The following is a 56707-nucleotide window of genomic DNA, read 5'->3' as shown; positions in this document are numbered from 1 at the left end:
ATCCCCGTCGTCGATCTGGCGGCAGTTCGTGCGTTGGATCCCGCTGGCTTGCGCGAAGCCGCCGCCGCGATCCGTGACGCGTGCACGAGCATCGGCTTCTTCTACGTCAGCAATCACGGCGTACCGACCGATGTGCTCGAAGGCGCGGTGAAAGCGGCGCGCGAATTCTTTGCGTATCCGCCGGAAGTGAAGCGGCGTGCCGCGGTGAATCATCGGCATCGCGGCTTTAATGCGCTTGGCGACGCGCTCATGTATCAGGCCACCAAGCCTGACTACAAGGAGTTTTTCAGCATCGGCCTGGAGTTGCCGGAAGACGATCCGAGCGTGCTTGCCGGTGAAGCGCTGCGCGGCCCGAATAATTGGCCTGACTTCATGCCGTCGCTGCAGCCGGCACTCTATGGCTACTACGAAGCGATCGGCGCGTGCGGCGCGGATTTGTTGCGGGCGGTTGCGGTGAGCCTGGATATCGACGAAATGTTTTTCGTGAGCAAATATACGAAGCGCATGCAGCGCACACAGATGGTCTATTCCCCGCCGCAAGCGCCCAAGTCCGACGCGGATCAGTTCGGTGTCGCGCCGCATACGGACTACGGGTGCATCACGCTGCTGTGGCAGGACAACGTGGGTGGCTTGCAGGTGAAGGAGCTTGCAACCGACAGCTGGATCGACGCGCCGCCCATTCCGGGAACGCTGGTGGTGAACGTTGGTGACCTGTTGGCGCGCTGGTCGAACGATCGCTTTCGTTCGACGCTGCATCGCGTCATCAATCGCTCCGGGCAGGAGCGTTATTCGATCGCGACCTTCTACGATCCGACTTATGGCGCGAGCGTGGACCCGCGCGATCTCGGTCTTGAGGGCGTGCGGCCGCTGTATGAACCGGTGGCTGCGGGCGACTACATCCTGGGGCGGATCAACGATTCCATGGGTTATAGAAAGAAGCGCGCGAATGGCTGAGCAAACCATGAAAGCAATAGTACAAACGCTGATTGATGCACTCGGCGCCGAGTCCGTGCGTTTCGGCGATGCCATTGAACCGCGCTATCTCGGCGACTGGAGTGGTCGCTCGCCAGTGCCACCGTTGGCGGTCGTGCTGCCGCGTTCAACCGACGAAGTCGCCACCGTGCTGCGCCTGTGCAATGAGGCACGTCAGAGCGTTGTCCCGCAGGGCGGCATGACCGGGCTGGCGGGCGGCGCCATTCCTTCCAGTGGCGACATCTGCCTGTCGCTCGAACGGCTGGTGGGGATCGAAGAGGTTGATCGCGCGTCGGCGACCATGACGGTGCTTGCCGGTACCACATTGCAAACCGTGCAGGACGCCGCGCAGGAAGCGGGGTTCGAATTTGCCCTCGATCTCGGCGCGCGCGGTTCGTGTCAGATAGGCGGCAACCTCGCCACGAACGCGGGCGGCGTGCGCGTGCTGCAGTCCGGCACAGCCCGCGATCAGGTACTCGGACTTGAAGCGGTGCTTGCCGACGGCAGCGTGCTCAGTTCAATGAACAAGATGGTCAAGAACAATACGGGCTACGACTTGCGCAACCTGTTCATCGGATCGGAGGGAACGCTTGGGGTGATCACGCGTGCGGTACTGCGTTTGAAACCCCGCCGTGCCGCGCGCAATACCGCGCTGTGTGCGCTTAGCGATTACGACGGCGCGGTTGCGTTGCTGCGCTCGCTGCAAGCCACATTCGGCGATGAAATCGGCGCGTTCGAAATCATGTGGCCGGAGTTCTACGACTTCGGCGTCGCGCTGACACGCTCCCGGCAATCGCCGCTTGGCGAAGCTTATCCGCTCTATGCATTAATCGAACAGGCCGGGTTCTCCGACGATCACGGTGAGCGATTCGCCGCTGCACTCAACGCACAGCTTGAAGCGGGCGTAGTGATGGACGCGGTTGTCGCACAGTCACAGGCGGAGACTCAGGCATTGTGGGCGATTCGCGAGGCGACGGCCGAGTTGCCGGTGAAAATCGAGCCGATCAATTTCGATGTGAGCTTGCCGATAGGCGAGATTGGCCATTTCGTCAACGCCTGCCGCAAGGACTTCACTGCACGCTGGCCGACACATTACGGTTTGTATTTCGGCCACATCGGCGACTCGAACCTGCATGTCACGCTCGATGCACGTTCGATTCCCGGCGTGACGGTGGAAGAAGTCGACCATGCGCTGTACGGCATGGTTCGCGACTACAGCGGGTCCATATCGGCGGAACACGGCATTGGCGTGCTTAAGCGGCCGTTCCTGGGCTACTCGCGCAGTCCCGCCGAACTTGCTTGCATGCAGGCGATCAAGCATGCCCTCGATCCGCACGGCATCCTCAATCCCGGCAAGGTGCTGCCCGCCGCGGGCGATCAAGACGCTCGAAACGAACAAGGAACCCAATGAGCGTGACCGCTTTTATAGAAAGCCTGCGTGCTGAAGTGCGCGGCCTGCCTGCGTACAACGCGGGGTTATCGGGGGAATTCGTGCGGGCGCGCTATGGCCTCTCGCATGTCGCCAAGCTTGGCAGCAATGAAAATCCACGTGGCGCGAGCGCGGCCGTGCTTGCGCATCTTGCCCGGTTCACCACGACCGGCACGCTCGCGCTTTATCCCGATCCTTCATGCAGCGCATTGCGCGCGCTGATTGCTGACCGGCTCTCAGTCGATCACGAGCAGTTGTTGTTCGGAAACGGCTCCGAAGACTTGCTCGCCATTGCAGCCCATACGTTCCTCGCGCCCGGCGATGAAGTGATCACCGTGATCCCGTCATTTGGCTTACACATCATCTATCCGCAGAGTGTTGGCGCGAAGGTGGTCACGGTACCGATGCGGTCGGACTTCGAATTCGATGTCGACGCATTGGTCGCCGCCATCTCGCCACGTACGCGCATGTTGATTATCAGCAATCCTAGTAATCCGGTTGGATGCGCGATGGATACTGCTGAAATGCGTCGGTTGCTGAGCGCGGTGTCGCCGGGAACACTGGTGTTGTGGGACGAAGCCTATTTCGAATATGCCTCCGATGAACACGGTTACCCGGACAGTCTTGCCGTGCTGCGCGAATCAGGTTTGCCGTGGTTGTTATTGCGTACCTTTTCGAAGGCCTATGGATTGGCGGCACTGCGAGTGGGATACGGCGTGGCGTCGGCGCCGGAACTCGCCGGGCTGATGAACCGCGTGCGTACGCCGTTTAATATCAACCAGATTGCGCAGCAGGCGGCAGCCGTGGCGTTTGGCGATCAGGCGCATGTTGCGGCGAGCGTTGCGGATGCGCGCTCCGGTCGCGAATGGATGCGCGCTAGGTTGGTCGGGCTGGGTGTGAGTCCGGCACGTTCGCGCGCGAATTTCCTTTTCTTCGATTGCGGGGAGAACGCGGCCAAGCTCGCTGGGAGGATGCTGGAGGATGGGGTGATTGTGAAGCCCTGGCGCGAACCGGGTTATGAAAACTGCATGCGAGTCAGCGTTGGCAGCGCCGCGGATAATGCTTTGTTTATCGAGTCGTTCAAAAGGCGTCGGACGATGTGATTGGTTCGCGCCGGCGCAACGTTAATCTGTTCACCGGCGCGAGCGAAAACCTACTCCACGTTCTCTTCCAATTTCGCCTCAAGCCCGACAATCTTCTCCCGCCGTTCCTTTGACAGATTGCCCACCGGCGGCCCGGCAAAACTCTTGCGCACACCTGCGCCGTACCAGATCAGCATCAGCACCGCGAGCAAGCCGACAATCACATAGATCACTTTTTCATTCGGCGGCTGGATGCCTACATAAGCAAGAATCAACGCACCGATAACTGCCGCGACAGCAAACGGCTTCGACCAGATCCCTAATTGGAACGGTCCTTTCTCGGTCCACGTCTTGCCTTCGGCAAAGATCCCGGCGGCTACCGGCATGGCGTACGAGATGAACAGAAACACCGCGCTTCCTGCGCTCAGCACCGAAAATGCATCGCCGTACAACGTGATGACAATGGCCAGCACCGCCGACACCCAGATCGCAATGCCCGGCGTCCGGTGCGCATTGACCTTGCGCAGGAACTTCGACCCAGGCAGGCCACCGTCGCGCGCAAACGCAAACATCATTCGCGACGTCGAGGTCACCGCGGCCAGTCCGCACACGTAGTTGATAAAAAACAGCAGCAACTCGATCACGATCCGCAACGGTCCTGGAATCGGTGCGAGGATTGCTTCGAAGAATCCGGTGCCCTGCTTGATCGCGGCGCCAATGTCGGGCATCACGAGCACGAACGAGCAGACCAGCACATACCCGAACAAGGTCGACCACAGCACGGACTTGACGATTCCACGCGGCACGTTGCGCGCAGCATCGTGCGTTTCCTCGGACGTGTGCGCGGAGGCATCGAAACCGGTGATCGTATAGGCGGTCAGCAGCAGCCCGGAGAGGAATGCCATTGCCATGGTTTGCGCGGGCCATTGTCCGCCGTCCACGCCCGTGAAATTCTTGAAGGTCCAGAGTCGCGAAAAGTCCACCTTGACCGGCGAGTAGATCACCAGCGACGCCACCAGGATCACCGTCACGACAAAGATCAGGTAGCCGGAGATATCGGTGATCTTGCTTGCGATACGGATACCACGGTGATTCAGGAACGCCTGCGACGCCGTGACCAAAGTAAGAAATATGGTCTGATGCCACCAGCCTAGCGACTCGGGCTTGACGCCGAACATCGGCGCGATCAGGGTGCGGAAGAACGGGTCCCACGTACCGAAGTTGATGGCCGCGACCACGAACACGAGTCCCAGCAGATTGAACCAGGCGGTGAGCCAGCCCCAGGTCTTGCCGCCCAGGATCGAACTCCAGTGATACAGGCCACCGGCCGTCGGATAAGACGAAGCGATCTGTGCCATTGCGGCTGCAACCACCAGCGCGAAGACGGAGCCGAGCGGCCAGCCCAGTCCAATCGATGCTCCGCCGGCCGCGCTGAGTCCAAGCTGGAACGAGGTGATTCCGCCGGACAGGATGCAGATGAGCGAGAACGATACGGCGAAGTTGGAGAACGCGCCCATGCGGCGCGAGAGCTCCTGCGCATACCCCATCTTGTGCAGCAATGAAACGTCGCTATCCGCGCTCTCTGGCGGCGGAACTGCCGTATTGATGTCCATGATGGTCGATCCTTATGGCTGAAGCTGCTTGTAGACGTTGGATTGGCGCTGCGAACTAGCTGCGAACTTAAGCGGCGGTAAAGCAGTTGTCGACGTAGAGATGCGCGCCGTTGATGAAACTGGCGTCGTCGCTGGCGAGAAAGAGCGCAGCCTTGGCTACTTCCTCGGGCGCACAAAGACGGCCCTGCTGAAGCGAGAGCGCCGCTTCGCTGGCATCGAAACCGTATTGCGCGAGCGCGGCTATTTCACGCTGCCCGTGCGGGGTATCGATGAAACCTGGGCACACCGCATTGCAACGGATCCCACGCTCGCGATACTCCACGGCAATCGCCCGCGCGAACATCGCACACGCGCCCTTGGTCGTGCAATACAGCACTTCGAGCGGGGTGGCCGCCGTCGACGAGATCGACGCCGTGCAGACAATCGACCCGCCGCCCGCCCCAAGCATATGGGGCAACACGGCGCGGGTCATCGTGAACATGCTCTTGACGTTGACGTCCATGAGCCACTGGTAGTCCTCGTCGGTGGTATCGAGGAATGGTTTGACGACGATGCTGCCCGCGTGATTGAACAGCACGTCGATCGTTGCGAAGCGCTCGACGATGCGCGCCACGGCGGTTTCTACCTGGTCGGTCTTCGCGACATCCGCCTTGAAGAACTCCGCCACGCCGCCGTTCTCGCGAATCTGCGCCACGACCTGCGTGCCGGCGTCCGCGTTGATATCGACAACCGCGACTTGCGCGCCCTCTTTGGCGAACAGCACGGAGGCCGCACCGCCGCAGCCGGTGGCCCCACCCGACACGACCGCGATCTTCCCCGCGAGTTTCCCGCCAACAGACTCGGATTTGCCCATTCCTGACCTCTCGTTGTTTATCCTTTATTTAGGCTAGGCTCGACACAATTTACGCACTATCCGAAATTGGCAATGGAGCGGGATACACCGCAAAAAAACCGCAAACGGCGTCATGCAGGAGGCTCAAAGGCGCTCCGGGCAGGGTTTTCAGCGATGGGCGCGCGAACGCGCGGCGCTTACCGTGGCGCTCGGCCTGGGCCACAATGGTCAGAATGACCCAGAGGGGGTTGTGGTTGCTTTTTGGTCGTTTACACTTTTTTGACGCGTGCCGTGCGCCAAGGAGTTTTTATGCAAGCGGTCCAACCGGTGCGTCCGGCCGTCGATATCCATTGCTGCCGGAGCATTGACGAGCAGGCCAGGCTGCTCGAAAGCTGGAACCAGACCTACTGTCAGATCTCGCGGGGCGCTTTCGACGGCTCGGTCAGTTCCGTGCATGCGGGCGCGGTACGTATTCTGGTTGAACGGATGAACCGGACGGTGTACCAGCGCGGTTGCGTGGACGTTTCGCGGATCGCCGTGGGCATTCCGTTCCAGCTCGAAGGCCATGCGTTGTTATGCGGTCAGGTGAGTCATCTTGACGGGCTGCATGTTTTCTCCGGGCCCGGAGGGTTCGAGTTTTTATCGCCCGACAAACATGTGGTCGTGAATCTGGAGATAGCACCGCTGGAACTGTCCGACCCGCTGCTTCGGCTTGCCATGGACAACGTCCATCGAGCACTCGGCAACGAACCGGGGGTGCTCAATGCCGATCCCGCCCGGTTGCAGGCGTTCAGGAGCACGCTGGCGGGTCTGCTGGATACGGTCACGTCCTCACCCTCGACGCTTGCCGACGCGAGCGTGTGCGCAAGTTTTGAGCGGTCGGTGATCGTCGGGCTATCCGACTTGCTTGTGGATGTCAGCGATACCGGCACGCGTACCGGAGCATCCCGCAACTGGAAGCTGGTTGGCGCCGTGCGCGAACTGGTGGAAGCGTCGGCGGATTGCCCGCTGTCAGTCGCTGACCTGTGCCTGCGCCTGGGCATCAGCCGGCGCACGGTTCAGTATGCGTTCGAAGAAATCCTCGGTACGAATCCGGCGTCGTACCTGCGTGCCGTGCGGCTCGATCGCGTGCGCAAGGACCTCCTGCATGCCGGCTCGGTCACCGACGCCGCGACCCGCTGGGGCTTCTGGCACTTCGGCCATTTCTCCAGCGACTATCGCGAGCAGTTTGGCGAATTGCCGTCGGAGACATTGCGCCGCTTGCGCAACGGGGCAGGGCGCGCTTGAGCGTTCGAGTTTGCACTTGGTTTGCACTTGGTTTGCATTCGGTTTGCGTCCGGGCATCGAAATACGCATAAGCCTGCGAGGATCGGCCTAAACTAAAAGGTCAGACCTCAACTAGCGAGGAGACCATGCGCTCCCTCCTGTTTGCGCTGTCCCTTTCATTGGCGTGCTTCGTTCCTCGTGCCGGCGCACAGCAGCCGCCGTTATACGAACAATCCGGCGATTTCGTTGCTACTGGCTTTCACTTCGAAGACGGCGCGTCGCTACCCCAGGTCACGCTCCATTACGTTACGCTTGGCGTACCCCGCTGCGATGGCAACGGACACTTCACCAACGTCGTCTTGCTGTTGCACGGTACGACCGACACCGGCCGCGCGTTCCTCACCGCGGCCATGCGCCAGGAGCTGTTCGGCCCCGGCCAACCACTCGATGCCAGCCGTTATTTCATCATCATTCCGGATGGCCTTGGACGCGGCGGCTCAAGCAAACCCAGCGACGGGTTGCGGGCGAAGTTTCCCCAATACGGATACAACGACGTCGTTCAGGCGCAGTACCTGCTCGTCACGCAAGGACTGGGCATCGACCATTTGCGCCTGGTGCTCGGTACGTCGATGGGCGGCATGCAGACGTGGCTATGGGGCGAACGCTATCCGGACATGATGGACGGCCTCATGCCGATTGCGAGCCAGCCGGTTGCACTCACCGGACGCAACGGTTTCTGGCGGCAAATGATTATCGACGCCATTCGGCGGGACCCTGACTGGAACGACGGCAACTACCTGCACCAGCCAATTCAATGGTTACGCGCCATGCCGGTCTTTACGCTGATCACGAGAAACCCTGCGCGCATGCAGGCGTTGTCGCCTACCCCGGGTACTTCACGATGGTCGTATGACGCAGCCGTCTACAGCGGCCGCCAGTACGACGCCAACGACGTGATGTACTGGTTCGAATCGTCGTGGGACTACAACCCCGAAGCGGCACTTGGGGCAATCAAGGCGTCGCTCTTCGCCCTGAATTTCTCCGACGACCTGCTGAACCCGACCGATCTCGGCATCATGCAGCGTCTTGTTCCGCGCGTGCCGCGCGGGCGATTTGTCGAGATGCCGGAGAGCGAACGCTCTTACGGCAACGAGACTATTGACCATCCCGAGGTCTGGAAAAGCTACCTCGCGGCGTTTCTCCAGACCTTGTCGCCGCAGGCGCAATGAAGCCGAGCCCTCGGCCATGAAACATAACCAAGTATCAGACGTCACGGACCCGCAGAGGGTATTAAAACCACGCGGTTTTATCCGGGTCCGCACCAACCGTTCTGAACAGCACACCAAATAGGCGCTTGATTTATTGACTAACCAGTCATAAACTCAACGCATGAGTTCCTATTCCAGTCCGAAAAAAACGGCTTCGGCCATGCAGCGCGGCAGACCGCGCGAGTTCGATGTAGCTTCCGTGTCTGAGGCAGCCGCTCTCGTGTTCTGGGAGCGTGGGTACCATTCGACCTCGCTGGACAATCTTACCGAGGCAACGGGTCTTCTACGCGGTAGTCTTTACGGCGCATTCGGTGACAAGCGAGGCATGCTGCTGGTCGCGCTGGATTACTACGCCGAAGGCGCCGTAGCGAGATTGTCCGAGCGGCTGAATTCGGGTCTTCCACCCCACGAAGCATTGCGTGAAGCGTTGCTGCACCATACCCGAGTGGTATCTGCGCTAACCGGCATACCCGGCTGTTTCGTGACGAATATCGCGCTCGAGATGGTTCCCAGCGACCCGGACGTGACATTGCGGATAGAGTCGATCATGCGGCGGATATCAACGTTGCTCGCGGCGGCCGTTATTCGCGGACAAGCGGAAGGGGTCTTCAATCAGGGGTTGAATGAAAAAGCGGTAGGTGACTTTCTGCTATGCATGACCCAGGGCTTGAGGGTTCTCGGCAAGGTCGTGCATGAAGAGGACCGGCTGACCGCGGCCGTCGACGTGGCCATGCGTGCATTGAGCTGATTTTTTGCCAATTTATTGACCATGGAGTCATAAAATCCGGATTTCGTTTCACGCACTGCGCTAAAAAGCGTCGGACACGTAAAGGCGTCTTAACGTGATATTCCAGGAGACTGAAAGCATGTCATGGACGGTCGATGAACAACTCGCACTCACGGCGACGGAAGCCGTCAGCGCGATCCAGTCGGGCCGCCTGAAGGCCACCGACTACGTCGCCACCTTGCTGGCTCGCGCGGCGGCACTTTCCACGCTCAACGCGCTGACCGCGCTCAATACGGAGGGTGCGCTGGAAGCGGCGCAGCGTATCGATGCCTTGTCAGTCGATGAAAAACGCCGGCTTCCGCTCGCCGGCCTGCCGATCGTGGTGAAGGACAACATCAATACGGCAGGTCTGCAGACGTCGGCAGGTACGCCGGCACTCGAAAATTTCATCCCATCGACGCACGCGCCCTCCGTGCAAAAACTGGTGGACGCCGGTGCGATCCTGCTCGGCAAGGCCAATATGCACGAGCTGGCGCTCGGCATCACTAGTACGAACCTAAGCAACCACGCAGGACCTGTTCGGAATCCTTATAACCCAGCCATGATTCCGGGCGGGTCGTCCGGTGGCACAGCGGTGGCGGTGGCGGCGCGCATGGTGCCTGCGGGGCTCGGCACGGATACTGGCGGTTCGACCCGTATTCCGGCTGCGTTGACCGGTATCGCGGGCTTCCGTCCTTCGGTGGGAAACGGAGGCGATCAGCGCCGTTATCACGATACAAACGCGGTCGTGCCGATCAGCCGCACACGCGATACGGTTGGACCGATGGCACGCACCGTCGCAGATGTCGCGCTTCTCGATGGTGTCGTGAGCGGCGATGGTCCGCTTCCGGGCGTGGCGCTTGAAGACTTGCGCATTGGCCTTCCTGCGTGCTGCTGGGCCGGACTGGATCACGGGCTTGAAACCGTCGCACGCGGTGCCCTCGACCGGCTGAAAGCGGCGGGCGTGACGTTCGTGGACATCGACATGCCGGATCTCTTCGCGTTGAGTGACCAGATCAGCTTTGCCGTGGCCTTGCACGAACCACTCGCAGACCTTCCCGCGTGGCTTATCGCCAACGAGGCGCCGGTCAAGACCGTGGCTGAAGTGGCCGCGCGAATTGCCAGCCCCGACGTGCGCGCCGCGTATGAAGCCATTCTCGCCGATGCGCTCGGCCCGCAATACGACGTGGCCATGAGTACATTGCGGCCACTCCTTCAACGCCTTTACGCGACAACATTTTCCGGGAATGCGCTTGATGCGCTGCTGTTTCCGACAACCCTTCTGCCGGCCGTGCCGATCGATGCGTTGAACGGATCTTCGCAAGTGTCGATCAACGGCGGTGAGCCGATGGATGAAATGGCCGCATTCCTGCGCAACACCGATCCGGCCAGCGTCGCAGGTATTCCGGGCTTGTCGCTGCCGGCCGGGATGACGCAAGAAGGTTTGCCCGTGGGTATTGAACTCGACGGGCCTACCGGTAGCGATCGCCGTTTGCTTGCTATAGGCGTGGCGTTCGAGCAGGTGCTGGGTTCACTGCCTGCGCCAATGTTGTGATACGGGCGTTGCCGGGCATCACCGTCCCGGCAGTGCCGTCCACTGCGTAATTGCTTGTGCTTTTGAGGCAAGCAAATACTGCACATTTTTTTCTCCATTTATTGACTATATGGTCATGAAATCAGATCTGATTTTGCAGGACCCGTCCGTCGGCATGCATTCAGCGTCGACCCGGACCGGCGCACTGGCTTTGCTTGTGCTGCTCACGGGCGCATTCCTTTCGCCGCTTGATTACTTCATCGTGAATCTTGCGTTGCCGGCCATTCGCTCAGGGCTGCACGCCAGTTCGGCAGAGCTGCAACTGATCGTGTCCGTATACACGGCCGCGTTCGCTGTCTTTCTGGTGACGGGCGGACGCCTTGGCGACATGTTCGGACGCAAGCGGATATTCATGCTCGGCATGGCGGGGTTTGTCGTGTCGTCGGCGCTGTGCGCGGGGGCGCCGAATGCCACGGTGCTGGTGATCGGGCGAATGCTCCAGGGGGCGTCGGCTTCGGTGATGGTGCCGCAGATCCTTGCCACAATCCGGACCGTGTTCCCCCAGGAGCAGCAGACGAAAGTCATGAGCCTGTATGGATTCATCTATGGCTTTGCCTCGGTCGTGGGTCAGATAGGCGGTGGCGCGTTGATCACGCTTCGTCCGTTCGGGCTTGGTTGGCAATCGATCTTCCTGATCAACCTGCCAGTCGGATGCCTGGCGCTGGCCGGCGCGTGGCGCTTCGTGCCGGAAAATCGTCCCGCACAAAGCACGCGTATTGACGCAGCGGGCCTGATGCTTTTGTCGCTCTTCATGGCCTTGGTGATCTATCCGTTGACGCAGGGCCGGGAGGCCGGATGGCCCGCGTGGACGCTTGTTTCACTGGGGGCGAGTGTGCCGGTTTTCGCCGTGTTCCTGTTGATGGAATACCGCTTGAAACAGAAAGGCGGAGACCCGCTTGTCGACCTCGGTTTATTCAGCAATCCTGTTTTTTCAATCGGATTGGTCCTGGCCTTTTGCTTCTACTGCGACAGCGTTTTTTTCCTGACTTACGGAATCTATCTGCAGAATGGTTTGCGCTTTTCGCCGCTTGCTGCGGGGATCGCGATTTTCCCGTTCGGCGCCGGCTCTATTCTGGGGCCCTTGTTGTCGCCGATACTCGTGCGACGAGTCGGCAACCGTATCCTTGTCATTGGCTTTGCATTGCTTGCTGCCGGATTCGCGGCGTCCGCGGGCGCATTGTTTCGTGGGGTTGAACCAGGGCCGCTGTTTTATGCCGGGCTGCTACTGGCAGGGATGGGGCACGGCATTGTGCTGCCGTCGGTGGTGCGGATCGTGATAGGGGAGGTTGGACCGGCGCAAGCCGGGCTTGCATCGAGTGTGGTCACGTCCATGTTGCAGATCGGGTCGGCGTTCGGTGCGACTGCTATCAGCGGGGCTTTCTTTTCAGTGCTGTCGGCAGGGACATCGGCCGCGGACTATGCACACGCTTATCAGGTGAGCATTGCGATTGTGGCGGCGCTGTTTGTCGGCTGCGTCGGGCTTTCGATGGTACTGGCGTCGACGCGAGCGAAACCCGCTTGAGAATGATGGACCGAGGAAGCAAAAAGCCACCGCCCTAAAGCACATTCAGCATCGCTAGTGCGGTCTCCTGCAAGCGGTGTACTACCCGGTTAATCGCGGCCTCGGTGGTCTCCTTGCCCATCGGCATGTTAGTACTAAGCGCGGCGACAACTTCACCGTGCCGGTCCTTCATCGGCACTGCAATACCCCGCACCCCCACCTGCAATTGTTGTTCGATGACCGCAAAACCATCGGCCCGGGCTTGCCGGATTTTCTCCGCAAGACGCACCGTGTTCGTCAGCGTATGAGGCGTAAACGGCGTCAGCACGGTCGTGTGCAGCCACTCATGAACAGCTTCCTCGTCGGGCTTGTAAGCAAGCAGCACTACGCCTGGCGAAGTCAGCGGCGCAGGCACCCGGGCGCCCAGGACAAACCCCGTGGTCATGACCCGGGAGGTCCCGTTGCGTGCAATGAAAACCAGCTCCCATTCATCGAGCACACTGATATAGACCGACTCATTGAGCGTCGCGCTCAGTTGCTGGAGGTATGGCTGGACCAGTTTCGGCAAGCGTGCGGAATCGAAGTACGACCAGCCAACGCGCAGCACGCGCGGCGTCAGTCCAAACAGTTTGCCATCGCTTTCCACATAACCAAGACTCTCCAGCGTCAGCAAATGCCGGCGCGCCGCGGTCCGGGTCATGCCCGTGCGGGCCGCTGCTTGCGTAGGGGTCATGCGGGCGTGCTCGCTGTCGAATGCTTCGAGTACCGCCAACCCCTTCTCAAGTCCCGCGATCCAGTCGCGCTTGTCCAACGGCGGTCGTTTGGTCATAAGCATTAACCCTCATTCCGTGCGATCAATGATGATGTGTGAGCGATTATCGCGCACATTCACTAAACATTGCTTCGTGTCGGCGAAGCCAATCCTTATCCTTTGTTTCACCGGCTTGATGAACGAAGCTATGGAGCAGAGGGGACATCATGAGGATCACCGGCACGACCCGGATTTTTTATTGCATCGCCGATCCAGTAGATCAGGTGCGTGCGCCCGAGGTCTTTAACGAGGTGTTTGCGCGGCATGAAGTCGACGCCGTCATGGTGCCCCTGCGCGTCACGGCGGGCCATCTTGCGGCAACGTTGCGATGCCTTCTTGCCTCGCCCACAGTCGGCGGCGTGTCGCTGTCCATCCCGCACAAGGCGGCAGCGGCAGCGACGGTGGACCACTGTTCGCGGGCTGCGCTGGCCGCGAATGCGGTCAATGCGATCAGGCGCAATCCGGATGGCGAACTCGAAGGGGACTTGTTCGATGGGGCAGGTTTTATCCGCTCGATGGATCGCAGAGGCCTGACTTACGCGGGCCGCCGGATCCTCATGTTGGGCGCGGGCGGGGCGGCATCGGCGGTGGCGACCGCGCTGGCAGCAGCCGGTGTGGCCGAACTCGCGCTCTTCGACCCCGACCACAGTAAAGCGCAGCATCTCGCCGCCGTGTTGAGGCGCGATTTCCACATCGAGGCTAGCGATGTACCGACCAATGATCCGCAAGATTATGACGTGGTCATCAATGCATCCCCGCTCGGTTTGAAGGATAGCGACCCGCTGCCCGTGGATGTCGGGGCGATTCGGGAAGACGCGGTCGTATGCGACATCCTGATGAAAAACCAGCCCACGCCGTTGCTGCGCGCGGCCCGCTCAAGGGGGCTGATTGCAGAACCCGGCTTCGACATGCTCATCCAGCAGACGCCGCTCTATCTCGACTTTTTCGGTTATCCGGAACTTGGCCAATCCGTGCGTTCGGACGATGGGTATCTGCTGGACCTGATCACGCCGGACGCGCTGCGTCGCCGTTCAGGCGCCTCGATGCGCCCGCAGATCACCGACACCCCGGCCTAGTGCTAACCCCGAAAACGATCGTTAATCGCACATAAACAGTCGATCATCGTTTTAATTTTCGCGCCAATCATTGATCGGGCGATGCCGCCGCCCTATGCTCCATTCACCGCAGCGCGCCACGCGCTTTTACCTGCAGACCATGTCCTGCAGCCCAACATCAATACACATCAGAGACAACGTAATGACTATCGCTATCCAGCCTTCGGACGTCGCAGCAGTAGACCGGGAGAAGAGCCGGGCACGCAAGGCGGCGCTTGGCAGTTTTGTCGGTGCAGTGGTCGACTGGTATGACTTCCTGCTCTACGGCATCATCGCGGCGATTGTTTTCAACACCGAGTTCTTCCCGAAAGTCAGCCCTGCAATGGGCACGCTCGCAGCGTTCGGGACCTTTGGCGTGGGCTTTTTGTTTCGCCCGCTGGGTGGTTTTGTATTCGGCCACTATGGCGACCGGCTGGGCCGCAAGCGCATGCTGGTGCTGACCGTGATGATGATGGGTCTCTCGACCGCGATGATCGGGTTGCTGCCCACGTTTGCGACCGTCGGCTGGTGGGCGCCGGTCCTGCTTATCGCCTTGCGTGCGATCCAGGGCTTCGCGGTTGGCGGCGAATGGGGCGGCGCGGCATTGATGGCGGTGGAAAGCGCGCCCGGCAAGAAGAAGGCGTTCTACAGTAGTGGCGTGCAGGTCGGTTATGGCGTGGGATTGGTGCTTGCAACCGGCATTGTCTCAATCCTCAGCCAGACCATGGACGATGCGACCTTCAAGACCTGGGGCTGGCGCATCCCGTTCGTGTTCAGCGTTGTGCTGGTCCTGATCGGGCTGTGGGTGCGATCGAGCATGGAGGAGTCGCAGGAGTTCGTTAAGAAAGTGATCGAGAAAGGGCAGAAAACCCGCCGCCTGCCGATCTTCGAAGCGTTGCGCCAGCATCCGAAAGCCTTCTTGCTGATCATTGCGCTGCGCCTCGCCGAACTGTTCACGATGTACATCGTCACGGCATTTGCCCTCAGCTACTCAACGACCAACCTCGGCATGCCGCGCCAGTTCTTCCTGAACATCGGCTTGCTCGTCGGGGCGCTCAGCATCGTGACCATTCCGTGCTTTGCGATGCTCGCCGACCGCTTTGGCCGCCGCCGTATTTACATGATCGGCGCGCTCGTCGGCATGCTCAGTGCCATTCCGTTCTTTGTCGCACTCGACGCTCGCTCGACCGTCTGGATCGTGATCTTTTCGGTGATGCTGGCGAACATTGCGCACGACATGGTGGTCAGCGTCCAGCAGCCGATGTTTACCGAACTTTTCGGCACGGAGTATCGATACAGCGGCGCAGGCGTGGGTTATCAGGTGGCGAGCGTGGTCGGCGGCGGCTTCACGCCGTTCATCGCCGTGGCGCTGGTGAGCTTCGCCGGTGGTTCGTGGCACCCGGTTGCGGCTTACCTGGCTATTGGCTGCCTGATTTCCGTGGTGGTCGCCGGTGGTATGAAGCGGACTTAAGCACGGGGCTCCGGGTTACCGGCATGAGCCCACACTTCATTCAATGGAAATCAAATCATGACTGATCCCTGCATTATCTCGGTTGCGATCACGGGCTCCGTGCCGCGCAAGAAGGACAATCCGGCGGTACCCATCTCGATCTCGGAGCAGGTCGAGAGCACGCACGCTGCGTACGAAGCGGGCGCGTCGCTCGTGCACTTGCATGTGCGCGACGAGCAGGAGAATTCCAGCTCGGACCGCTCGCGTTTCGAGGCGCTTCAGGACGGCATCCGGCAACATTGCCCGGACATCATCATCCAGTTCTCGACGGGTGGGCGCGGACGTTCTTTCGAGCAACGCGGCGCGATGCTCGATCTGCGCCCGGACATGGCTTCGCTCGCCACGGGGTCGGTCAACTTTCCGACCACGGTCTACGAAAACCCGCCTGACTTCGTGCGTTCGCTCGCGAAGTCGATGCTCGATCACGGCGTTAAACCCGAGATAGAAATCTTCGATCTGGCCATGCTCTACAGCACCGTCGATCTGGTCGGGCAGGGGCTGCTGGCATCGCCGGTCCACGTCCAGTTCGTGATGGGCGTGAAGAACGCGTTGCCGGCCAAGCGCGAAATCCTTGAGTTCGAAGTGGAGCGGCTGCGTGCCGAGTTACCCGATGCAACGTGGACCGCAGCAGGCATCGGCCGGCATCAGCTTGAGGTGAACCACTGGATGCTTGAACTGGGCGGTCACTGCCGCACCGGTCTCGAAGACAACATTCGCTGGGACAAGGACACGCTTGCCACGAGTAACGCTCAGCTGGTGAGCCGCGTAGCTGCGCTGTGTGGCGAGTATGGGCGTCCGGTGGCAAGCGCGGCGCAGGCCCGGGAACTGCTGCATTTGCCTGCGCTTTAGTCTTCCGCTGGCGACCGATATAGCGACAGGAATACGGCGGTGCCCCGCATACCGGTGGTGGCCTGCTTGTTGAAAGAGAACTTACGATGCTACGTTCAATTGCCACCGTCTCAGTCAGCGGCACGCTGGTCGAGAAGCTCAAGGCTATCAGCCGCGCCGGGTTCGACGGCGTCGAGATCTTCGAAAACGACTTGCTGTACTTCGATGGCTCACCCGCCGACGTCCGGCGCATCTGCGCCGACCTCGGCCTCCGGATCATGCTGTTCCAGCCCTTCCGCGACTTCGAGGGGGTCTCGCCGGAACGACTGGCCCGCAACCTTGAACGCGCGCGGCGCAAGTTCGAACTGATGCATGAACTCGGCACGGATCGCGTGCTGGTGTGCAGCAATGCCTTGGCGGATTCAATCGGCGGCGACGCATTGATCGTCGATCAGCTCGGTCAGTTCGCCGACCTCGCGCGTTCGGAAGGCGTGATGGCAGGATATGAAGCACTGGCGTGGGGGCGGCACGTCAACTCGTACAAACATGCGTGGCGGCTGGTCGACACGCTCGATCATCCGAACCTCGGCCTGATCCTCGACAGCTTTCATACGCTTTCCATCGGCGACTCAGTCGATGAAATCGCTCGCATTCCAGCAGACCGGATCACGTTCGTGCAGATCGCGGACGCGCCGAAGATGGCAATGGATGTGCTTGAATGGAGCCGGCATTACCGTTGTTTCCCGGGGCAAGGCGATCTCGATGTGGCCGGCTTTACACGTCAGGTACTGGCGTCGGGATATGCCGGGCCGCTGTCATTGGAGATTTTCAACGACGGATTTCGCGCGGCGCCGAACGCGGCGACGGCCGTTGACGGTTATCGCTCGCTGCTGTATCTGGAAGAACAATGCGCGGGCGCTTTAACAGCGACGTCGCATGAGACGTTGTTCCATCCGCCCGCCGCGCCTGCGCACACGGGCTTTCAGTTCCTCGAATTCGCCGTCGATCCGGCCGGTGGTCCGACGCTTGCCCAATGGCTCGAACGCCTGGGCTTTCGCGCGGCTGGCCGGCATCGCTCGAAGAATGTCACGCTGTACGCGCAGGGCGACGCGTGCATTCTCCTGAACGGCGAGACGGACTCCTTCGCGAGCGCGTTTCATCAGGCGCATGGCTTGTCGATCTGCGCGTCGGCGTATCGCGTGGATAACGCCGCGCAGGCGTTCGAGCGCGCGGCCGCTTTTGGCTACGCGCCATTTTCGGGCAAGGTCGGTCCCAACGAGCGCGTGGTGCCGAGCGTGCAGGCACCCGATAACAGCTTGCAGTACTTCGTCGACGAGGCGCCGGGCGAGCCCACGCTCTATGAGACCGATTTCAACTTGACTGATACAGGCAAGCAGGACCGTGCCGATATCCTGCGCCGTATCGACCATGTGTGCCTGAACCTGCCTGCCGACACGCTGGATACGTGGGTGCTTTTTTTCAAGGCGACGTTCGGTTTCGATGCCGAGCCGTCGGTCCTCTTACCGGACCCGTACGGCCTTGTCAGAAGCCGCGCGGTGCGCAGCCGGGACGGTTCCGTGCGGATCGTGCTCAACGCGTCGGCGGACCGGCATACGGCAGTGGTGGAGTCGCTGTCGACCTACCGCGGTTCCGGGCTGAATCACGTTGCGTTCGCGACCGACGACATTTTCGCGGCCGTCGCGCAGTTGCGCGAGCGGGGCGTGCCGCTCCTGCACATTCCCCGCAATTATTACGACGATCTCGAGGCGCGCTACGATCTCGACCCGGCCCAGCTCGCACAAATGCGTGAGGGCGGCATCCTGTATGACCGCGACAACGCGGGCGGCGAGTTTTTCCAGGTCTACACGGAGCAGTTCGCGGAGCGGTTTTTCCTGGAGGTCGTGCAACGCAAGGGCGCCTATGACGGCTATGGTGCGGTGAACGCGCCAGTTCGGCTCGCGGCCCACGCCCAACGACGCCATCAGGAGCGGGTAGCCGGGGCGGCGTGACCGAGCTGGCGGTCTGGTCTGGGGACGCCCTGCTGGCTTGAGACAGTGCTCGACAGTTTGACGCTTTGATGCCAGAGACGATAATCTGTCTCGGCGTCAGCGCGGCAGGTGGCTGCAGCGCTGACGCACGAGTGCACAGACAGCGACGGACCTGACTTTCTCAGAGGTGATTTTCGATGACCAACGATGCTTTTCTGCCTGGCGCTGCCTCGGCGCAATCCCTGCAGGACAGCGACAATCCGCTGGGCGTCGCCGGGCTTGAATTCGTGGAATTTTCGAGCCCGGACCCGGCGCGGTTGCGCACGCTCTTCGAGCAACTTGGCTTTACGCAAGTGGCGCACCATGTCAGCAAGGACGTCACCCTGTTCCGGCAGGGCAGCATGAATTTTCTCATCAACGCCGACGACGATTCGTTCGCAGCGCGGTTCGCGGTAAATCATGGGGTGGGCATCTGCGCGATCGGGCTAAGGGTGTTCGATGCGCAGACTTCGCACGAGCGTGCCATCGAATTCGGGGCGTGGGATTTCGAGGGTGAGCGCGTCGGGCCGAACGAATTGTTGATTCCCGCGATCCAGGGTATTGGGGATTCGCATATTTACTTCGTGGACCATTGGGAAGGGCGGCAGGAGCCGAGCGAAAAGGCACGGTCTATCTACGATATTGATTTCGCCTGGCTCGACCCGCAGGAGACGCGTGCAGCGCTGCATTCCAACAACGCTGGTTTGAGCAAGGTCGACCATTTCACGCAGACGGTTGGGGCGGGGCGGCTGGCGGACTGGCTCGAGTTTTATCTCCAGGTCCTTCATTTCAAGGAGATCCATGCGGTTCATCCGGACTGGAAGGTGGCGCAGGATCTGCCTGTGATTGTGTCGCCTTGCCAGACGTTGAGCATTCCCGTTTATGAGGAAGGGACCTACCGCACGAGTCTGATGCAGGACTATCTGCCCGATCATACGGGCGAGGGGGTCCAGCATATTGCGCTCGCGGCGAAGGATATTTTTGCGTCGGTGGATATCTTGCGGTCGCGAGGCATTCGTTTCGTGCAGCCGCCGGCAAGGTATTACGAACAACTCGATGAACGTTTACCCGGGCATGGGCTGGACGTTGAAGCCCTGCGGTCGAGGGGCATCCTGGTAGACGGGACGATCGCGGCCGATGGAAGCGCGCGGCTCTTCCTGCAGACCTTTATTCAACGCGACCGCGGCGATATGTTTTTTGAAATCGTGGAGAGGCGTGGCGACCACGGGTTCGGGGAAGGAAATTTGATCGCCTTGGGCAAGGCGCGGGAGGCTTAGGCAGTTCGCTCGCTTTGCTTGCATATCCATGCCACATCGCGAGCAAGAAACCAGATTCTACTCAGACTCTACTGTGATCGAAACTTCCCCCTGGATGCCCTGATCAATTCAAGCACGGCGTGCAATATGGGCGACGTATCCCCCCGCCGATACAAACAGCTCAGTTCAATATTGCGAAGCTGTTTAGACCTGAGCGGTCGATAAACCACCCCTGGCAAGCGGAGATTCGCGGCGGATTCCGTCGTGACGCAAACACCAAAGCGGCTGGCGACCAGCGCAATACACGTCACCACGTCCTCGACTTCCTGCTCCACGCGCAACCGCACACCTTCAGCCCGGAACGCCGCGGCGACTTCCTGTGCAAGTCCATGCACCGGCGCGTTCGGGTAAAGAATCATCCGTTCATTGTCCAAATCGCCAAGCGTGATCGACTTCTTCACACATAGCGGATGACCCTCGTAAAGCGCGACCAGGAAGGGCTCACGCTGAACCCATTCCACCGCTATATCCGCTTCATCCGGTACCAACCGGTTAAACCCGATCGTGATACGGCGCTCACGCAAGGCAGCGATCTGATCGGCCTTTGACATATTATGCAAGCCGATCTTCACATCGGGCCGATCGGTATGAAACTGCGCAAGCAAACGCGGAATCACGTTCAGGATCCCCGAACTGAAGATGCCGACATCCAGCCGGCCGACATATCCCTGACCCGCGAGCTGCGCCTGCTCCTGTGCACGGCGAGCTAGCGCAAGCACGTTCGGTACCTCGTCAAGCAACGCCTGACCCGCTTGCGTCAATTCCGCCCCCTTCGGCGTGCGCACGAATAACGGCGCGCCCAGTTCCTCTTCCAACGCGCGAATGCTACGCGTGAGCGGTGGTTGAGCCATGTGAAGACGCTCGGCAGCGCGGCCGAAATTCAACTCCTCGGCAAGCGCCAGAAACTGCCGCATCTGCTTCAAATCCATCGCCACTCCCACGTTCAAACTCAATACCGGAATGGTATCGGAATTTGAAAAAACGGTATTGGACGATATCCCTCGTGACCGCGCATGATTCCCGAAGAGTAAGAACGATGCGTTCCACGCGATCACGAACTCGCCTTATCCGGTTCAACCAAAAGACGCCGCGAGCAGTGGAGACAAACGATGATCATCACGCGTCAGGAAGACATCACGCGGGCCGTGCTAGACGAACTAAGTCGAGCCCATAACCCGCGATTCCGCGAAATCATGTCTGCGGCAGTGCGTCATCTGCATGATTTCGCACGCGAAGCAAAACTCACGGAAGCGGAATTCCATCAAGCCTGCGGTGTCATTGCCAAGCTGGGTCAACTCACTACCGTGTCGCACAACGAGGTCGTGTTGATCGCCGGTTCGCTCGGTCTTTCGTCACTGGTCTGCCTGCTCAACAACGGCGACCACGGTCAAACCGATACGACCGCGAACCTCATGGGTCCGTTTTGGCGAAGCGACTCGCCACGTACAGAAAACGGCACTTCAATCGTTCGGTCGCCGACTCCCGGCACGCCTATTTTCGTCAACGCATGGGTCCGCGATCTCCAGGGTCAACCCGTGGCTGACGCGCAGGTCGACGTTTGGCATACGTCGGCGGAAGGGTTCTATGAGAATCAGGACCCCGAGCAAGCCGACATGAACCTGCGCGGAAAACTGACCACCAACGCCGAGGGGCACATCGCTTTCCGCAGCGTCAAACCGGCGGGTTATCCGATCCCGTTGTCCGGTCCCGTGGGTGAATTGCTGAGCGCTCAAGGCCGTCACAACATGCGGCCCGCGCATATCCATTTCATGATCTATAAGCCGGGTTTCAAGACGCAATTCTCGCAGGTCTATTCAAGCGACGACCCCAATCTCGATACCGATGTCCAGTTCGGCGTCACACGCGCACTGGTGGGGCAGTACGTGCTGCATGACAGCCATACCGAGCCTGCGCCATCAGACGATATAGAAGGCGCTTGGTATTCGCTCGATCACCACTTCAAGATTGAAGCGGGCGAAGCGAAGCTGCCGAAACCACCGATCACTGGCAAAGCCGAAGGCGCGCGCCCGACGCTCGCGGTGCTGGCGAGAACCTGACGGCGAAACACGTCGGACCGATTTAAACCAAAGGGAGAATCATGCCAATCGTACAGATATCACTCATTGAAGGACGCGACGATGCCACCGTGAAAGCCTGCATCAAAGCGGTCGCACGCACGATCCACGAAACGCTCGGCGCGCCGCTCGCGTCCATTCGAGTCATTGCGACGGTCGTGCCCGCGACGCATTGGGCCGTCGGCGATCAGACGAAGGATGAGACCGCTGCAGCGGCCCAACAGCAGGAGGAGAGATGACGCCGGAGCTCATTGAACAGGCTGCGAACGCATTGTTCGATGCCGCGCGCACCGGTCAATTTATCGCACCGCTGAGAGAAACGTACGAGCAACTCAGCATTGAATCCGCGTACGCGGTGCAACGCTTCAACACCGGGCGTCGGCTGAGGGAAGGTCGTCGGCTAGTGGGTTGCAAGATCGGGCTGACATCGGTCGCGGTGCAAAAACAACTCGGCGTGGATCGTCCCGATTTCGGCATGCTCTTCGACGACATGGCCTATGGCGACGGCGAACCGGTCCCTGCATCTATCCTCACGCAACCGAAGATTGAAGCCGAGGTGGCGTTCGTGATCGGCCGGGATATTACTGTGCCGAATCCGGGCCCGCTCGATGTGCTGAATGCAATTGAATACGCGCTGCCGGCGCTTGAAATCGTGGGCAGCCGGATTGCGAAATGGGACATTCGTATCAGCGACACCATTGCCGACAACGCATCGTCGTCGGCATTCGTGATTGGCAACAGCCCGCGCAGGCTTTCGGAGTTCGACTTGCGCTTGTGCGGCATGGTGATCGAGCGGCGCGGCGAGCCGGTCTCGGTAGGTGCGGGCGCGGCCTGCCTGGGTAATCCAATCAACGCAGTCGTCTGGCTCGCGCGCACGATGGCCGGCTTAGGCACGCCACTTAAAGCCGGGGATCTCGTATTGTCCGGCGCACTGGGTCCGATGGTCCCGGTCACCCCTGGCGACATCTTTGAAACCCGCATCAATGGACTCGGTTCCGTGCGGGCTGTGTTTGAACACGACTTGGGCGAGGCACGCTGATGAGCAACATTCTCGACTACGCAACGCTCCTCGACGACGCCGCGCGCAACGCCCAAGAAGTCGCCCAGTTCGACGCTGAAGGCCGCTTGTCGCTCGACGACGCTTACGCCATTCAAGCGGCGTCCATTGATCGCCGGGTGACGCGCGGCGAGCATCGCGTCGGTGTGAAGATGGGTTTCACAAGCCGCGCGAAGATGGTCCAGATGGGACTGTCGGATGTGATCTGGGGACGCCTGACGGCGGGCATGCAGATTGAAGAGGGGACGGCTGTCGAATTCTCGCGTTTCGTGCATCCGCGCGTTGAACCGGAGATAGCGTTCGTCCTCAAGCGTCCGCTTTCCGGCAATGTCACCGCTCCCGAAGCGCTCGCGGCAGTGGAGGCCATTGCGCCGGCGCTGGAGATCATCGATTCGCGCTACAAGGACTTCAAGTTCACGCTGCCGGAAGTGATTGCGGACAACGCTTCGTCGAGCGGCTTCGTGATCGGGCCATGGTGCAGTCCGCACATCGATTTCGCCAACCTGGGGTTGACGCTGAACATCGATGGACGCGTGGTGCAGGTCGGTTCGACCGCGGCCTTGCTTGGCCATCCCTTGCGCTCGCTGGTCGCGGCCGCGCGCCTGTCCGCGCTCGCGGGCGAGCCCTTGCAGGCTGGCTGGATCGTCATGGCAGGGGGCGCCACGCCCGCGGAATGGATCAAGCCGGGCCAGTATGTCGCAGTCGAGATGGAACGCCTTGGGAGCGCCGGCTTTCATGTCAAGGGCTGATCAAGGCCGACCCGACCTCTTTAGTCGTTGACATGGGAAACAGCATGAACAGAAAAGTGAAAGTGGCAATCATCGGACCGGGCAATATAGGCACCGACTTGATGATCAAGGTGATGCGCAGCAGCAAGCATCTGGAGATGGGCGCAATGGTAGGCGTGGATCCCCAGTCGGACGGCCTCGCCCGTGCGCAGCGGCAGGGCTGGCACCACGGCTGTGACCTCTACAAACTGATGGATGCCGCCGACGACCTCGTTCGTCCACTCCAGGACCGGCCGCTCCGGGTGGACCGGGAGACGCTTGCGTTGGGTTACGCTGGTGTGTATTCGAGCTTCCTGCGTCACGCTGAAGTGGCGGCGAAACGGTAAGACCTGAAGACGGTCGACATCCTCGTCGAACTCGGCAAGCGGAAGATAGTGGGCGGACAGGAGGACATGATCGTGGACGTAGCACTGGAGTTGCTCAAGCGCAAGCAGCATGAACCGTCGCGTTTTGTGCCGGCCATGAGCGAAGTGGGGTAAGGCATGACGCGCCGATTCGCGCTCGCTGCGCTGACAGCGATCGATCTGACGCCACCCCAGCTTGTCAGTGCGGCGGCGCGTAGCGGCTACGATGCGGTGGGCCTGCGGCTGAATCCTTTTCGCGCGGGCGAGTTGCAGCATCCCATGTTCAACAATAGCCCGATGCTGCGCGAAACCGAGGCTCGGTTGCACGATACCGGCCTCTGGGTACTGGACATTGAAGTCATGCGGCTGTCGGCCGGACAGGACGTGCAGGCTTTGCTTCCGGTGCTTGAAACAGGACACCGCCTCGGAGCAAAGTACGCGCTTACCCTGATCGATATAGCGGACCTGTCGCTTGCCGCTGCGAAGTTTGCCGAGCTGTGCGCGCTGGCTGCACCGCTTGGAATAACCTGCGTGCTTGAATTCGCGGTGTGGTTGGGCGTTGGCAGTATTCAAGCGGCCAGCGTGGTGATTCAGCAGGCTCGGCGAGTCAACGGCGCATTGCTGCTCGACCCATTCCACCTGTTTCGCAGCGGCGGGCAGGTCGCCGACATAAGCGCCGTGAATCCACATCTGATTCACTATGCGCAGTTTTGCGATGCCTCGGCGACTGCACCCGTGACGACGGCGGCAATCTCCGACGAAGCCCGTTTCGATCGTTGTCTTCCCGGCGAGGGCGGTCTGCCGTTGCCGGCGTTCGTGGCAGCGCTGCCGCAGGACGTGCCGCTGAGTCTCGAAGTGCCTAACCGCCAGCTCGCTGCAACCGTCGGCCTGGACGAGCGTTTGCGCAGGACTCTGGCGGCTGCGAGAAAGATCATTCACGGCTAGGGGAGAGGGATCTCCAGCGTCAGTGCAAACCCCAATAATGCGCGATTATCGAACGTTTGCGTTCGATAATCGATTTCTTTCAAGCGCAAAACATTGCCCGCGATCGCACATGACTTTATTGTGTGGACGTGCTGATCCAACACTTAAGTGCGGCACATTCGGTCAGCACCGAGCCTTATTTTTTGCCCAACACATTCCTTTAGAACCAGAACTTTCCAACCGTCATCGCCAAGTAGCGTAACAGAATAGGAAAGCTTACTAAAAGAGCCTGCAGCATTGAACCCAACCGAAAGAATTGAAGGAGGAGACATAGATGAAGCAATCCAGACAGGCGGGAGCCGCGGTCGTCATCACGGTGGCAATGGCGACGTCCGCGCATGCACAAAACAGCGTGACGCTGTACGGTATTGTCGATAACTCGCTGACTTACCAAAGCAGCCAGACGACACTCGGTTCAACCAGGAACGGAAGCTCCAACATCAAGATGTCGTCGGGCGTATGGGCGGGCAGCCGGTTTGGCCTGAAGGGCGCAGAGGACCTCGGCGGCGGCACCAAGGCCATCTTCCAGCTCGAGTCGGGTTTTAACAGCGCAAGCGGCGCCCAGCAGTACACCAACGCCGAATTCGGCCGGCAGGCTTGGGTCGGTGCAACGAATCCCACCTACGGTACGTTCACGGCCGGGCGGCAGTACACGTCCTACTATTCGCTGCTTTCGTCGTATAGCCCGACCAACTGGCTGACCGGTTTCTACGGCGCTCACCCCGGCGACCTCGACGAACTGGACACCATCTATCGGGCGAACAATTCGTTGGTCTATACGTCTCCCAAGCTCTACGGATTCACGTTCAGCGGTTCGTATGCGTTCGCGGGCGTGCCGGGCAGCGTGAACCAGGGTTCGACATGGAGTGGCGCGCTCCAGTACGTCAACGGCCCATTCGGGATCGCGGCGGGCATCACGCGCATCAACAACTCAACCCCGGGCGGCGGGGCGTACGGCACCGATTCGACCACTAATTCGAATGGGCAATCGGGCGTGTCGGCGGTGACCAATGGGTACCAGACGGCGCAGGCACAACAGCGTTTCGCGGTCGGCGCGGGATATACGTTCAATAGTGCGTGGGACGTGTCGGCGACCTACTCGAATGTGCAGTACATCCCCGGTATTCACTCGCTGTTCCGCGATACCGCCATCTTTAATACGGCCGGTGCCGTGCTTCACTGGCACGCGTCGACTTCGCTCGATCTGGGGACCGGGTATAGCTACACGCGTGCCACGAAGGCGAACGGCATAGACAGCGTCGCTCAATACCACCAGTTCAACTTGTCCCAGTACTACGCTTTGTCAAAACGAACCGGACTGTATGCACTGCAGGCGTACCAGCGCGCGAAGGGCAAGACACTGGGGACGCCGGGCGCATCCAGCATCATCAGTGCAACGGCCACGTTGGGCGATGGATTCCAGTCGTCGCCTTCTTCGTCGCAAAGCCAGTTCGCAGCCGGCGTGGGTATCATTCACCGCTTCTGATACGCAGGCTCGCCGCGCGCATCGGCGGCCTGGGTGAATACCCGGGCCAGCCGCGGCGGAATTCGGTGTTGTGCCTGTTATCCGTCAGGATCGCCACTCTCGAATAACATCGCCCGCGAACCCTATTCGCAGGGTGGGAATATCATTACTTTGAGTCAGGAGACGCCTCATGCAAGACGTTCACAATTCCCCTGCGGTGCATGCCGGTGCGGCGGTCCGCACGCGCTCGCGCACTCGCTTCGTGATCCTCGCGCTGCTCGCGCTCGGCACCATGATCAACTATCTGGACCGTACCGTCCTGGGCATCGCGGCACCCACGATGACCAAGGAACTCGGTATCGACGCAGCCGTGATGGGGATCGTCTTCTCGGCGTTTTCATGGACCTACGCGCTTGCCCAGATACCGGGAGGGGTATTCCTCGATCGCTTCGGCAGCAAGGTTACGTACTTCCTCGCATTGACGTTCTGGTCGCTCTTTACGTTATTGCAAGGGTTCGCAGTCGGCCTCAAGTCATTGCTGCTGTTTCGCTTTGGCCTGGGCATCAGCGAGGCGCCCTGTTTTCCAGTCAACAGCCGCGTGGTCGCCACGTGGTTTCCGCAGCACGAGCGCGCCCGTGCCACAGGGATCTATACGGTGGGCGAATACCTCGGCCTTGCGTGTTTCGCGCCGGCGCTGTTCTGGATCATGGGGAGCTTCGGTTGGCGCGCGTTGTTCGTCGTGGTTGGCGTTCTCGGCATTACCTTCGCGATCGTGTGGTGGCTTTTTTATCGCGAACCGCGCGACTCGAAGACCGTCAATCAAGCCGAGCTCGACTACATTGCTGCAGGCGGCGGACTTGAGCCGCCCGGGGGTCAGCAGACGCTGGCTTTCTCGTGGAGCAATGTCGCTCGGTTGCTCAAGCGCCGCCAGATCGCGGGCGCATGTCTCGGCCAGTTCGCGGGCAACACCACGCTGGTCTTTTTCCTGACCTGGTTTCCGACCTACCTCGCAACCGAGCGTCATATGGGCTGGCTGAAGGTGGGTTTTTTTGCCGTGATGCCGTTTCTCGCGGCAGCGGTCGGCGTGATGTTCGGCGGCTGGGTGTCCGACCTTCTGCTCAAGCGGACCGGCTCGGCCAACATAGCACGCAAACTGCCGATCATCGTCGGCTTGCTGGGGGCCTCCACCATCATCTCGGCGAACTTCGTCAACAGCGACGCGATGGTCATCACCATCCTCTCGATCGCATTCTTCGGCCAAGGCATGGTCGGGCTCGGCTGGACGCTGATCTCGGACATTGCGCCGAAGAACCTGATGGGCCTGACCGGCGGCATCTTCAACTTCTGCGCGAACCTGGCGGGCATTGTGACGCCGCTGGTGATCGGCGTGATCGTGGCGAAGACCGGCTCGTTCTTTTACGCACTGGCTTACGTCGGCGCGGCTGCGCTGGTAGGTGCGCTGTCCTATGTGTTTATTGTCGGCGATGTACGTCGCGTTGAATTGGCAGACCAATTGGCGCAATGAGCGCCGAATTTCTTGAGGCATGCAGCCATGATTAGCGGAAAAACCACTCTGATTGCCCACCTTGGTTATCCGACGGAGGGATTCAAGGCGCCCATGATCTACAACCCCTGGTTCGAGCAGAACGGCATCGACGCGGTGGTGATGCCGATGGGCGTGAAGGCGGACGACTATCCTGGCCTGCTGCAATCCCTGTTCCGGCTGACCAACATCCGCGGTGCGCTGGTGACCATGCCGCACAAGGTCACGACTACGGGTCTTGTCGATGAACTCACGCCTACCGCTCGCATTGCGGGCGCGTGCAACGCCATTCTTCTGCGTCCTGACGGCACCTTGCTCGGCGATCAGTTCGACGGCGCGGGCTTCACGCGAGGCGTTGAACGCAAGGGCCGGTCGCTGAAGGGCGCGCGTGCGTTTGTGCTTGGCAGCGGCGGTGTGGGTTCGGCTATCGCGGCATCGCTCGCGGCAGCGGGCGTGGCAGGCCTCGCCCTCTTCGACACCAACACGGCAGCAGTCGAAGCGCTCGCCGACCGCTTGCGCAAGCACTATTCGCAGCTTGTGGTCACCACGGGTTCCAATGACCCGGCGGGCTACGACGTGCTCGTGAATGCGACGCCACTCGGAATGAACGAGGGTGATCCGCTGCCGTTTGACATCGACCGGATTTCGCCTGGCACGTTCGTTGGCGAAGTTGTCATGAAGTCTGAATACACACCGTTGCTGCGCGCGGCCAAAGAGAAAGGCTGTGCGGTGCAGGTCGGCACCGACATGCTCTTTGAAATGATTCCGGCCTACCTTGAGTTCTTTGGTTTCGGCACGGCCACGCCTGAGCAACTGCGCGCGGTTTCACAGATCAAATATTGACGAGGTTATGTCATGAAGAAGGTACTCGTTCTCAACGGACCCAACCTGAACCTGCTAGGCCAGCGCGAACCCGCGCAGTATGGGTCCGACACGCTCGCCACGGTCGAGGTGCTTTGCAAGGAAGTCGGCGAGCGGCTCGGCGTGGAGGTGGAGTGCCGGCAGTCGAATCACGAGGGTGTACTGATCGACTGGATCCACGAGGCAGGCCGCGAAATAGCGGCGGGCACCCTGCTTGGGGTCGTGATGAACCCGGGCGCTTTCACGCATACGTCTATCGCCTTGCACGATGCCATCAAGGGTGCGAGCGTCACGCTGATCGAACTGCATATCTCTAACGTCCACGCGCGGGAATCGTTTCGTCACCACTCGTATATTTCGCCGGCAGCGCGCGGGATCATTGTCGGTTTGGGCATCAAGGGTTATGCCCTCGCCATCGATGCGTTAGTGCAAGTGTCTCAGGCCAAGTAAGCGAGTGGGGGGGGTGCAAGTTCACGCTCTACTCGTATGTTTCCCCGCGCTTATCAGCGCCTTCGGTTGACCATCAGACCCGTCGTTTGCACCGTGCAAACGACGGGTTTTTTTATCTGACATTTCGTTCTGACAATCAATTCTCGCGCATGCCCGACGATCAGCATCGGCACGCGCGCCTGCGCTGGTCCTGGATTTCAATTGGCAATCAAAGAGAAATCAACGTCCGAGTAAGGGTTAACGTAAATTCACTATTGGTGAACCGATTGTACAATTCGTAATTCCTGAGGTGTTGCCCTGAATTGCATCGGGCGCCGCTGGGCGGCATGCGACAGGTATGCTGCAGCGCGTGAAAACATGGGTCAACTCGACGTTGATCTTTTCCTTAAGAACCGGATTAAGCGGCACTCATGCCCCGCGCGAAGCGATCCATTCGCTCGCCCGGTGTGAGCCCACAAGCGAGGACCATTCATGAATTCCGACGTGATCGAGGTCGAGCGGTTGCTCGACGAAACACACCGGCCGATGTTCCACTTCGTGTTGCTTTTGTTGTGCGGCTTATGCCTCGTGATCGACGGTTTCGATGCCCAGGCGATGGGCTACGTGGCTCCGAGCGTGATCGGCGAGTGGCACGTTTCGAAGGCGTCACTCGGTCCCGTATTCAGCGCAAGTCTGTTCGGCATGCTGATTGGCGCGCTGGGTCTTTCGGTACTTGCCGACAAGATCGGGCGGCGACCGGTGTTGATCCTGTCGATGCTCTGCTTTGGTTTGCTGATGCTTGCAACCCCCTTCGTCACCACGATCCCCGCGCTGATTGCTGTGCGCTTTGTCACGGGTATCGGCCTGGGTTGCATCATGCCGAACGCGATGGCGCTCGTCGGTGAGTTTAGTCCGCAAGCGCATCGCGTGAAGCGAATGATGCTTGTTTCATGCGGATTTACGCTCGGCGCGGCGCTGGGCGGCTTTGTCAGCGCATGGCTGATTCCGAACTACGGCTGGCGCTCGGTGTTTTATCTGGGCGGCGTGGTGCCGCTTCTGCTGGTTGTTGCCATGACGATGAGCTTGCCCGAGTCCCTGCAGTTCCTGGTGCTGAAGGGTCACAAGGGGCGTGCGCGCGCATGGCTCGCGCGGTTCGACCCCACGCTGCGGATTGACGCAGCATCGACCATCGTAGTCCGCGAAAAGAACACGGGTGGTGCACCTGTTGCCGAGTTGTTTCGCGCGGGCCGCACGGCGGTGACGCTGATTCTGTGGTCGATCAGCTTCATGAACCTGATCGACCTCTACTTTCTGTCAAACTGGCTGCCGACTGTCATGCGCGATGCCGGCTATTCACCGGGAACCGCGGTGATTGTCGGTACCGCGTTGCAGACGGGCGGCGTGCTCGGCACCTTGCTGCTTGGCTGGTTTATCGAGCGCTTCGGCTTTGTCCGGGTGCTGTTCGTATGTTTCTTCTTCGCTGCCATCTTCGTTGGCATGATCGGTACCGTCGCGCATGCATTGCCGTGGTTATTGATCGTCGTGTTCGCGGGTGGCTTCTGCGTGGTCGGAGGCCAGCCAGCGGTCAATGCGCTCGCCGGGCACTATTACCCCACGTCGGTGCGCTCGACGGGAATCGGCTGGAGCCTGGGCATCGGGCGCATTGGCTCGGTGATCGGGCCGCTGGTCGGCGGTCAGTTGATCGCGCTGAACTGGTCCAACGCGTCGCTGTTTCACGCGGCGTCCGTGCCGGTATTGTGTTCCGCCTTGTTTGTCCTGCTGCTCGCGCTGAAGACTCGAAATATCGACTCGGCAACTTCTGGTGCACCACGGACAGCTTGATAGTCGGCTGGCCGCGCACGTTTGAACGGGATCTCCAATTCCCCGCTAGTCTTTCACGCGGCGTGCGAAGAAATCCGCTTTGAGGCACCACGTCTGTCCCTGATCCTGCAATTGTTCACCGGTCTACGAATTTCGCGCGCGACGCGGCGACCAGTCCCTATCATTTTCTGCGCCTGTTCCTGCAAGTAGCGGGTGTGACGCTGCACCAGTACCTGATGCGCACGCGATTGCACGAGGCTGCCGTGCGTGACCGACCAATTTTCGGATTTTCGCGCAAGCAGGCGTATCGACAGCGTCGGCAGCATGTCAGCCGGCCGGATGTCGATGTCGACAACCTCGTCAGTTCCGCCTTGGCCGCGAGCCCAGTCCAATCCGCGATCCAGAAAAGTAGAAGTACTTACCATATTGGCTGGGACAGTGTTTTCGCACCGGCGCCCGTCGGGATATAACCGATCTTCTTGTGACTGTTGCCGTCCATCACCAAAGCGTCGCCAGCCACCGCATCTGCGACGTTACACCCGCCTCTGTCGATCACGCGCGCGACCATTCACCCGGGTTCCCCGCGCGGAGCACTCTCCAAATTATCCGCAACGCACGCGGCGGTAAGCGAAATGCAAGACGGAATGTAAGTGTTTAACGACCACTTCGAATCAGCGGCATCCCCCATTGCAACGTGTTTTTTTCTGTGGAAGACTTCGGTCATCTGCTGTACCGGACATCATTCCGATATACCAGACAAACGGTTTACCGCGGTTTATCCGGTCTGGTCGCGCTTTCACGCGAGGCAGGACCGTGTGCAACATCATTTTATGCAGGCCCATGCGCCGGCATGGTGAGGGCGTTGAATCCGGGATCTTCCCTGGCCGCCGCCGTCTGTCCCTGAACTGACATTTTCACTTTCAAGGCTGAGACCCAAATGAGACTTGTCAAAGAAAGCGCACGTGTTGTCTGTTTATTCGCGGTGGCCGGTCTGTTGATGTTGTCCGGCTGCACGAAGGTCGCCACCTCAGATCAGGCAGGCGCAGCAGAGTCCACGCTGAAGGCGGTCTTGCAGCGGGGCACGCTGCGCGTCGGCGACTGCCTGAGCTTCGCGCCCTTCGGTTTTTACAACAAGGATGGTGCGGCCGATGGTTACGACGTCGACCTGGCGAAAGAGCTGGCGAAGCAAATGGGCGTGAAGCTGGAAGTGGTCAATACGACGAGCGCCAACCGTATTCCGAATCTGCAGACCAGCAAGGTCGACGTCGTGTTCTGCAACTTCACCCGCAATCTGGAACGGGCCAAGGAAATCGGCTTCACCAATCCCTACGTGGTGGCCAGCGAGGCGCTGCTCGTCAAGAAGAGCAGCGGCATCAAGTCGATCAAGGACATGTCCAACCGCACCATCGCTACCGTCAAGGGATCGACGAACGGCGACGAAGTACGGGCGCTGAACATGCAGGTGAAGATCCAGGAATTCGACAGTTCGCAGGCGGCCATTCTTGCAGTCAAGCAAGGCCAGGCCGACGCAATGATCGAAGACAACAACTTCCTTGCGTATCAGGCCTCGCTCGACCCCGAGTTGACCGTGACGGACGAGGCGCTGGTTCCGCTTGAATACAACGCATTCGGTGTGAAAGCGGGCGATCAAGTCTGGCTCGACTACCTGAACCTGTTCCTGTTTCAGGTCAACGCGTCGAAGCTTAACGCCCAGCTCTACAAGAAGTGGTTCGGCGCCGATCCGCGTTTCCCGCTGAATCCGCAGTACTGAAGCGTTATCGCCTGCATCTCGCAAGGCTTACGACGGAGGAGCAATGAGCTATCAATGGGTGACCCTGTCGGGCTATCTGAACGATTTTGTCCGGGCGGCGTGGCTGACGCTTCAGGTCACGTTGCTGGCCTTCGTCGTGGCGATGTTGCTCGGCTTGCTGGCCGCACTGGCAAGCACATCGCGCGTCGCGGTGCTGCGGGCGATATCGAGTTGTTACATCGAGGTGATCCGCAACACGCCGGTGCTGCTGCAGATCTTCATTGTTTTTTTCGGCCTGCCGTCAATGGGCATCACGCTCGATGCATATACGGCCGGGGTGATTGCGCTCGGCGTAAACGTGGGTGCGTACCTTGCCGAAGTGTTCAGGGCAGGTATTCAGTCAGTGCCGCGAGGTCAGTTGGAAGCAGCATCCATTCTCGGGCTGGAGCGTTCGCAGATCTTCATTGAGGTGGTGATGCCGCAGGCCGCACGCGCCGTCTATCCCGCGATCGTGAACAACCTGATCCAGCTTCTGCTCGGAACTTCGCTGCTGTCGGCTATCGCGTTGCCGGAGCTGACCGGCATGGCGACCGTGATCAACGCGCGCACGTTGCTGTACATCCAGACGTTCACGATCACGTTGATTGCCTATCTGGTACTGAGCAACTTTTTGTCCTGGGTCGCCGGGATGATCGGGGCGCGGCTGTTTCACCCGCCGCTCGTGCTGGCAAAACGCGCACGCCGGCCATTGATCATCAGGCGCCGTGTAAGCCCTGGAACAGGAGAGTGACCATGACAAGCGACCTGTTGATGTCCAGTCTTCCCATCCTGCTTCAAGGCCTGCTGACAACGCTCATTCTCTCTGTAGCGGCCATTGTGGGCGGCACGCTGGTCGGGCTGCTGGCCGCTGTCTTGCGGACCTTCGGGCCCTGGGGCACGCCGCGCCTCGCCCGGCTCTATATCGAGCTGTTTCGCGGCACGCCCGTTCTGATCACGCTGATGTTCATCTATTTCGGCGTGTCGTACTTTGGTTACGCCATCGACGTATTTGCCGCGGGCGTGATCGGGCTCAGCGTCTATCAAGGCGCCTATATTGCAGAGGTTTTCCGATCGGGTATTGAATCGGTCCAGAAGGGGCAGTGGGAAGTCTCGCAGATCCTCGGACTGAGCAAGATGCAGGCGTTCTTTTCAGTGATCTTGCCGCAGACCGGAAAGATCGTGCTGCCGCCATTGATCGGCCAGTATCTGTCCCTCATCAAGGACACGTCGATAGTCAGCATGATCGGCATGTCGGAGTTGATGCATCAGGGCCAGGCGATTGTCGACCGGATCGGCCAGCCGGTGGAAATCTATGGCCTGGTTGCCCTGCTGTATTTCATTGTGTGCTTTCCCCTGTCGCGGTGGGTGCGCCGCCATGATCGAAGAAGGAGCCTGTTGTCATGAACACCGCCATCGCGTCTCAGCCGCTCGTCAAGCCCATCATCAACCTGACCGGCGTCACCAAATCGTTCGGTACGACCCAGGTGCTCAAGCAGATCAACCTCGAGGTGCATCAGGGCGAAGTACTCGTCCTCATTGGCGCGTCCGGTTCTGGCAAGAGCACCGTATTGCGGATCATGAGCGGTCTTGAAACCGCTGACGCCGGCGAGGTCTGGGTCAACGAAGTGCCGCTCCACGACGCGCGCCGCGCACGCGAAATTCGTGGTCACGTAGGCATGGTGTTCCAGCAGTTCAATTTATTCCCGCACAAGGATGCATTGGGCAATGTCTCGCTGGCCTTGATCAAGGCACGCAAGATGAATCCGGTGGACGCCCGCAAGCGCGCGATGGACGCACTGGATCGCGTAGGTCTCGCCGATCGCGCCGATCACTATCCGAGCCAGTTGTCGGGCGGCCAGCAGCAACGCGTAGCCATTGCACGCGCGCTGGCTGTAGAGCCGGGCATCATGTTCTTCGATGAAGCGACCTCCGCGCTTGATCCGGAACTGGTCGGCGAAGTCACCGAGGTCATGCGCGGCCTTGCACGCGATGGCATGACCATGGTGGTCGTCACGCATGAAATGGGTTTCGCGCGCAAGACGGCGGATCGCGTGGTGTTCATGGACAAAGGCGTGATCGCCGAGCAGGGCGCGCCCGAGCAGATCTTCGTGAATCCGCAGAACGAGCGCACGCAGCAGTTCCTGCACCGGGTACTCGACCATTGAGTACGACCGGTATGCGAGCGCTTATGCATCCACACTGGCAGCCGCATTAGCAGCCGCATTAGCAGCCGCATAAGCAAGCGTCCACGCGCTAAACTCGCGTCAGTCAAAGATCGAAACAGCGAATCATATAGCCGACGGAGTTCGAGTCATGTCTGTACAGGAATCTTCAAGGGCGAGGGGAGTCGACCGGGTCGTCTCCATCCTCAAGCAATTGCATAGCGTGCGGCGTCCCATGACCATGCGCGAACTGATTGAAGCAACGGGTGCGCCGCGTTCCAGCATCTACGAACTCGTGACGATCCTGACCGAGGCCGGCTGGCTGGAAGCGGGCGCGGACGGGAGCGTGTTCTTCGGCCGGGAGATGCACTACTACGGGTCCGACTACGCGGTGCACAACGACCTGATCAGCCGGGCGCACCAGGCCATTCTCGGCCTTGTCCGGCGCCACGACGAGACCGCGCAGCTCTGCATGCTCGAAGGGAATAAATACACCGTGGTGCTGTCGGAAAACAGCTCGCGTCCGTTCAACATCAGTTCGGATATAGGCGTGAAAGTCCCCATTCCGTGGACCGCGTCCGGCCGCTTGCTGCTCGGTCACTTGAGCGCGGTCGAGATTCGCGCATTGATTCCGCAAGAAGACTTCGTGCTCGACAACGGCAAGCGGATCGAAGTGCCGGAATTCCTGGGCGATGTCGAGCGCGCCGCACAACAAGGATTTTTCTGCACGGAAGGCCTGTCCCACACGTTCCGATACTGCATGGCCGCGCCCGTGCGGGACAAGAACGGACACGCCGTTGCTGCGCTATGTTTCATGACCAGCCGCGACACCGACTTGAACAAGCGCGCGGCCATGCTCGAGGACCTCATACGCTCGGCGAAGGCCCTATCGCAGCCGTATTACGGCACGAGGTTCAGCGCGGCGGGTTGATCGCGCAGAGCGCCATGGCCGCGCTGAAATTTCGACGCGTCAAACCGTTCAGGCACCCACGCTAGCTGCAATCTGCACATCCTGCACCGCCACGCCGGTGAGGTCGGCCACCGTGATCTGGGCAAGGTTGGTATCGTCGCGAGCGCGCTGGCCGGCGTCCAGCAATGCGCCGAGTTCAAGCAACTGCTCCGCATGAATCAGCCCGGCGGACAGCGCATGCGAGACTTCGCCGTATTTGCTGCACTGATCGATCGAATCCACCACGATCACCCTGGCGCGACAGATGATTGCCGGATCCAGTTCCTGCTTGCTGGCGCTGTCCGCGCCCACCGCTGTGATATGCGTGCCGTTGCGGATCCACTCGGAGCGCAGCAGCGGTTCGCGAGACGGTGTTGTGGTGACTATCAGGTTGGCGTTCGCCGCAACTTCTTCAGCAGAGTCCATCGCCCGCACGTTGAAGCCTAGTGCCGACATTTTCTCGACGTAGTGGCCGCGGTTTTTCGCGCTCGGCCCCCATACGAATACATCCCGGCAACCGGTCACCGGTTGCAAATACTCAAGCTGCAACCGCGCTTGCTCGCCGCTGCCGATAATGCCAATTCCATGCACCTCGCGCGGCGCGAGCAATCGTGCGGCGAGTTGTCCGGCGAGCGCCGTGCGCACGCAGGTGAGCCAGCCTTCATCCTGCAACAGGGCGACCGGCTCGCCTGTCGTGGCGGAAAAAAGCACGATCAGGCCGTTGTTGCTCGGCAAGCCTTGCTTGGGGTTATCGTAGAAGCCGGTAGACACCTTGACCGCAAAAGCCGCTGCACCCTCTACATAAGCGGACTTGACACAACAATCGCCGTTGGCCGCGTCGAACTGGAAGTTCTGGACCGGCGGCACCTGGACGGTCTTGCGGGAGTAAGCCACGAAACCTTCCTCGATCATCCGCACCGCGCGCTCCATATTGAAGCGCGCGATAATTTCGTCTTTCGTCCAGATTTTCACTTAACAGCCTCGATGAATTTGTTCAGCATGATATTGCGTCCACAAAGCACCACGGCTACCGCACGGCCCTGATACCGGGAGCCAAGTTTCAACATTGATGCCAGCGCGACACAGGCCGCGCCTTCAACCATCCAGCGGTCGGTTTGCGCAAGCAGCTTCATGGCAGCCCGGATCTCTTCTTCCGTCACCAGCGCGGTACCGGCAATGACTTCCCGGCCAATATCGAAGGTCACTGAGCCGGGTTCTACACCGCCCGCGGTACCATCGGAAATTGTTTCGCTTTCCTCAACGTCTATGATCTTGCCCGCTTTGAGTGAACTATACAAAGCGGTCGAGTTCGAGGGCCAGCAGCCGATCACGTCGGTTTGCGGAAGCAGTGTTTTGACCGCCGTGCCGATACCGGAAATAAGGCCGCCGCCGCCGACGGAGGCGAACACCGCCGCCAGATCGGCAATCGTGCCGCTTGCCTGCTCATGCAGTTCCATGCCAATCGTGCCCTGTCCGGCTATGACGTCGAGATCGTTGTAGGGCGACACGAACGTCATGCCCCGGACCTTTGCCTGACGGGCGGCTTCAAGTTCGACGGCCAGCGTTGTGTCGTTTAGCGTCACCACCTCGGCGCCCAGCGCACGAATAGCGTCGAGCTTGATCGCCGCGGCGGATGTGGATGCATAGACCGTGACGGGCACGCCCGCAAGCTTGCCGGCGAGCGCCACGCCCTGACCATGATTGCCGCTCGACACCGTGAGCACACCGTTGCGGCGCGCGTCTGCGTCGAGCAGGCGCAGCTTGTTGGTCGCGCCGCGAAACTTGAACGAGCCGGTATGCTGCAGATGCTCGCACTTCAGGTACACGTCGCATCCGGTCGCCTTCGATAACATCGGACTGAATGCAAGCGGCGTGACGCTTACTTGCGGTCGAATGGCGCGATGCGCTTCCTCAATGCGTTGAAACAGTTCATTCATCACTCGTTGCCCCTCAGTTCCTTCAGATAATTGAACACCGTGGCGCGGCCGATCGTCAGTACCTTCGCCACATAGTTAGCCGCGCTCTTGCCCTTGAACGCGCCTTGCTCATGCAATGCTTCTATGAGCGCGCGCTTATGCTCGCGCGTCAGCATGGACAGCGCGAGCTTGCGTTCCTGCAGCCAGTGGTTGAGAAAGATATTCACGCGCTCCTGCCAGTCGTCCTGGAACAGCTTCTCGGGCTGTGGTTGCAGCGTGGTGGTTGAGAGGAGCAGGTCAAGCGCCTGCCTGGCTTGCTCCAGTGCCGCAACATGAAAATTGATGCACATGACGCCGATCGCCTGACCTGCATCGCTACGCACGACAATACTGACCGAGCGAATCTTGCGGCCGTCCCACCCCAGTTTTTCATACGGACCGATTACCCTTTCGTCCGGATCGAATTCGATGTCGTCGAGCGATGATTCGTCGCCAAGCTCGCGTTTGGACTGGTTGTTCGCTACATGCACAACGGTTTGCGTGCCAAGGTCGTGTATCACGACCTCCGTGTACGGCGGAAACAGCAAGACTATGCCGTCGGCGATCGCGCTGTAGCGAGCGAGCAACTCGGCTGATGGTTGCGGGTCGCTGCGCTTGACCACCCGCTTGACCGCGCGCTTGGACGACGGCTTGGACGACGGCTTGGACGACGGACTGACCGTGAGCTCAGCGGCTTGTCCGGAGGCGATCTTCAAGTTACGTGCTTTAGTCATTATTCAATGTCGATTCGTGCGGAACAGTCGTGCGATGGTCCGCACGCGCGGCTTAGTCGACCGCTAGATCGACCGTAAAATATTTCTCCAACAACTTCTGGTAAGTGCCGTTGCGCTTCAGTTCAGTGCGTCCAGCAGATGCTGGATCACCAGCATTCCGGGCAACTCGGAATGTTCAGCCGATAGCGTCATGTCGTTTACCGAAATATACTAAGTAGTCTAAGATAGACTTTAAAATATAATCGGTCAAACAAAAAAATGAAGGCGTCGAGGTTGGCCGGTTCAGCGCGGATGACCTGGTCCGGTTGTGTTTTTTTGCCCATCATTTCGGCTATCGTTACGGGTAGCCGATTCACGGAGATTTCAATGAAGATCAAGGACTTTCTTGTCGAACGCTGGATGGACCGGTACGAGCATGAGGCGCGCTATAACCTCGCTGAAACCTGCGTTGAATCGCTGACGGTGGCGCAATTGCTCGAACTGACCGGCAAGCGCGATAGCCTGCTCGACGAACTCCTTCCCATGAAGCTGACCTATGGAGCGATCGAAGGGTCGGACAGGTTGCGAGTCAACATCGCAGCTTTATATGAGCGGCAGACGACTAGGGATATTGTCGTGACGCACGGCGCTATAGGCGGCAATGCGCTGGTGTACGAAACCCTGATCGAGCCCGGTGACCGTGTGATCGCGGTGTTGCCGACATACCAGCAACACTATTCGATTCCCGAAAGCTACGGTGCCGACCTGCAGACCATGACGCTGCGCGAAGACAACGATTTCCTGCCGGATCTCGACGAGCTCCGCAAGCTGGCCAACCAGAAGACAAAGCTCATCGCCATCAACAACCCGAACAATCCGACAGGCTCGCTGATGGATGAAGCCTTCCTCAAGGAGGTAGTGAGCATCGCCCAATCGTGCGGTGCGTACCTCTTGTGCGATGAGGTTTATCGGGGCACGGACCAGGAAGGATCAGGATTCACCGCGTCTGTCGCCGACCTTTATGAGCGGGGTATTAGTACCGGCAGCATGTCGAAGACGTGGTCGCTGGCCGGATTGCGCTTGGGGTGGATCGCCGGACCGGTCGAACTGATTCGCGCGGTGTGTATTCATCGAGACTACAACACCATCAGCGTGGGGATGATCGACGATTATCTTGCGTCCATTGCGCTCGAGGCTAAGGACAAGATCCTTGCTCGCAACCATGCTATTACGCGGACCAATCTCAGGGTTCTCGACGACTGGATCAGTAAGGAACCGCTGGTGTCGTATGTGAAGCCCAAGGCCGCGACGGTTTGTCTGCTCAAGTTCGATGTCGACATGTCGTCGACCGGATTTTGCACCGCGCTGATCGAAGCGACGGGTGTGATGTTCATGCCGGGTAGCGCGTTTGACATGGAAGGGTATATCCGGGTCGGTTTCGCCAACCCGCTCGATGTCCTGCAAGAGGGGTTGGTTAAGGTTTCCGGCTTCCTCGCGGACATCGGACGCCGGTAATCAAGCGCCGGCGGTTAGATTACGATTTCGAACCTTTCGCTGATCATCTGGCCAGCCTGACGCTGGACTTGTTGACGGGCGGCAGGGGTATCGGCGCGCTTCGCAAGATCTGGAGGCCAGCGTTACCGAACTCACGCCGCTATCCCGGCAACGGCACGCTGGTCGATCTCACGCAATAGGGCTTGCCGCGTGAAGCTACCGTGATTAACCGTTCTAGCGGGCGTCGTTCTCGTCACTTTCAGCGGCGACAAGCTGCTTGGCGGCCCGCAGGCGGGCTTGATCGTCGGCCGTCGAGAGCTGATAGCGAAGATCAAGAACTTAGTGTTGGTTGTCGATCGGATAACACCGCGAGAGAAGCGGGGAGTGCACCGTCGAGCGAACACTCAGTCGCCATGATTTCAACAACAGCGAAATTCAACGGCGTTACCAAGGCTCAGGCGAATGGCCTAACTTCATGCGCTCCGGCCCAATCCATCGATCCCTGCGCACGCGCGCACCAGACTCAATTCACCATGGGATCGTTTCCCCTTTCCAGCGCGTGAACGTGCCTGTGGGGCCGTCCTGACCCAGCAGCGCAACGCGCACCGCCTCGCGAGCACCTTCCTCGACGGTCTCGGTGCCCGAATATCCGTTGAGGTTAGTCTTGGTATAACCCGGTGAGACGGCATTGACCTTGATACCTTCCGGCTCGAGTTCGATGGCCATCGCGACCGTCAACGCGTTAAGCGCCGTCTTGGACGCCGGGTAGACGGGACCGAAGATCCCGCGGTACGGGAAGGCTGGGTTCAGGTTCGTCGCCAGCGATCCAACACCACTCGACACGTTGACGATGCGGGAGCCCGGCGTATTGCGCAAAAGTGGCAGCATCGCCTGGTACACAGCGAGCACGCCGAACACGTTGGTGTCCCACACCGCGCGCATTTCATCGAGAGCCACGTTGCTCGGGCGCGTCGTCTTTGAGTACTCCTCGACGGATTGACCGGGCTGCTTCTTCGTATTCGAAATGGCCGCGTTCTGGATGAGCACGTCAAGGCGGCCAAACTCGTTTTGGACGCGCTCCGCCGCCATTGTGATTGAAGCCTGATCCGTCACGTCGAGTTGGAGGGCGAACGCGTTCAGGCCCACTTCCCCGGCCGCAGCCTCGCCGCGTTCGAGGCTGCGCGATCCTACCAACACAGTTAAACCGCGTGTCGCGAGATCCTTTGCGATCTGGAGACCGATTCCTTGATTAGCCCCGGTTACGAGAGCAACTTGTTTGTCCTGCATAGCAATCTCCTTATCGTAATACGCTGTAGCGTGTAGAAGCCGTGTTCGACCTGTGCTGCTGAGTCAGCGAGCCTCGGCCGCCCAGGCTTGTGCGTCAGCGCCGGCTGGGATATGCATTGGGGATGACGGGTCGGTCGCTGCGCGCCACACGGCCTCCGCGACATCCTGCGCCCGGGTGACTGGTGTAGAGGTGTCCTGGAATCGCGCGAAGACGTCCTTGACGAGTCCAGCGTAGGCCTCGTGGTCGAGGCCATGCATGTGGGCGTGGGCGTTCTCTGCAAACCGGGTGTCGGGCGCACGGCCGGGCAGCACCAGGCGCGCTCGCACGCCGAACTGCTCGAGCTCCAGCGCCATTGACTCGGTAAATACGTTCACCGCCGCCTTGCTCGCGCGGTAAGCGGCGATCAGAGGCAGCGCCTTTAGCGTTACGCTCGACGTGACATTCACGACGACACCGGCTTTACGCTGCCGAAACTGGGGCAGCACCCCCTGCGTCACTGCGATAGTGCCAAAGGTGTTGGTCTCGAAAATCTCGCGCACTGTCGCAAGCGGGACCAGTTCCGCCGGGGAAGCCGCGCCGAAGCCCGCGTTGTTGACGAGCACGTCGATCGGGCCGGCCGCCTCGACAGCTTGGCGGATGCTGTCGGGATCGGTGACGTCGAGCGCCAGCACGCGCAAGTGCTCTGAAGGCGGCAGCACGTCGGCGCGCGGCGTGCGCATCGTGGCGACGACTTGCCAGTCGCGGGCCAGAAAATAGCGGGCAATCTCGAGGCCGAATCCGGACGAGCAGCCGGTGGTCAGGACGGTTTTCATGGGAACTCCTAGGTGAGGTGGTTTGCGTCTGCACCAACGATAGACCGCCGCGTACGTACTAGCTACAATAGAAGATCCGAATTTCATTTGCAGGAGTCCGGCAATGATCGATCCGTTGGCCGAAGTCGTGACGCTGCTGCAGCCGGGCGCCCGGTTCTCCAAACTGGTTCTGGGCGCCAGCCCTTGGCGCGTTAGCCGCTCGGATGCCGGTCAGCCGTTCTATTGCGTGATCCTGGAGGGCGCGTGCCGCATGGTGATCGACGGGCACGAGCCCATCGGGCTCGTCTCGGGTGACTTCGTGCTGATTCCCGCGGCCTACGGCGTCGCAATGTCCAGCCTCGTGCCGCCACCGCCGGGCATTCAGACGCTGGTGCCCATCGCGCTTGGCAACAATGAATTTAGAATCGGGGAGCCGGACGGCCCAGTCGATTCGCGAATGATGGTCGGCTACTGCAGCTTCGGTTCACCCGACGCATCCCTGCTGGTCTCGTTACTACCGCAAATCGTGCATGTCCGCGGTGAAGCGCGACTGGCCACCCTCGTGCAACTTGTACGAGATGAATCACGCGAGCAGCGGCCTGCGCGCGAAGTCGTGCTGTCACGACTGCTGGAAGTGCTGCTCATCGAGGCGCTGCGGTCCACAGCGGAAACGACCGCGTCACCGGGCCTGGTTCGCGGGCTGTCCGATAGCCGCCTCGCGGCCGCGATCCGCGGTATGCACGAACACCCCACACGCGCGTGGACGGTTGCTGAACTCGCGAAAGAGGCCGCACTGTCGCGCTCAACCTTCTTCGAACGCTTCAACCGCGCGGTCGGCGTGGCGCCCATGGAATATTTGCTCACTTGGCGCATGGCGCTCGCCAAGGACCTGCTACGCCGCAATGAAGGCCGCGTCGCCGAGGTTGCACAGCGCGTTGGCTACAGCTCCGCCAGCACGTTCAGCGTCGCCTTCACGCGGCACGTCGGGCGGCCACCCTCACAATATGCGCGCGAGGAGCAGGCAGCCACCGACGATGCGCAAGACATCTGAAACGCGCTGCTTCCGATAGAGATAAGGCCAGGGAACCCGGTGGCTCAATGCAACCCTTTAACGACGTCTTTTTGATCGAACGAGACAGGTGAGCGGTCACATTCGGGTCTCGGCGAACGTCCGCAGATGGCAAGACAGGCCGGCTGAGCGTGTGTGGTCAGGTGCCCCTGATCTGCCGGCCAAGAGGATCTGGAGGTGGCTAGTCCAATTTGATTTGAGGCCGATCTTTTGCTTGGATTATTTCGTTCGGGATGCCTATTTACCCAATCTTCAAGAAAAAAAGTAGTTCAGGGATGTCGATCTAGCCCGATCTCGAACGTCTGGCAAGTAAGCGCTGGGGTTGTTTATCCTGCACTCAGCGAGACATCCAGCAAAGGAGAAATCACCATGACGCTTCCACTGACCCCCGTTATCACCGCCTTTGAACGGTCGCCCGATCGCGGCAGGGGACTGGCGCGTGACATGCGTGTTCGCTGGGCGCTTGAAGAAGTGGGCCAACCTTACGAGGTTCGTCTCGTTTCTTTCTGGGCAATGAAGGAACCCGCGCATCGGGCGCTTCATCCTTTTGGGCAGATTCCAACCTATGAAGAAGGCGCTCTTGCCCTGTTCGAGTCGGGGGCGATCGTGTTCCATATCGCAGAGCGCCATGCAGGCCTGCTTCCTGACGATGCGCATGCCCGGGCACGCGCGATTGCATGGATTTTTGCCGCGCTCAACACGGTTGAGCCGCCGATCCTCGATCTCCAAACCACCAAGTTTCTGGAGGGCGACAAGACCTGGTACGAGCAGCGCCTGCCTATCGTCAAGGATCGCATCCGTGACCGGCTGGGCGAGCTTTCCGCTCGCCTTGGCAGCGCCGACTGGCTCGATGGTGCGTTCAGCGCGGGCGACCTGATGATGGTCGCGGTGCTCCTCAGGTTGAAAGCATCGGGTTTGCTGGACGAATATCCGAACATCTTGGCCTATGTCGCCCGCGGCGAAGCGCGGCCCGCCTACAAGCGTGCTTTCGACGCTCAATTGGCGGTATTTGCTGGCAAGCCACCGACCGGCTGATGAAGGGCAGCTCCGCGCTAAACGCCGTTGGGCTTCGCCACGGCCCACGCGGATACTTCGCGGTTATTGCGCCGTGGACACACATTTGCACCGCACATCGATCCGTGCGAAGTTTAACGTCGGCTATAGAGAAGGCAGTTCTAAACCTCCGCCGTCCGGTGTTGGCCAGTAGCGCCCGTTCGATGAACGTTCTAGAAAACCGACGTTGGAATCATACGGACTCAACCAATTCCGACGGGAACGAAACGAAACGGAACGAAACGGTCCGGACCGAGCCGCGTCAGCGCGAGGCTTGCAACCTCGCGTGGCAAACGCGACGGCCAATCTAACTTCTCGCCGATAACAGCTCGACGCGCTTGCGCTGCAGGAACCGGCGCACGGCCGGATCACGCTCGAGGCCGATCGCGAGATCGTACGCGCCGAGCGCTTGGGCCGTCGCGCCGGCACGCGCGAGCAGGTCGGCACGCGCGGCCCAGTACGGCTGGTAGTCGGCCAGCCGCTGATCGTCCGCATAGGGCTCGAGCGCGTCGAGCGCCGCCTGCGGGCCGTCCCGTTCCGCCAACGCGAGCGCGCGGTTCACGGCCACCACCGGGGACGCTGCGATCGCGAGCAGCGCATCGTAGAACTGCACGATCTCGTCCCAGTTCGGGCAATGCGTCCGGCAGCGGTGCACGTGCGCCGACTGCAGCGCGGCTTCGAGCTGAAAGCGTCCGATTGCGTTGAATGCGCTCGCGCGCCGCAGCAGTGCGCTGGCTGCGTCGATCATCGGCGCATCCCATGTCGCCGGATCCTGAGCCGACAGCGGCACGTAGTTGCCGGCCGCATCGCGCCGCGCATCGCGCCGTGCCTGCGCATACAGCATCAGCGCGAGGAGACCCAGCGTCTCTGGCTCCTCGGGCAGCAGTTCGACGAGCAGGTGTGCAAGAAACAGCGCCTCGCCGGCGAGATCGCGCCGCTCGGTATCGCCGCCGACCGGATCGGCCCACCCTTGCGCATAGGCTGCATAGACCGCTTCCAGCACCGCAGCGAGCCGGCCGGGCAACTCCTCGCGCTCGGGTACGCTGAACGGAATGCCCGCTTCGCGGATCTTGTTCTTCGCCCGTACGAGGCGCTTGCTCATCGCGGCGGGCGACATCAGGAACGCGGACGCAATCGTCTTTGCTTCGAGCCCCAGCACCACCTGCAGCATCAGCGGCGTGCGAATTGCGGCCTCCAGCGCAGGGTGCGTGCACGCGAACAGCAGCGCAAGCCGCCGGTCGGGTAACGCGCCTGCTTCACGCTCGTCGATCTCGTCGGCGAGGATAGTGAGCTGGTTCGCCACTTCGTCGCCGACACGGCGATGACGCGCGCCATCGAATGCCCGGCGGCGCGCAACCGTCATCAGCCACGCTTCGGGATTCGCGGGGCAGCCGCGCTCCGGCCAGTCCGCGAGCGCGGCCGCAAACGCGTCGGCCAGCGCGTCCTCGGCCGCGGCGACGTCGCGCGTGCGCATCGCCAGCAGCGCGACGAGCTTGCCATAACTGCGGCGAGCGACCGCCTCGGCAATTGCATGCGCGGCGGCGCCAGCGTCAGGGCCGCCGCCGGACGGACTCATGCAGCAGATGGCGCGTCGTAGGGGGCAGTCCAGACCGGGCGCACTTCCATCAAGCCGTGCGCCGCGCCGGGACAACGCGACGCCCACGCGATCGCCGCGTCCAGGTTGGGCACGTCGATCAGGTAGTAGCCGGCGAGTTGCTCCTTCGAATCGGAATACGGTCCGTCAAGCACCTGCGGCTTGCCGTCGACGAGCCGCACCGTAGTGGCCGTGCTCGTGTGCTGCAGCCGGTTGGCGCCCACCAGCGCCTGCGCTTTGTTCAACGATTCTGTGTACGCCTGGTACGCGGCAACCCCTTGCTGCCGCTCGCTGTCGGTCATCTGGTTCCAGCCGTTTTCTTCCGAATAGATCATCAATAGATATTGCATATGAGCCTCCGTCATGGGGTTAAGGCGGGTGAATTAAATCGGGCCGCCATCACAATGACGCTCGGGCCGCATGCTGATGGACAGGGAGCGTCGAAAAAATCGGGAACGATGCCGAGGATATCTGACTTTCAACTGTCCAAGTCTTGACACAGACTAAGTTCAAGAGGAAGTACTCGACTTCTCCAGCGATCGCTCTGCCGATGACCTGCCGGGTGACTTAAAAAAGTAAATAACTGCACCTTGAAACTGTCGATTGGGTGCCGCCCGGCCTGCGTCCGTTCATAAGGCGAAACTTCGCATACGCTTACAACGGGCGCTTTCATTTGCGCTGCCCCTGTTCGAACGTCAGGAAAGGAACCTGTTGCGGCCTCACCGGCGACGATGCCTGAGTGTCCGCGACGGCCGAAGAACCGCTGGTGGGGCGCTCGGCACCGTTGGCCGTTGCCGGGATCCTGATCTGGGGCGGCGCGGTAGCAAGGAAGATATAGGGTTAACAAATGCCGAACCTGGGAGTTATTTGGTTAATTTTCCGGAAGCCAATCGAGTTCCTCCACGCACACTACTGATCGGATGAAGGGCAGCAGTCGCTGCTGGATTGAAGACCTCAATTAACCACGAATGGCCTACACTGCCATGACCGAAACCAGTCTGACAGTTAGCATCCGATGCAATATGCCTCGTACTCACGACGCGCCAGCGCGTTGGCCATCGATTCGATTTGGTGGACCGTAATCGTACTTTTTGTTCCTCTCGGTCCATCGACAGAGGACTTGCTGACGGCACCTGAAACCCTCGTATCGACCATCCTTCTGTGGTTAGTCGTTGGCCAATGCATACCAATACTGGTTACCGGATTTTTATGGGCTATGTGGGGTACGTCACCGGGGAAACGGGCGTTGCATCTGCGGATTGTCGATGCCGACACAGGAGAACGAATGACAGTCACGCAAGCCGGTCTGCGCACGCTGGGCTACCTGCTGAGCTTCGCTACATGCGGCGCGGGATTTCTGTGGGTGCTCTTTAATCCTCGGAAGCAGGCCTTGCACGACCGGATAGCCAATACCATCGTCATAGACAAGCGACCCCATAACGACGGCAATCAGACATCTTAAGTCTGCGAGAGGAGGATGTGCCCAATGAGACAGTGGTGGCTCAGTCAACTTCGTATCTCGTTCGTGCCCCTTGGTAAGGCCTGTTCAAGGCTTGTCGTTGCCGCGAACATTTCCTGGTGGCTTGCCAGAACGCCGACTGCTCATTTTTCGACGTGCGATTAGCGCGATGAATCCAATCGCTAGAAGTGCAATCGCGAAAAGTGCGACGGCGCTCAGCGCGCTCGTGCTGTGAGAACCCGCAGCCCCCGAAACAGCGGTGGACGCAACCGCAGGTGCCGATGCCTCCGTCGCCACCGGCTGTGGGACTGCTACGCCAGCGGCGCTCCCTTGCCGCACAAGGGATGCTTCCGATGTCGGGGCCGCCGGAGATGCGGGGACGGGAACCGCGTCCGAAACGGGGCCGACGGGAGCCATATCGGTCGCCGAAGCCATAACCGGAGCCGCAGCCGGAGCCGCAGCCGCAGCCGCAGCTGGCGACTCGCTGGAAATGGCCGCGCTAGACTTGGCCACCGACTTCCACTGCGCAAATACGGTGTCGATGCAGTGGACATCAGTGCACGCGTTGCGCAATTGCTTCCACTGGGCAAGTTGTTCGGGCGATAGCTTCCCGGCGCTCAGCAGAGCCTGCTGCTGAGCGACGATATCGTCGTACTCGTTGTTCAGGATGGCGTGGTCGCATATCACACGCTCGGCCGGTTGCCGCGTGGTTGCACATTGAATGTCGCTTGCCCATGCTCCGGTTGAACCAAACGCTGCCATCGACAGCAGCAATGCCAGATGTTGTCTCGGATGCACCTGTCCTCCTGAAACGTGATTGCCGTCGAGTCGCGGATTGGGAAGGCATCGCCACCGCTGGGCCGCCCTATGGACCACGGCTCTGAGGCAGTACGACCCGGCCCAGATTGCAGTAACGGCAATCCAGCATGCGCGCATGGCATCTCATCAATCGCGATGCATCAACAGGGCAGGTCCAGCCGGGTCGTGGTCAGCGGCGGTCTAATCCGTTGAAAAGACAACCGCGGCCGTATTCCCGACTTGCGTGAAACTGCGCACGAAGCGATAGACCTGGCCGCCGATTCGCAACTGATTCGCCCCCGACAACGTCAATTCAAGCATCTCGTTTGCGACCGATACCGGAATTGCTGCAATTTGCGTCAGGTCCTCGCGCGTCGTAGTCGGATCCCCCAGATACACGGTACAGACACCGGCCGTGTGTCGCAGCATCACGATGCTTGTCGCTGTATCGAGTGCCCGCTCCAGATATTCGGCGAGGGTCTGCAGCGATTCCGGTGCTTGCTCCGGATGGTCATTCGGTATTCCATTGTCGTTCGTCACTTTGACCTCCTTCGCCCGATGGGCCATGTGACCGTCTCGAGTCTTTCAGGCTGCCATCATCGCACAGCGCCTGCGCCCTGTGCTGTAGCCTGCGACTGATACTATCGCCAACCACAACCGGGGCGGGAACCACTCGGCCCGAGTCGCTGTGTTCACGAATATGCGAAGGCACCCACTGGCAAGGTGAAATTCAGCTCGCATGGTGATGCTGTTGAGTTGCTTGCTCGCGAAGACAGGTTCGTTCAGCATCGGTCGCTCCTGGTTGCCGTGCGGCAGCCCGCGCCGGTAGCGCGTGTCTCTCAACGAGAGACCTCAGACATAAGGCTGATACGGCAGGGCATCTCGTTCTGCTGGTTGTCGCACGCACATCGATTGAATTTGCAGATGGTCAGAATGGGAGGCTGGGAGGCAGCACTGTGTGAAAGTGTTGGCAAGGTGGTAAAAGCCATGATGCCAGCGCTGAAGTCCAGTCGGCTCGCGCATCTCTACGACTAACACAATTCAAAGGATTTCTAGAATGGCAACAGATACTGGCATCATCTCGGGAAACTCTGCAGACGAGTTCCCCACGCTATGCGCTGAGGATCGCGTGAGCATTGCGTAGAGAGATGACTTGGAGCACCAATGCTTTTCCCGCCAACCGGCAGGTACTCAAAATTACACAGATCAAACATGAATAGAATGCTTGCGATCGGCGCATTTCTGCTTTTCTCGTCGGCCTCGGCGATTGCATCGAATTGGGTCCAGGTCTTCGCGAACCCGGCGGAAGCCGTGAGCGTTGATGCCGACTCTATTGCGCGCAGCGGTGACACTGTCAACGCCTGGACTCAAACGGTCTTGGCGGTGGAGACGGACGTGCAGCTCGGACGTCCCGCCAAGGCGATCAAGACGCAATACATTGCGGACTGTCAGGGTAGAACACTCCTCGTGAACGCGCTGATTTTTTACGATACGCAGGGTAATGTCCTCGCTTCTCTGCCGCCGGAGCAGGACGCTCCAGCGGTTGTCGTGCCGGGTACGGGTGGAGAGTACATATTGCGCGCGGTGTGCAATAAGAGATGAGGATTGGGCCAGCACCAGTGTAGCCCCGGACGCAGCAAACGCATTCGCTGTTGGACGGTCTAGACCGGAGCCCGCATGCAATCATGAATGCAGCTTAATCACCCAGCATTTCGTTACTTGAATGAAGCGGGCTCAACGAAGCGGACTCACTGAAGCGGGCGCGCCGCGATCAGCTTGCAGGCTTGCGCGGGCAACTCGGCCAGAACGGGCATGCCGAGAGTAAGGCCGGGCGTCTCGCGCTGCGTGGTGGCGGCTGTCAGGGTGAAGCCGGCGCAGTCGATCGTTGCTTCCAGCGTGGCACCGACGTCACGGATAAACGTGACCGTCCCGGCGAGATGGTTAGGATAGCTGTCGGTTGTGACGTGTTTTACGCAGACATCTTCGGGACGGATCAGCAGGCGGATGTCCGCTGTGGATTCGGGCACCCAGGCAGGATTAGCCACGACGATCTGCTGGCCGCCCGGCAGCGTCACACCACCTCGTCCGTCAAGCGTGACCGGAAGGATGTTGCCGAGCCCGATGAAGTCGGCGACGAACTCGCTGACCGGGTTCCGGTAGATGTCGAGTGGTTTGCCGACCTGCGCAATGCGGCCCTTTTCCATCACGACGATCTCGTCGGCCATCGTCATCGCTTCACGCTGGTCGTGCGTGACCATGATCGTCGTGATGCCAAGGCGCTGCTGCAGCAGGCGGATTTCAACCTGCATTGCTTCGCGCAGCTTGGCGTCGAGTGCGGAGAGCGGTTCGTCGAGCAGCAACAGTTTCGGCGACGACGCGATCGCACGCGCGATCGCCACGCGTTGGCGCTGTCCCCCGGATAGTTGCGTGACCGGCCGGTTTGCCATATGCGGCAGCTGGATCAGTTCGAGCAACTCGGTAACGCGGCGCCCTTGTGCGGCCTTGGCCGTTTTACGCAGCCGCAGCGGATACGCGATATTTTCAGCGACGCTCATGTGCGGAAACAGCGCCAGTGACTGGAACACCATGCCGAAGTCGCGCTGGTTGGCCGGCAAATGGGTGATGTCGCGGCCCGCGAAAGTCACGCTGCCGGAACTCGGCGTCTCAAGCCCCGCGATCATGCGCAGCAAGGTCGTCTTGCCGCAGCCGGACGGGCCGAGAAAGCAGACCAGCTTGCCGTCCGGGACGCTCAGGTCGACGTGGTCGACGGCGTATGCGGCGTTGAAGCGCTTGGTCACGGCCTGGAGTGTCAGATGAGTCATGATGGTTCCTCGGATGCTTGCGTGCCTAGAGCGCGACACCTTCGTCGCCAATCAGCTTTTCAAGCAGCCAGATCAGTCCGAAGTCGATGGCGACGATAAAAACCGCAAACGAAAACACGGTCGGGTCGAGCGACGACACCGTGCGGCTGTAGAGCCACACCGGCAGCGTCATCGTGTTGATGCCGTACAGGAAGAACGTCACCGTGAACTCGTTGAACGAGATGATGAACGCGAACAGCATGCCGGCCAGGATGCCGGGGCGCATCAACGGCAACACCACGTCGAACATCGCGCGGCGCGGGCTCGCACCCATCACGCACGCGGCTTCCTCGAACTCGGGGCCGATAGATGCCGCCGACGCCGCGCAGTTCTTTACCGTAAACGGCAACGCGAGAATCACATGCGCAATGATGAGCCGGAACACACCGAGTTCCACGGGCAGCACGTTGAAGACCAACAGCAGCGACAGCCCGAGCATCATCAGCGGATAGACGAGCGGCAGCGCCACGAGCTGTTCTACGGCCGACTTGCCTCGAAAGCGATAGCGGCTCAACGCATACGCGGCGGGCACCGAGACCAGCGTCGCGATGATCATCGTCGACACGGCGACGATCAGGCTCGTGGTCAGCGCGGTACCCATGGACATGACGTCGCTTGCGTCGGGCGAGACGAAGCTGCGCCATGCCGCGCGATACCACTGCAGGCTGTAGCCGGGTGGCGGGAATTCCAGCGTGTCCGAAGCGCTGAACGACATCAGGATCATCGTCAGGATCGGCAGGGCGGCAAGGAACAGGACAATGGCCGCGAGCAGCGCCGCGGGCCTGCCGAGCCGCCCCGGCATGGTCGCGGGCAGGAGCCGAACACGACTGTAGGGGGTGCTCATGCTGACAGCTCCTTGAGACGCTGGGTTCGCCGCACGAGGCTCTGCGAGATCGCCATGACGGTGAGCGTGGCGACCATCAGCACCACGCCGGAGGCCGATGCCGCGGGCCAGTTCAGCAACGGCGAGACCTCGTCATGCACCAGCACGGCAAGCATCGGCACACGCCGGCCGCCGAGCAGCAGCGGCACCGCGAACGCACTCGCGTTGTAAGCGAACACGAGCAGTGCGCCTGAAACAAGCCCGGGCATCGCGAGCGGCAACATGATGTGACGCAACGTCTGCCAGCGCGTTGCACCGAGCGTGGCAGCAGCTTCCTCGTACGACAGCGACACAGCGCGCATTGCGCTCGACAGCGGCAGTACTGCGAGCGGAAACGCGGTCTGGATCAGGCCAAGGAGCACGCCATGCTCACGATAAAGCCATTGCATCGGACGCTGGATCACGCCGGTTGCAAGCAATGCGTGATTGAGCAAGCCTGCCGGACCGAGGATCACGAGCCAGCCGTAGCCTTGCAGCAACAGATTGACGAGCAGCGGCAACAGCACGCCCGCCAGAAGCAGGCGCCGCGCGAGCCGCGACTCGGTGCGCGCCATCGCAAGCGCAACCGGAATCGCCAGCAGGACCGCGCACACCATGCTCTGAAACGCGAGCCGCAGTGTCAGCCACAGCGCCTTCAGGAAATATGAATCGGCCAGGTTCGCGTAGTTTTGCAGCGTGAACCCGTGCCACTCGTTGCCCTGCGCGCCGAAGCTCATGCGCAGGACCACGAGGGCAGCCGCCGCGAGCACCGCGAGAAACGCGAGGATCGGGGCGAGCAGCAGCCACGGCCGCGCACGGGCGAGCGCGGTTCCCGAAGCCGGGGCAACCAGCTGGTCTGGCGCCCCCGGTCCGGCGCGCTGCGAAGAAAGTCCAGCCATGGTGGTCATGCCGAGAAAATCTCGGTGTAGCGCTTGATCCACGCGGCCTGCACAACGGCGAGTGACTTGTCATCGTGCAGTACGGACTTCTCCGCAATCTGCTGCGGGCTCGGCACGAACCTGAGGCTCTCGGCGGGAATGTTGGCCTTCGAATTCACCGGGCCGTTCAGCACGTCAGCGGCCATCCGGCCTTGCACGCCGGCATCGAGCGAATGGTTGATGAACGCGTGAATCAGATCGAGGTCACCCGGGTGAGATTTCGGAATCACCGTGAACATCAGCTGCGTGGCGAAGCCTTCCTTCATGCCGTACGTCACGCCCATCTTGTACTCGGGTTTCCTGATCTGGTCGGGAAAGAACGCGGGCGAATAGATGCCGCCGATATCAAGCGAGCCCGTGCGAAACAGGTCGGCGACCTGATTCGGATTCTCGCCGAGCGTCATCACGCGGTCCTTCAGTTCGGCGAGCTTCTTGAAGCCCGGATCGATGTTCTGCTGCGAACCGCCCGACATTTTTGCAGCGATGATCGCCAGATCGACCGCCTCGGCAAACTCGGGCGGCGGCAAGAAGATGCGGCCTGTGTACTTCGGATCCCACAGCGCTTCATACGACCCGGGCGGCGTCTTGACCGTCGACGTGTTGTAGATCAGGCCGTCGGACCACAGCAGGTAGCCGACGCCAAAACCGTCCGCGCCGGTTCGATACCGCGCCGCCACGTCCTTGAGATTCGGCAGCTTATCGAGGTCGGGCTTGACGAGCAGGCCCGCATCGCCGAGACCCGAGGCACCTACGCCGGCCAGCGTGATCACGTCATAGGTGGGGCGCTCGCCCGCAGCCTTCATCTTGGCGACCATGCCGGAGGTGCCGTCCGCGCGGTCTGCGATCACCTTCGCGCCGGTTTTTGCCATGAATGTAGCCGCTATGTTGTGCAACGCGGCAGTCCCCGTATCGTCTGACCATGTCAGCAGACGGAGCGTCTTGCCCGAGAAATTGTGTTCCTGGGCGCGCAGATTGAGGAACGGCGCCGGCAACGCGGACGCTGCGAGCGCTGCGCCGATCGTCTTGAAGGCTTGCCGCCGTCCCGTGCTGAATTTTTTCATCGCCGACTCCGTAGATGGTTAAGTGAGATGTCCAATCTGTGCCGGGCGAACGGTCGTATCCGTCTGAGTTTGTCCGTGCATGAAAAATGTTAGGATCGCAAAATAGCCGTCACAATCGATATATCGTCATGTCTGCCATGACGAGAGCGCATGGCTCCGCAGCTTGATCTCTGGTTTTTACATATATTGGCATGCCGGACGCGCATGGCGGGCCGATGGTGCCGGGCGACGCGCCATCGTGGTGCATCAGAAATCTTCCCTCTTCCCAATAGTCGGGCAATTGGTCCGACGATGTGTCAGCACCTGCTCGATTTCCTTTAAGGCGGCAAACCCAAACGGACCCAGCAGCCGTCCGATACTGCTGCGGCAAGTCGACCCGCACCAAGATGGCCTCAACGCACGAGCGATCCGATCGCCGCGAACCTCGTCGGCGGTGACGACGGTCGCGACCAAGCGGTACTCGCTGTCATTGGCCAACTTACGGGCGCCGGGGAAAGTTTCCACGCCGTGGTCACCACCGGGAAAAGAGGAAGAGAGGAAGAGGAAGAGGAAGATCAGAGATAATCAACAGGGTAGGGTGCCGAGCACTCACCTGGGAAGGATCATTGATGACACACTTTGCTTTCACTGCCGGATCCGTCGCCGTTGTCACGGGCGGTGCTGCCGGTATCGGCCTCGCCGCTGCCAAGCGATTCGCGCAACTCGGACTTCGCGTCTGCATCGCGGATCTGGGCGCGGACCGACTCGCGCGCGCAGCGAAGGAAGTCGCCCTTCTGGCGGACCGTGGAGCGGACGATGTCATGGCCCTCGAGGCGGACGTCAGCCGCGTCGAGGACCTGCGTCGACTGGAGGCAGCAGTTCGCGACCACTTTGGCGGCACGGACATCCTGATGAACAACGCCGGGATTCAACCTGGCAGCGCCATGTTCGGTCCGGCCGCTGACTGGGAACGGGTGCTTGACGTCAACCTGTGGGGAGCCATCCGTGGCACTCAGACTTTCGTGCCTGCAATGATCGCGCGCGGCCGCCCGGGTCTGGTCATCAATACCGGCTCCAAGCAAGGCATCACCACGCCGCCCGGCGATCCGGCCTATAACGTTTCCAAAGCAGGCCTGAAGGCCTTCACTGAAGCGCTGCAACACGAACTGCGTAATACGCCGGATTGCCGGCTCAGCGCGCATTTGCTGATCCCGGGTTTCGTATTCACTGACCTTGCCGCGCATGGCCGCACTGAGAAGCCGGCCGGCGCCTGGACCCCTGAGCAGACCGTCGATTTCATGCTGGAACGCTTGGATGCCGGCGACTTCTATATTCTCTGCCCCGACAACGATGTACCTCGCTCCCTCGATGAGCGGCGCATCCTGTGGGCTGCAGGGGATATTGTCGAGAATCGTCCGCCGCTGTCGCGCTGGCATCCGGATTACAAGCAGGCGTTCGAAGCGTTCAGGCAGAAAACCGACTGACCTGCTGGCAGAGACGCAGTCGCCTGAGCACCTGCCTGAGCACCTGCCTGAGCACCTCGCTCGCGGTGACATTCGGTGGCTTCAGCATCGAAAGACCGTTGGTCATGGGGCGCTCTCCATAGCAGAGCGCCCGATTGCAATAGAACCGTTTCTCCAGGGTGTCCGACAGTACCGGCCTAAGCTTTCAGATGAGGTCCCAGTAACGACAGGTCAGGGCCTCCAAGACGGTCGTGTGCGGTCTGCACCTGGTGCCAGTACGGGTAGAGCAGGGGCGGCGCGCTTACCTTGTCGAGCCGCGCGCGCTGGTCGGCGCTTAGCGTGAGGTTCGCTGCTCCAAGGTTGTCCCGCAGTTGCGCCTCGTTGCGTCCGCCGATGATCACCGAGGCGACGGCGGGCCGCCCAAGCGTCCACGCAAGCGCAACCTGTGCGGCCGAGACCTTGTGCTCGCCTGCGATCTCGACGAGTACGTCGACGATCGACCAGAGTCGTTGCTCGTCGCGGATCGGCGGCTCGGTCCATCCGGCGAGCTGTCGCGTGCCTTCGGGCGTCGCGTCGCGGCGGTGCTTGCCTGACAGCAAGCCGCCTGCCAGCGGACTCCAGACCAGAATGCCAAGTCCCTGATCAAGCGCGATTGGCGCGAGCTCATACTCCGCTTCGCGTGCTTCGAGCGTGTAGTGGATCTGCTGGCTCACAAAGCGCGGCAGATGATCGCGTTCGCTCACGTGCAACGCTTTCATCAGGTGCCAGCCCGAGTAGTTCGAGCAGCCGACGTACCGGATCTTGCCGTGCCGGACCAGCAGGTCGAGCGCCTCGAGCGTTTCTTCGAGCGGCGTGAGCCCATCCCATTGATGAACCTGGTAGAGGTCGATCACATCGGTCTTGAGGCGTCGCAGGCTCGCCTCGCAAGCCTGGATCAAATGGTGCCGCGACAGGCCGCGATCATTCGGGCCGTCGCCCATCGGAAAGCGTGCCTTGGTGGCGATCAGCACGCCGCCCTTGCGTTTTCCGCCGAGCGCCTCGCCGACGATTTCCTCCGACGCGCCATTCGAATAGACATCCGCCGTATCGATCAGGTTGACGCCCGCGTCGATGCACATGTCAATCTGCCGCCGCGCGTCGTCAAGACCGACTT

General features: G+C 60.6%; 53 protein-coding genes and 2 pseudogenes (2 of these 55 only partly in view). 36 read left to right on the top strand and 19 right to left on the bottom strand.

Features of this window, described 5'->3' with window-relative positions; all coding sequences use genetic code 11:
- The 3 genes in view from BSU04_RS16840 to BSU04_RS16830 are tightly spaced (each overlapping or abutting the next) and all read left to right on the top strand, a layout consistent with a single transcriptional unit that may run on beyond the window.
- A protein-coding gene (locus BSU04_RS16840; RefSeq protein ID WP_089161657.1) for an isopenicillin N synthase family dioxygenase crosses the window boundary here: on the top strand, positions 1-954 show its 3' portion. 18 nt of this gene lie to the left of the window's left edge; 954 of the gene's 972 nt are visible here — the last part of the coding sequence; the start codon falls outside the window, past its left edge; its stop codon occupies positions 952-954.
- Positions 947-2383, top strand: coding sequence for an FAD-binding oxidoreductase (locus BSU04_RS16835; RefSeq protein WP_089161656.1), 1437 nt, complete (start codon positions 947-949; stop codon positions 2381-2383). Before BSU04_RS16840 ends, BSU04_RS16835 begins: the two co-directional genes overlap by 8 nt.
- The gene (locus tag BSU04_RS16830; RefSeq protein ID WP_089161655.1) at positions 2380-3504 is read left to right on the top strand and encodes an aminotransferase class I/II-fold pyridoxal phosphate-dependent enzyme; all 1125 of its coding nucleotides are present in this window, start codon (positions 2380-2382) and stop codon (positions 3502-3504) included. The genes BSU04_RS16835 and BSU04_RS16830 overlap by 4 nt, the downstream gene beginning before the upstream one ends.
- A 50-nt stretch (positions 3505-3554) precedes the next feature.
- On the opposite strand, the gene BSU04_RS16825 is transcribed toward BSU04_RS16830, so the two are convergent.
- The gene (locus BSU04_RS16825) at positions 3555-5096 is read right to left on the bottom strand and encodes an amino acid permease (RefSeq protein WP_089161654.1); all 1542 of its coding nucleotides are present in this window, start codon (positions 5094-5096) and stop codon (positions 3555-3557) included.
- A 67-nt stretch (positions 5097-5163) separates the two neighbouring features.
- The gene (locus BSU04_RS16820; protein WP_089161653.1) at positions 5164-5949 is read right to left on the bottom strand and encodes an SDR family NAD(P)-dependent oxidoreductase; all 786 of its coding nucleotides are present in this window, start codon (positions 5947-5949) and stop codon (positions 5164-5166) included.
- Positions 5950-6237: 288 nt separating this feature from the next.
- On the opposite strand from BSU04_RS16820, the gene BSU04_RS16815 reads away from it, so the two are divergent.
- From BSU04_RS16815 to BSU04_RS16795, 5 genes are all read left to right on the top strand, one after another.
- Positions 6238-7215: a helix-turn-helix domain-containing protein gene (locus BSU04_RS16815; RefSeq protein WP_089161652.1), complete on the top strand. Its 978-nt coding sequence runs from the start codon at positions 6238-6240 to the stop codon at positions 7213-7215.
- A gap of 125 nt (positions 7216-7340) precedes the next feature.
- Positions 7341-8423: an alpha/beta fold hydrolase gene (locus BSU04_RS16810; protein WP_089161651.1), complete on the top strand. Its 1083-nt coding sequence runs from the start codon at positions 7341-7343 to the stop codon at positions 8421-8423.
- A 199-nt stretch (positions 8424-8622) separates the two neighbouring features.
- The gene (locus tag BSU04_RS16805; RefSeq protein WP_256982874.1) at positions 8623-9210 is read left to right on the top strand and encodes a TetR/AcrR family transcriptional regulator; all 588 of its coding nucleotides are present in this window, start codon (positions 8623-8625) and stop codon (positions 9208-9210) included.
- Between the two features lie 118 nt (positions 9211-9328).
- Positions 9329-10783 carry an indoleacetamide hydrolase gene (iaaH, locus tag BSU04_RS16800; protein WP_089161649.1) on the top strand — a complete coding sequence of 485 codons (1455 nt, stop codon included), beginning with the start codon at positions 9329-9331 and terminating at the stop codon, positions 10781-10783.
- Between the two features lie 115 nt (positions 10784-10898).
- Positions 10899-12344, top strand: coding sequence for an MFS transporter (locus tag BSU04_RS16795; RefSeq protein ID WP_256982872.1), 1446 nt, complete (start codon positions 10899-10901; stop codon positions 12342-12344).
- Positions 12345-12378: 34 nt separating this feature from the next.
- On the opposite strand, the gene BSU04_RS16790 is transcribed toward BSU04_RS16795, so the two are convergent.
- Positions 12379-13152, bottom strand: a complete 774-nt coding sequence (locus BSU04_RS16790; RefSeq protein ID WP_089161719.1) for an IclR family transcriptional regulator domain-containing protein — start codon at positions 13150-13152, stop codon at positions 12379-12381.
- A 149-nt stretch (positions 13153-13301) separates the two neighbouring features.
- On the opposite strand from BSU04_RS16790, the gene BSU04_RS16785 reads away from it, so the two are divergent.
- The 5 genes from BSU04_RS16785 to BSU04_RS16765 all read left to right on the top strand — a co-directional run bounded on the left by BSU04_RS16785 (position 13302) and on the right by BSU04_RS16765 (position 19870).
- Entirely contained in the window at positions 13302-14210 is a 909-nt protein-coding gene (locus BSU04_RS16785) for a shikimate dehydrogenase family protein (RefSeq protein ID WP_089161647.1), read from the top strand.
- A gap of 181 nt (positions 14211-14391) precedes the next feature.
- On the top strand, positions 14392-15699 hold the full coding sequence (gene shiA / locus BSU04_RS16780) for a shikimate transporter (protein ID WP_089161646.1): 1308 nt from the start codon (positions 14392-14394) through the stop codon (positions 15697-15699).
- Between the two features lie 57 nt (positions 15700-15756).
- Positions 15757-16587: a 3-keto-5-aminohexanoate cleavage protein gene (locus BSU04_RS16775; protein WP_089161645.1), complete on the top strand. Its 831-nt coding sequence runs from the start codon at positions 15757-15759 to the stop codon at positions 16585-16587.
- 86 nt (positions 16588-16673) lie between these two features.
- Entirely contained in the window at positions 16674-18575 is a 1902-nt protein-coding gene (locus BSU04_RS16770; protein ID WP_089161644.1) for a bifunctional sugar phosphate isomerase/epimerase/4-hydroxyphenylpyruvate dioxygenase family protein, read from the top strand.
- A 176-nt stretch (positions 18576-18751) separates the two neighbouring features.
- Complete coding sequence (locus BSU04_RS16765; RefSeq protein WP_089161643.1) at positions 18752-19870, top strand: 4-hydroxyphenylpyruvate dioxygenase family protein; 1119 nt, start codon at positions 18752-18754, stop codon at positions 19868-19870.
- 68 nt (positions 19871-19938) lie between these two features.
- On the opposite strand, the gene BSU04_RS16760 is transcribed toward BSU04_RS16765, so the two are convergent.
- Positions 19939-20838: a LysR substrate-binding domain-containing protein gene (locus tag BSU04_RS16760; RefSeq protein WP_089161642.1), complete on the bottom strand. Its 900-nt coding sequence runs from the start codon at positions 20836-20838 to the stop codon at positions 19939-19941.
- A 180-nt stretch (positions 20839-21018) separates the two neighbouring features.
- On the opposite strand from BSU04_RS16760, the gene BSU04_RS16755 reads away from it, so the two are divergent.
- From BSU04_RS16755 to BSU04_RS16675, 16 genes and pseudogenes are all read left to right on the top strand, one after another.
- Complete coding sequence (locus tag BSU04_RS16755) at positions 21019-21966, top strand: dioxygenase family protein (RefSeq protein WP_089161641.1); 948 nt, start codon at positions 21019-21021, stop codon at positions 21964-21966.
- A 41-nt stretch (positions 21967-22007) separates the two neighbouring features.
- Positions 22008-22223 carry a tautomerase family protein gene (locus BSU04_RS16750; RefSeq protein WP_089161640.1) on the top strand — a complete coding sequence of 72 codons (216 nt, stop codon included), beginning with the start codon at positions 22008-22010 and terminating at the stop codon, positions 22221-22223.
- Positions 22220-23023 carry a 2-keto-4-pentenoate hydratase gene (locus BSU04_RS16745; RefSeq protein WP_089161639.1) on the top strand — a complete coding sequence of 268 codons (804 nt, stop codon included), beginning with the start codon at positions 22220-22222 and terminating at the stop codon, positions 23021-23023. The genes BSU04_RS16750 and BSU04_RS16745 overlap by 4 nt, the downstream gene beginning before the upstream one ends.
- Positions 23023-23790, top strand: coding sequence for a 2-keto-4-pentenoate hydratase (locus BSU04_RS16740; RefSeq protein ID WP_089161638.1), 768 nt, complete (start codon positions 23023-23025; stop codon positions 23788-23790). Before BSU04_RS16745 ends, BSU04_RS16740 begins: the two co-directional genes overlap by 1 nt.
- 137 nt (positions 23791-23927) lie before the next feature.
- Positions 23928-24308 (top strand): annotated as a pseudogene (locus tag BSU04_RS16735) (4-hydroxy-2-oxovalerate aldolase); the annotation flags it as partial.
- A gap of 3 nt (positions 24309-24311) precedes the next feature.
- Complete coding sequence (locus BSU04_RS16730) at positions 24312-25118, top strand: sugar phosphate isomerase/epimerase family protein (protein ID WP_089161637.1); 807 nt, start codon at positions 24312-24314, stop codon at positions 25116-25118.
- Positions 25119-25431: 313 nt separating this feature from the next.
- A complete protein-coding gene (locus BSU04_RS16725; protein WP_089161636.1) occupies positions 25432-26643 on the top strand; it encodes a porin in 1212 nt (403 codons plus the stop codon).
- A 169-nt stretch (positions 26644-26812) separates the two neighbouring features.
- Positions 26813-28147, top strand: coding sequence for an MFS transporter (locus tag BSU04_RS16720; protein ID WP_089161635.1), 1335 nt, complete (start codon positions 26813-26815; stop codon positions 28145-28147).
- Between the two features lie 27 nt (positions 28148-28174).
- Positions 28175-29008 carry a shikimate dehydrogenase family protein gene (locus BSU04_RS16715; protein WP_089161634.1) on the top strand — a complete coding sequence of 278 codons (834 nt, stop codon included), beginning with the start codon at positions 28175-28177 and terminating at the stop codon, positions 29006-29008.
- 12 nt (positions 29009-29020) lie between these two features.
- Positions 29021-29476: a type II 3-dehydroquinate dehydratase gene (gene aroQ / locus BSU04_RS16710; protein WP_089161633.1), complete on the top strand. Its 456-nt coding sequence runs from the start codon at positions 29021-29023 to the stop codon at positions 29474-29476.
- Positions 29477-29947: 471 nt separating this feature from the next.
- Positions 29948-31297: an MFS transporter gene (locus tag BSU04_RS16705; RefSeq protein ID WP_089161632.1), complete on the top strand. Its 1350-nt coding sequence runs from the start codon at positions 29948-29950 to the stop codon at positions 31295-31297.
- Positions 31298-32213: 916 nt separating this feature from the next.
- The gene (locus BSU04_RS16695) at positions 32214-33047 is read left to right on the top strand and encodes an ABC transporter substrate-binding protein (protein WP_089161630.1); all 834 of its coding nucleotides are present in this window, start codon (positions 32214-32216) and stop codon (positions 33045-33047) included.
- 43 nt (positions 33048-33090) lie between these two features.
- A complete protein-coding gene (locus BSU04_RS16690; protein WP_089161629.1) occupies positions 33091-33816 on the top strand; it encodes an amino acid ABC transporter permease in 726 nt (241 codons plus the stop codon).
- Between the two features lie 2 nt (positions 33817-33818).
- Positions 33819-34469: an amino acid ABC transporter permease gene (locus BSU04_RS16685; protein ID WP_089161628.1), complete on the top strand. Its 651-nt coding sequence runs from the start codon at positions 33819-33821 to the stop codon at positions 34467-34469.
- Entirely contained in the window at positions 34466-35230 is a 765-nt protein-coding gene (locus tag BSU04_RS16680; RefSeq protein ID WP_089161627.1) for an amino acid ABC transporter ATP-binding protein, read from the top strand. Before BSU04_RS16685 ends, BSU04_RS16680 begins: the two co-directional genes overlap by 4 nt.
- 148 nt (positions 35231-35378) lie before the next feature.
- A complete protein-coding gene (locus tag BSU04_RS16675; protein ID WP_089161626.1) occupies positions 35379-36158 on the top strand; it encodes an IclR family transcriptional regulator in 780 nt (259 codons plus the stop codon).
- Between the two features lie 48 nt (positions 36159-36206).
- Here the strand turns inward: BSU04_RS16675 and BSU04_RS16670 are convergent, their stop codons facing one another.
- Genes BSU04_RS16670 through BSU04_RS16660 form a run of 3 tightly spaced genes read right to left on the bottom strand, consistent with a single transcriptional unit; the run spans position 36207 to position 38865 of the window.
- On the bottom strand, positions 36207-37148 hold the full coding sequence (locus BSU04_RS16670) for an ornithine cyclodeaminase family protein (RefSeq protein WP_089161625.1): 942 nt from the start codon (positions 37146-37148) through the stop codon (positions 36207-36209).
- Complete coding sequence (locus BSU04_RS16665; RefSeq protein WP_089161624.1) at positions 37145-38113, bottom strand: threonine/serine dehydratase; 969 nt, start codon at positions 38111-38113, stop codon at positions 37145-37147. Before BSU04_RS16665 ends, BSU04_RS16670 begins: the two co-directional genes overlap by 4 nt.
- A complete protein-coding gene (locus tag BSU04_RS16660) occupies positions 38113-38865 on the bottom strand; it encodes a helix-turn-helix transcriptional regulator (protein ID WP_089161623.1) in 753 nt (250 codons plus the stop codon). The genes BSU04_RS16665 and BSU04_RS16660 overlap by 1 nt, the downstream gene beginning before the upstream one ends.
- Positions 38866-39231: 366 nt before the next feature.
- Here BSU04_RS16660 and BSU04_RS16655 point away from each other — a divergent pair, with 366 nt between their 5' ends.
- Together BSU04_RS16655 and BSU04_RS16650 are read left to right on the top strand one after the other, a co-directional pair.
- Positions 39232-40359, top strand: a complete 1128-nt coding sequence (locus tag BSU04_RS16655) for an aminotransferase (RefSeq protein WP_089161622.1) — start codon at positions 39232-39234, stop codon at positions 40357-40359.
- Between the two features lie 146 nt (positions 40360-40505).
- Positions 40506-40674 (top strand): annotated as a pseudogene (locus tag BSU04_RS16650) (L-seryl-tRNA(Sec) selenium transferase); the annotation flags it as partial.
- Positions 40675-40866: 192 nt separating this feature from the next.
- On the opposite strand, the gene BSU04_RS16645 reads toward BSU04_RS16650, so the two are convergent.
- Together BSU04_RS16645 and BSU04_RS16640 are read right to left on the bottom strand one after the other, a co-directional pair.
- Positions 40867-41625, bottom strand: a complete 759-nt coding sequence (locus BSU04_RS16645; protein ID WP_089161621.1) for an SDR family oxidoreductase — start codon at positions 41623-41625, stop codon at positions 40867-40869.
- Between the two features lie 63 nt (positions 41626-41688).
- Entirely contained in the window at positions 41689-42438 is a 750-nt protein-coding gene (locus BSU04_RS16640) for an SDR family oxidoreductase (RefSeq protein WP_089161620.1), read from the bottom strand.
- A 103-nt stretch (positions 42439-42541) separates the two neighbouring features.
- Between BSU04_RS16640 and BSU04_RS16635 the strand changes: the two genes are divergently transcribed.
- Both BSU04_RS16635 and BSU04_RS16630 read left to right on the top strand, forming a co-directional pair.
- Positions 42542-43468, top strand: coding sequence for an AraC family transcriptional regulator (locus BSU04_RS16635; RefSeq protein WP_089161619.1), 927 nt, complete (start codon positions 42542-42544; stop codon positions 43466-43468).
- Positions 43469-43855: 387 nt separating this feature from the next.
- The gene (locus tag BSU04_RS16630) at positions 43856-44521 is read left to right on the top strand and encodes a glutathione S-transferase family protein (RefSeq protein WP_179258344.1); all 666 of its coding nucleotides are present in this window, start codon (positions 43856-43858) and stop codon (positions 44519-44521) included.
- A 325-nt stretch (positions 44522-44846) separates the two neighbouring features.
- Here BSU04_RS16630 and BSU04_RS16625 read toward each other — a convergent pair whose 3' ends face one another.
- On the bottom strand, positions 44847-46115 hold the full coding sequence (locus tag BSU04_RS16625; RefSeq protein ID WP_089161618.1) for an RNA polymerase sigma factor: 1269 nt from the start codon (positions 46113-46115) through the stop codon (positions 44847-44849).
- Positions 46112-46483, bottom strand: coding sequence for a YciI family protein (locus BSU04_RS16620; protein WP_089161617.1), 372 nt, complete (start codon positions 46481-46483; stop codon positions 46112-46114). Before BSU04_RS16620 ends, BSU04_RS16625 begins: the two co-directional genes overlap by 4 nt.
- A 665-nt stretch (positions 46484-47148) precedes the next feature.
- On the opposite strand from BSU04_RS16620, the gene BSU04_RS16615 reads away from it, so the two are divergent.
- Positions 47149-47595 carry an RDD family protein gene (locus BSU04_RS16615; protein ID WP_089161616.1) on the top strand — a complete coding sequence of 149 codons (447 nt, stop codon included), beginning with the start codon at positions 47149-47151 and terminating at the stop codon, positions 47593-47595.
- Between the two features lie 84 nt (positions 47596-47679).
- Here BSU04_RS16615 and BSU04_RS16610 read toward each other — a convergent pair whose 3' ends face one another.
- Positions 47680-48390 carry a hypothetical protein gene (locus BSU04_RS16610; protein ID WP_089161615.1) on the bottom strand — a complete coding sequence of 237 codons (711 nt, stop codon included), beginning with the start codon at positions 48388-48390 and terminating at the stop codon, positions 47680-47682.
- Between the two features lie 201 nt (positions 48391-48591).
- The gene (locus BSU04_RS16605) at positions 48592-48930 is read right to left on the bottom strand and encodes a hypothetical protein (RefSeq protein ID WP_089161717.1); all 339 of its coding nucleotides are present in this window, start codon (positions 48928-48930) and stop codon (positions 48592-48594) included.
- A 672-nt stretch (positions 48931-49602) separates the two neighbouring features.
- Here BSU04_RS16605 and BSU04_RS16595 point away from each other — a divergent pair.
- Positions 49603-49992, top strand: a complete 390-nt coding sequence (locus BSU04_RS16595; protein ID WP_144021258.1) for a surface-adhesin E family protein — start codon at positions 49603-49605, stop codon at positions 49990-49992.
- Between the two features lie 146 nt (positions 49993-50138).
- On the opposite strand, the gene BSU04_RS16590 is transcribed toward BSU04_RS16595, so the two are convergent.
- The 4 genes from BSU04_RS16590 to BSU04_RS16575 are packed head-to-tail and all read right to left on the bottom strand — an operon-like array spanning position 50139 to position 54112.
- Positions 50139-51212 (bottom strand): ABC transporter ATP-binding protein, encoded by a 1074-nt coding sequence (locus tag BSU04_RS16590; RefSeq protein WP_089161612.1) that lies wholly within the window; start codon positions 51210-51212, stop codon positions 50139-50141.
- 25 nt (positions 51213-51237) lie between these two features.
- A complete protein-coding gene (locus BSU04_RS16585; protein WP_089161611.1) occupies positions 51238-52095 on the bottom strand; it encodes an ABC transporter permease in 858 nt (285 codons plus the stop codon).
- Entirely contained in the window at positions 52092-53021 is a 930-nt protein-coding gene (locus BSU04_RS16580) for an ABC transporter permease (protein ID WP_089161610.1), read from the bottom strand. Before BSU04_RS16580 ends, BSU04_RS16585 begins: the two co-directional genes overlap by 4 nt.
- The gene (locus BSU04_RS16575) at positions 53018-54112 is read right to left on the bottom strand and encodes an ABC transporter substrate-binding protein (RefSeq protein ID WP_089161609.1); all 1095 of its coding nucleotides are present in this window, start codon (positions 54110-54112) and stop codon (positions 53018-53020) included. The genes BSU04_RS16580 and BSU04_RS16575 overlap by 4 nt, the downstream gene beginning before the upstream one ends.
- 608 nt (positions 54113-54720) lie before the next feature.
- Between BSU04_RS16575 and BSU04_RS16570 the strand changes: the two genes are divergently transcribed.
- Positions 54721-55575 (top strand): SDR family NAD(P)-dependent oxidoreductase, encoded by an 855-nt coding sequence (locus BSU04_RS16570; RefSeq protein ID WP_089161608.1) that lies wholly within the window; start codon positions 54721-54723, stop codon positions 55573-55575.
- On the opposite strand, the gene BSU04_RS47650 is transcribed toward BSU04_RS16570, so the two are convergent.
- Both BSU04_RS47650 and BSU04_RS16565 read right to left on the bottom strand, forming a co-directional pair.
- Positions 55556-55681 carry a hypothetical protein gene (locus BSU04_RS47650; protein ID WP_256982860.1) on the bottom strand — a complete coding sequence of 42 codons (126 nt, stop codon included), beginning with the start codon at positions 55679-55681 and terminating at the stop codon, positions 55556-55558. The genes BSU04_RS16570 and BSU04_RS47650 overlap by 20 nt on opposite strands.
- A gap of 70 nt (positions 55682-55751) precedes the next feature.
- On the bottom strand, positions 55752-56707 hold the 3' portion of the coding sequence (locus tag BSU04_RS16565) for an aldo/keto reductase (RefSeq protein WP_089161607.1). It continues 100 nt past the right edge of the window; the window shows 956 of its 1056 coding nt (coding positions 101-1056); its start codon lies off the right edge, out of view; it ends in the stop codon at positions 55752-55754.

It is taken from the genome of Caballeronia sordidicola (assembly GCF_002220365.1).
GTDB classification, from domain to species: domain Bacteria; phylum Pseudomonadota; class Gammaproteobacteria; order Burkholderiales; family Burkholderiaceae; genus Caballeronia; species Caballeronia sordidicola_C.
The sequence above is the reverse complement of the archived record's forward strand: the minus strand, read 5'-3'. Positions and strand labels throughout refer to the sequence as shown.

Excerpts from the sequence above, each read along its gene's own strand:
- BSU04_RS16765 (WP_089161643.1), top strand. The coding sequence starts at position 18,752 with ATGACCAACGATGCTTTTCTGCCTGGCGCTGCCTCGGCGCAATCCCTG.
- BSU04_RS16820 (WP_089161653.1), bottom strand. The coding sequence starts at position 5,949 with ATGGGCAAATCCGAGTCTGTTGGCGGGAAACTCGCGGGGAAGATCGCG.
- BSU04_RS16720 (WP_089161635.1), top strand. The coding sequence starts at position 26,813 with ATGCAAGACGTTCACAATTCCCCTGCGGTGCATGCCGGTGCGGCGGTC.
- BSU04_RS16640 (WP_089161620.1), bottom strand. The coding sequence starts at position 42,438 with ATGAAAACCGTCCTGACCACCGGCTGCTCGTCCGGATTCGGCCTCGAG.
- BSU04_RS16805 (WP_256982874.1), top strand. The coding sequence starts at position 8,623 with ATGCAGCGCGGCAGACCGCGCGAGTTCGATGTAGCTTCCGTGTCTGAG.
- BSU04_RS16830 (WP_089161655.1), top strand. The coding sequence starts at position 2,380 with ATGAGCGTGACCGCTTTTATAGAAAGCCTGCGTGCTGAAGTGCGCGGC.
- BSU04_RS16795 (WP_256982872.1), top strand. The coding sequence starts at position 10,899 with ATGAAATCAGATCTGATTTTGCAGGACCCGTCCGTCGGCATGCATTCA.
- BSU04_RS16575 (WP_089161609.1), bottom strand. The coding sequence starts at position 54,112 with ATGAAAAAATTCAGCACGGGACGGCGGCAAGCCTTCAAGACGATCGGC.
- BSU04_RS16705 (WP_089161632.1), top strand. The coding sequence starts at position 29,948 with ATGAATTCCGACGTGATCGAGGTCGAGCGGTTGCTCGACGAAACACAC.
- BSU04_RS16835 (WP_089161656.1), top strand. The coding sequence starts at position 947 with ATGGCTGAGCAAACCATGAAAGCAATAGTACAAACGCTGATTGATGCA.
- BSU04_RS16665 (WP_089161624.1), bottom strand. The coding sequence starts at position 38,113 with ATGAATGAACTGTTTCAACGCATTGAGGAAGCGCATCGCGCCATTCGA.
- BSU04_RS16570 (WP_089161608.1), top strand. The coding sequence starts at position 54,721 with ATGACACACTTTGCTTTCACTGCCGGATCCGTCGCCGTTGTCACGGGC.
- BSU04_RS16825 (WP_089161654.1), bottom strand. The coding sequence starts at position 5,096 with ATGGACATCAATACGGCAGTTCCGCCGCCAGAGAGCGCGGATAGCGAC.
- BSU04_RS16675 (WP_089161626.1), top strand. The coding sequence starts at position 35,379 with ATGTCTGTACAGGAATCTTCAAGGGCGAGGGGAGTCGACCGGGTCGTC.
- BSU04_RS16750 (WP_089161640.1), top strand. The coding sequence starts at position 22,008 with ATGCCAATCGTACAGATATCACTCATTGAAGGACGCGACGATGCCACC.
- shiA (WP_089161646.1), top strand. The coding sequence starts at position 14,392 with ATGACTATCGCTATCCAGCCTTCGGACGTCGCAGCAGTAGACCGGGAG.
- BSU04_RS16655 (WP_089161622.1), top strand. The coding sequence starts at position 39,232 with ATGAAGATCAAGGACTTTCTTGTCGAACGCTGGATGGACCGGTACGAG.
- BSU04_RS16615 (WP_089161616.1), top strand. The coding sequence starts at position 47,149 with ATGCAATATGCCTCGTACTCACGACGCGCCAGCGCGTTGGCCATCGAT.
- BSU04_RS16685 (WP_089161628.1), top strand. The coding sequence starts at position 33,819 with ATGACAAGCGACCTGTTGATGTCCAGTCTTCCCATCCTGCTTCAAGGC.
- BSU04_RS16595 (WP_144021258.1), top strand. The coding sequence starts at position 49,603 with ATGAATAGAATGCTTGCGATCGGCGCATTTCTGCTTTTCTCGTCGGCC.
- BSU04_RS16760 (WP_089161642.1), bottom strand. The coding sequence starts at position 20,838 with ATGGATTTGAAGCAGATGCGGCAGTTTCTGGCGCTTGCCGAGGAGTTG.
- BSU04_RS16585 (WP_089161611.1), bottom strand. The coding sequence starts at position 52,095 with ATGAGCACCCCCTACAGTCGTGTTCGGCTCCTGCCCGCGACCATGCCG.
- BSU04_RS16680 (WP_089161627.1), top strand. The coding sequence starts at position 34,466 with ATGAACACCGCCATCGCGTCTCAGCCGCTCGTCAAGCCCATCATCAAC.
- BSU04_RS16725 (WP_089161636.1), top strand. The coding sequence starts at position 25,432 with ATGAAGCAATCCAGACAGGCGGGAGCCGCGGTCGTCATCACGGTGGCA.
- BSU04_RS16755 (WP_089161641.1), top strand. The coding sequence starts at position 21,019 with ATGATCATCACGCGTCAGGAAGACATCACGCGGGCCGTGCTAGACGAA.
- iaaH (WP_089161649.1), top strand. The coding sequence starts at position 9,329 with ATGTCATGGACGGTCGATGAACAACTCGCACTCACGGCGACGGAAGCC.
- BSU04_RS16695 (WP_089161630.1), top strand. The coding sequence starts at position 32,214 with ATGAGACTTGTCAAAGAAAGCGCACGTGTTGTCTGTTTATTCGCGGTG.
- BSU04_RS16810 (WP_089161651.1), top strand. The coding sequence starts at position 7,341 with ATGCGCTCCCTCCTGTTTGCGCTGTCCCTTTCATTGGCGTGCTTCGTT.
- BSU04_RS16590 (WP_089161612.1), bottom strand. The coding sequence starts at position 51,212 with ATGACTCATCTGACACTCCAGGCCGTGACCAAGCGCTTCAACGCCGCA.
- BSU04_RS16785 (WP_089161647.1), top strand. The coding sequence starts at position 13,302 with ATGAGGATCACCGGCACGACCCGGATTTTTTATTGCATCGCCGATCCA.
- BSU04_RS16660 (WP_089161623.1), bottom strand. The coding sequence starts at position 38,865 with ATGACTAAAGCACGTAACTTGAAGATCGCCTCCGGACAAGCCGCTGAG.
- BSU04_RS16635 (WP_089161619.1), top strand. The coding sequence starts at position 42,542 with ATGATCGATCCGTTGGCCGAAGTCGTGACGCTGCTGCAGCCGGGCGCC.
- BSU04_RS16690 (WP_089161629.1), top strand. The coding sequence starts at position 33,091 with ATGAGCTATCAATGGGTGACCCTGTCGGGCTATCTGAACGATTTTGTC.
- aroQ (WP_089161633.1), top strand. The coding sequence starts at position 29,021 with ATGAAGAAGGTACTCGTTCTCAACGGACCCAACCTGAACCTGCTAGGC.
- BSU04_RS16790 (WP_089161719.1), bottom strand. The coding sequence starts at position 13,152 with ATGACCAAACGACCGCCGTTGGACAAGCGCGACTGGATCGCGGGACTT.
- BSU04_RS16770 (WP_089161644.1), top strand. The coding sequence starts at position 16,674 with ATGCTACGTTCAATTGCCACCGTCTCAGTCAGCGGCACGCTGGTCGAG.
- BSU04_RS16715 (WP_089161634.1), top strand. The coding sequence starts at position 28,175 with ATGATTAGCGGAAAAACCACTCTGATTGCCCACCTTGGTTATCCGACG.
- BSU04_RS16645 (WP_089161621.1), bottom strand. The coding sequence starts at position 41,625 with ATGCAGGACAAACAAGTTGCTCTCGTAACCGGGGCTAATCAAGGAATC.
- BSU04_RS16580 (WP_089161610.1), bottom strand. The coding sequence starts at position 53,021 with ATGACCACCATGGCTGGACTTTCTTCGCAGCGCGCCGGACCGGGGGCG.
- BSU04_RS16740 (WP_089161638.1), top strand. The coding sequence starts at position 23,023 with ATGAGCAACATTCTCGACTACGCAACGCTCCTCGACGACGCCGCGCGC.
- BSU04_RS16630 (WP_179258344.1), top strand. The coding sequence starts at position 43,856 with ATGACGCTTCCACTGACCCCCGTTATCACCGCCTTTGAACGGTCGCCC.
- BSU04_RS16620 (WP_089161617.1), bottom strand. The coding sequence starts at position 46,483 with ATGCAATATCTATTGATGATCTATTCGGAAGAAAACGGCTGGAACCAG.
- BSU04_RS16815 (WP_089161652.1), top strand. The coding sequence starts at position 6,238 with ATGCAAGCGGTCCAACCGGTGCGTCCGGCCGTCGATATCCATTGCTGC.
- BSU04_RS16775 (WP_089161645.1), top strand. The coding sequence starts at position 15,757 with ATGACTGATCCCTGCATTATCTCGGTTGCGATCACGGGCTCCGTGCCG.
- BSU04_RS16745 (WP_089161639.1), top strand. The coding sequence starts at position 22,220 with ATGACGCCGGAGCTCATTGAACAGGCTGCGAACGCATTGTTCGATGCC.
- BSU04_RS16730 (WP_089161637.1), top strand. The coding sequence starts at position 24,312 with ATGACGCGCCGATTCGCGCTCGCTGCGCTGACAGCGATCGATCTGACG.
- BSU04_RS16625 (WP_089161618.1), bottom strand. The coding sequence starts at position 46,115 with ATGAGTCCGTCCGGCGGCGGCCCTGACGCTGGCGCCGCCGCGCATGCA.
- BSU04_RS47650 (WP_256982860.1), bottom strand. The coding sequence starts at position 55,681 with ATGACCAACGGTCTTTCGATGCTGAAGCCACCGAATGTCACCGCGAGC.